Origin of the sequence: Rhizobium sp. TH135 (genome assembly GCF_002855515.1) — a bacterium.
GTDB lineage: Bacteria > Pseudomonadota > Alphaproteobacteria > Rhizobiales > Rhizobiaceae > Allorhizobium.
Map to the genome: position 1 here is coordinate 618,488 of NZ_PKRP01000001.1, position 57,671 is coordinate 676,158.

48 protein-coding genes (1 of these 48 cut by a window edge) are annotated in these 57,671 nt (G+C 62.0%); 34 read left to right on the top strand and 14 right to left on the bottom strand.

The window, feature by feature from the left end; genetic code table 11:
* The first annotated feature begins 117 nt into the window (after positions 1-117).
* Both gltX and lysS read left to right on the top strand, forming a co-directional pair.
* A complete protein-coding gene (gltX, locus tag C0V73_RS02980) occupies positions 118-1,575 on the top strand; it encodes a glutamate--tRNA ligase (protein WP_102018481.1) in 1,458 nt (485 codons plus the stop codon).
* A gap of 163 nt (positions 1,576-1,738) precedes the next feature.
* On the top strand, positions 1,739-3,235 hold the full coding sequence (lysS, locus tag C0V73_RS02985) for a lysine--tRNA ligase (RefSeq protein WP_102018482.1): 1,497 nt from the start codon (positions 1,739-1,741) through the stop codon (positions 3,233-3,235).
* A 104-nt stretch (positions 3,236-3,339) separates the two neighbouring features.
* Here lysS and C0V73_RS02990 read toward each other — a convergent pair whose 3' ends face one another.
* Positions 3,340-4,863 carry a hypothetical protein gene (locus C0V73_RS02990; protein ID WP_102018483.1) on the bottom strand — a complete coding sequence of 508 codons (1,524 nt, stop codon included), beginning with the start codon at positions 4,861-4,863 and terminating at the stop codon, positions 3,340-3,342.
* A gap of 247 nt (positions 4,864-5,110) precedes the next feature.
* On the opposite strand from C0V73_RS02990, the gene C0V73_RS02995 reads away from it, so the two are divergent.
* The 5 genes from C0V73_RS02995 (at position 5,111) to arsA (ending at position 10,477) form a co-directional block, all read left to right on the top strand.
* Complete coding sequence (locus C0V73_RS02995; protein WP_102018484.1) at positions 5,111-5,998, top strand: metal ABC transporter substrate-binding protein; 888 nt, start codon at positions 5,111-5,113, stop codon at positions 5,996-5,998.
* Between the two features lie 2 nt (positions 5,999-6,000).
* A complete protein-coding gene (locus C0V73_RS03000) occupies positions 6,001-6,882 on the top strand; it encodes a manganese/iron ABC transporter ATP-binding protein (RefSeq protein ID WP_102018920.1) in 882 nt (293 codons plus the stop codon).
* Positions 6,863-7,771 carry a metal ABC transporter permease gene (locus tag C0V73_RS03005; protein ID WP_102018485.1) on the top strand — a complete coding sequence of 303 codons (909 nt, stop codon included), beginning with the start codon at positions 6,863-6,865 and terminating at the stop codon, positions 7,769-7,771. The genes C0V73_RS03000 and C0V73_RS03005 overlap by 20 nt, the downstream gene beginning before the upstream one ends.
* Positions 7,768-8,625 carry a metal ABC transporter permease gene (locus C0V73_RS03010; RefSeq protein ID WP_102018486.1) on the top strand — a complete coding sequence of 286 codons (858 nt, stop codon included), beginning with the start codon at positions 7,768-7,770 and terminating at the stop codon, positions 8,623-8,625. Before C0V73_RS03005 ends, C0V73_RS03010 begins: the two co-directional genes overlap by 4 nt.
* 82 nt (positions 8,626-8,707) lie before the next feature.
* Entirely contained in the window at positions 8,708-10,477 is a 1,770-nt protein-coding gene (gene arsA, locus C0V73_RS03015; RefSeq protein ID WP_102018487.1) for an arsenical pump-driving ATPase, read from the top strand.
* Between the two features lie 15 nt (positions 10,478-10,492).
* On the opposite strand, the gene C0V73_RS03020 is transcribed toward arsA, so the two are convergent.
* Positions 10,493-11,389, bottom strand: a complete 897-nt coding sequence (locus C0V73_RS03020; RefSeq protein ID WP_102018488.1) for a DMT family transporter — start codon at positions 11,387-11,389, stop codon at positions 10,493-10,495.
* A gap of 184 nt (positions 11,390-11,573) precedes the next feature.
* Between C0V73_RS03020 and C0V73_RS03025 the strand changes: the two genes are divergently transcribed.
* The 7 genes from C0V73_RS03025 to C0V73_RS03055 all read left to right on the top strand — a co-directional run bounded on the left by C0V73_RS03025 (position 11,574) and on the right by C0V73_RS03055 (position 18,897).
* Positions 11,574-12,482: a LysR substrate-binding domain-containing protein gene (locus C0V73_RS03025; RefSeq protein ID WP_102018489.1), complete on the top strand. Its 909-nt coding sequence runs from the start codon at positions 11,574-11,576 to the stop codon at positions 12,480-12,482.
* Between the two features lie 238 nt (positions 12,483-12,720).
* Entirely contained in the window at positions 12,721-13,878 is a 1,158-nt protein-coding gene (locus tag C0V73_RS03030; protein ID WP_102018490.1) for an ABC transporter substrate-binding protein, read from the top strand.
* 198 nt (positions 13,879-14,076) lie between these two features.
* Positions 14,077-15,066 carry an ABC transporter ATP-binding protein gene (locus tag C0V73_RS03035; RefSeq protein WP_102018491.1) on the top strand — a complete coding sequence of 330 codons (990 nt, stop codon included), beginning with the start codon at positions 14,077-14,079 and terminating at the stop codon, positions 15,064-15,066.
* Entirely contained in the window at positions 15,063-16,013 is a 951-nt protein-coding gene (locus C0V73_RS03040; RefSeq protein WP_069043365.1) for an ABC transporter permease, read from the top strand. The genes C0V73_RS03035 and C0V73_RS03040 overlap by 4 nt, the downstream gene beginning before the upstream one ends.
* Positions 16,003-16,818, top strand: a complete 816-nt coding sequence (locus C0V73_RS03045) for an ABC transporter permease (protein WP_102018492.1) — start codon at positions 16,003-16,005, stop codon at positions 16,816-16,818. The genes C0V73_RS03040 and C0V73_RS03045 overlap by 11 nt, the downstream gene beginning before the upstream one ends.
* 66 nt (positions 16,819-16,884) lie before the next feature.
* Positions 16,885-18,309: a gamma-aminobutyraldehyde dehydrogenase gene (locus tag C0V73_RS03050; protein WP_102018493.1), complete on the top strand. Its 1,425-nt coding sequence runs from the start codon at positions 16,885-16,887 to the stop codon at positions 18,307-18,309.
* 150 nt (positions 18,310-18,459) lie between these two features.
* Positions 18,460-18,897, top strand: a complete 438-nt coding sequence (locus tag C0V73_RS03055; protein ID WP_102018494.1) for an SH3 domain-containing protein — start codon at positions 18,460-18,462, stop codon at positions 18,895-18,897.
* Between the two features lie 22 nt (positions 18,898-18,919).
* Here the strand turns inward: C0V73_RS03055 and C0V73_RS03060 are convergent, their stop codons facing one another.
* From C0V73_RS03060 to tal, 3 genes are all read right to left on the bottom strand, one after another.
* Entirely contained in the window at positions 18,920-22,582 is a 3,663-nt protein-coding gene (locus C0V73_RS03060; RefSeq protein WP_102018495.1) for an ice nucleation-like protein, read from the bottom strand.
* Between the two features lie 452 nt (positions 22,583-23,034).
* A complete protein-coding gene (locus tag C0V73_RS03065) occupies positions 23,035-23,418 on the bottom strand; it encodes a GFA family protein (protein ID WP_102018496.1) in 384 nt (127 codons plus the stop codon).
* 106 nt (positions 23,419-23,524) lie between these two features.
* On the bottom strand, positions 23,525-24,481 hold the full coding sequence (gene tal, locus C0V73_RS03070) for a transaldolase (protein WP_102018497.1): 957 nt from the start codon (positions 24,479-24,481) through the stop codon (positions 23,525-23,527).
* A 176-nt stretch (positions 24,482-24,657) separates the two neighbouring features.
* On the opposite strand from tal, the gene C0V73_RS03075 reads away from it, so the two are divergent.
* The gene (locus tag C0V73_RS03075; RefSeq protein ID WP_102018498.1) at positions 24,658-25,635 is read left to right on the top strand and encodes a sugar-binding transcriptional regulator; all 978 of its coding nucleotides are present in this window, start codon (positions 24,658-24,660) and stop codon (positions 25,633-25,635) included.
* A 66-nt stretch (positions 25,636-25,701) separates the two neighbouring features.
* The gene (locus C0V73_RS03080; RefSeq protein ID WP_102018499.1) at positions 25,702-26,655 is read left to right on the top strand and encodes a class I SAM-dependent methyltransferase; all 954 of its coding nucleotides are present in this window, start codon (positions 25,702-25,704) and stop codon (positions 26,653-26,655) included.
* Positions 26,656-26,675: 20 nt separating this feature from the next.
* On the opposite strand, the gene C0V73_RS03085 is transcribed toward C0V73_RS03080, so the two are convergent.
* Complete coding sequence (locus C0V73_RS03085) at positions 26,676-27,560, bottom strand: bifunctional helix-turn-helix domain-containing protein/methylated-DNA--[protein]-cysteine S-methyltransferase (protein ID WP_102018500.1); 885 nt, start codon at positions 27,558-27,560, stop codon at positions 26,676-26,678.
* A gap of 81 nt (positions 27,561-27,641) precedes the next feature.
* Complete coding sequence (locus tag C0V73_RS03090; protein WP_102018501.1) at positions 27,642-28,136, bottom strand: DUF2244 domain-containing protein; 495 nt, start codon at positions 28,134-28,136, stop codon at positions 27,642-27,644.
* Between the two features lie 25 nt (positions 28,137-28,161).
* On the opposite strand from C0V73_RS03090, the gene nth reads away from it, so the two are divergent.
* Positions 28,162-28,941, top strand: coding sequence for an endonuclease III (gene nth, locus C0V73_RS03095; protein WP_102018502.1), 780 nt, complete (start codon positions 28,162-28,164; stop codon positions 28,939-28,941).
* A gap of 3 nt (positions 28,942-28,944) precedes the next feature.
* On the opposite strand, the gene C0V73_RS03100 is transcribed toward nth, so the two are convergent.
* Positions 28,945-29,658 (bottom strand): sulfate transporter family protein, encoded by a 714-nt coding sequence (locus C0V73_RS03100; protein ID WP_102018503.1) that lies wholly within the window; start codon positions 29,656-29,658, stop codon positions 28,945-28,947.
* Between the two features lie 63 nt (positions 29,659-29,721).
* Complete coding sequence (locus tag C0V73_RS03105) at positions 29,722-30,510, bottom strand: carbon-nitrogen hydrolase family protein (protein ID WP_102018504.1); 789 nt, start codon at positions 30,508-30,510, stop codon at positions 29,722-29,724.
* Positions 30,511-30,667: 157 nt separating this feature from the next.
* Here C0V73_RS03105 and C0V73_RS03110 point away from each other — a divergent pair, with 157 nt between their 5' ends.
* Positions 30,668-31,159, top strand: a complete 492-nt coding sequence (locus tag C0V73_RS03110; RefSeq protein WP_102018505.1) for a hypothetical protein — start codon at positions 30,668-30,670, stop codon at positions 31,157-31,159.
* Between the two features lie 37 nt (positions 31,160-31,196).
* On the opposite strand, the gene C0V73_RS03115 is transcribed toward C0V73_RS03110, so the two are convergent.
* Together C0V73_RS03115 and C0V73_RS03120 are read right to left on the bottom strand one after the other, a co-directional pair.
* The gene (locus tag C0V73_RS03115; protein WP_102018506.1) at positions 31,197-33,032 is read right to left on the bottom strand and encodes an ABC transporter ATP-binding protein; all 1,836 of its coding nucleotides are present in this window, start codon (positions 33,030-33,032) and stop codon (positions 31,197-31,199) included.
* Between the two features lie 45 nt (positions 33,033-33,077).
* The gene (locus C0V73_RS03120) at positions 33,078-34,241 is read right to left on the bottom strand and encodes a M20 aminoacylase family protein (RefSeq protein ID WP_102018507.1); all 1,164 of its coding nucleotides are present in this window, start codon (positions 34,239-34,241) and stop codon (positions 33,078-33,080) included.
* A gap of 322 nt (positions 34,242-34,563) precedes the next feature.
* On the opposite strand from C0V73_RS03120, the gene C0V73_RS03125 reads away from it, so the two are divergent.
* The 4 genes from C0V73_RS03125 to C0V73_RS03140 all read left to right on the top strand — a co-directional run bounded on the left by C0V73_RS03125 (position 34,564) and on the right by C0V73_RS03140 (position 39,815).
* The gene (locus C0V73_RS03125; RefSeq protein ID WP_102018508.1) at positions 34,564-36,270 is read left to right on the top strand and encodes a peptide ABC transporter substrate-binding protein; all 1,707 of its coding nucleotides are present in this window, start codon (positions 34,564-34,566) and stop codon (positions 36,268-36,270) included.
* Positions 36,271-36,344: 74 nt separating this feature from the next.
* Complete coding sequence (locus tag C0V73_RS03130; RefSeq protein ID WP_102018509.1) at positions 36,345-37,355, top strand: ABC transporter permease; 1,011 nt, start codon at positions 36,345-36,347, stop codon at positions 37,353-37,355.
* Between the two features lie 61 nt (positions 37,356-37,416).
* Entirely contained in the window at positions 37,417-38,274 is an 858-nt protein-coding gene (locus tag C0V73_RS03135) for an ABC transporter permease (protein WP_245407879.1), read from the top strand.
* A gap of 113 nt (positions 38,275-38,387) precedes the next feature.
* Positions 38,388-39,815, top strand: coding sequence for a caspase family protein (locus tag C0V73_RS03140; RefSeq protein ID WP_102018511.1), 1,428 nt, complete (start codon positions 38,388-38,390; stop codon positions 39,813-39,815).
* A gap of 25 nt (positions 39,816-39,840) precedes the next feature.
* Here the strand turns inward: C0V73_RS03140 and C0V73_RS03145 are convergent, their stop codons facing one another.
* Positions 39,841-40,530, bottom strand: a complete 690-nt coding sequence (locus C0V73_RS03145) for a phosphatase PAP2 family protein (protein ID WP_102018512.1) — start codon at positions 40,528-40,530, stop codon at positions 39,841-39,843.
* Positions 40,531-40,891: 361 nt separating this feature from the next.
* Here C0V73_RS03145 and C0V73_RS03150 point away from each other — a divergent pair, with 361 nt between their 5' ends.
* The 4 genes from C0V73_RS03150 (at position 40,892) to C0V73_RS03165 (ending at position 46,050) form a co-directional block, all read left to right on the top strand.
* A complete protein-coding gene (locus C0V73_RS03150) occupies positions 40,892-41,890 on the top strand; it encodes a P1 family peptidase (protein WP_102018513.1) in 999 nt (332 codons plus the stop codon).
* 349 nt (positions 41,891-42,239) lie between these two features.
* Complete coding sequence (locus C0V73_RS03155) at positions 42,240-43,604, top strand: bifunctional enoyl-CoA hydratase/phosphate acetyltransferase (protein WP_172449986.1); 1,365 nt, start codon at positions 42,240-42,242, stop codon at positions 43,602-43,604.
* Complete coding sequence (locus C0V73_RS03160; RefSeq protein ID WP_102018515.1) at positions 43,601-44,776, top strand: acetate/propionate family kinase; 1,176 nt, start codon at positions 43,601-43,603, stop codon at positions 44,774-44,776. Before C0V73_RS03155 ends, C0V73_RS03160 begins: the two co-directional genes overlap by 4 nt.
* A gap of 80 nt (positions 44,777-44,856) precedes the next feature.
* Positions 44,857-46,050, top strand: coding sequence for an alpha-D-ribose 1-methylphosphonate 5-triphosphate diphosphatase (locus C0V73_RS03165; RefSeq protein ID WP_102018516.1), 1,194 nt, complete (start codon positions 44,857-44,859; stop codon positions 46,048-46,050).
* A 21-nt stretch (positions 46,051-46,071) separates the two neighbouring features.
* Here C0V73_RS03165 and C0V73_RS03170 read toward each other — a convergent pair whose 3' ends face one another.
* Entirely contained in the window at positions 46,072-47,124 is a 1,053-nt protein-coding gene (locus C0V73_RS03170) for a dipeptidase (RefSeq protein ID WP_102018517.1), read from the bottom strand.
* Positions 47,125-47,266: 142 nt separating this feature from the next.
* The gene (locus C0V73_RS03175) at positions 47,267-48,691 is read right to left on the bottom strand and encodes an amidase (protein ID WP_102018518.1); all 1,425 of its coding nucleotides are present in this window, start codon (positions 48,689-48,691) and stop codon (positions 47,267-47,269) included.
* Positions 48,692-49,126: 435 nt separating this feature from the next.
* Here C0V73_RS03175 and C0V73_RS03180 point away from each other — a divergent pair, with 435 nt between their 5' ends.
* The 8 genes from C0V73_RS03180 to C0V73_RS03215 all read left to right on the top strand — a co-directional run.
* Positions 49,127-50,227, top strand: coding sequence for an ABC transporter ATP-binding protein (locus C0V73_RS03180; protein ID WP_102018519.1), 1,101 nt, complete (start codon positions 49,127-49,129; stop codon positions 50,225-50,227).
* Positions 50,228-50,238: 11 nt separating this feature from the next.
* Complete coding sequence (locus tag C0V73_RS03185; RefSeq protein ID WP_102018921.1) at positions 50,239-51,153, top strand: ABC transporter permease; 915 nt, start codon at positions 50,239-50,241, stop codon at positions 51,151-51,153.
* Complete coding sequence (locus tag C0V73_RS03190) at positions 51,146-51,955, top strand: ABC transporter permease (protein ID WP_102018520.1); 810 nt, start codon at positions 51,146-51,148, stop codon at positions 51,953-51,955. Before C0V73_RS03185 ends, C0V73_RS03190 begins: the two co-directional genes overlap by 8 nt.
* Positions 51,956-51,987: 32 nt before the next feature.
* A complete protein-coding gene (locus tag C0V73_RS03195) occupies positions 51,988-53,022 on the top strand; it encodes an extracellular solute-binding protein (protein ID WP_102018521.1) in 1,035 nt (344 codons plus the stop codon).
* Positions 53,023-53,089: 67 nt separating this feature from the next.
* Complete coding sequence (locus C0V73_RS03200) at positions 53,090-54,271, top strand: serine hydrolase (RefSeq protein ID WP_102018922.1); 1,182 nt, start codon at positions 53,090-53,092, stop codon at positions 54,269-54,271.
* 17 nt (positions 54,272-54,288) lie between these two features.
* Positions 54,289-55,959, top strand: coding sequence for an amidohydrolase (locus C0V73_RS03205; protein WP_102018522.1), 1,671 nt, complete (start codon positions 54,289-54,291; stop codon positions 55,957-55,959).
* 14 nt (positions 55,960-55,973) lie between these two features.
* Positions 55,974-57,650, top strand: coding sequence for an amidohydrolase (locus C0V73_RS03210; protein WP_102018523.1), 1,677 nt, complete (start codon positions 55,974-55,976; stop codon positions 57,648-57,650).
* Positions 57,647-57,671, top strand: the 5' portion of a protein-coding gene (locus C0V73_RS03215) for a TetR/AcrR family transcriptional regulator (protein WP_102018524.1). It continues 656 nt past the right edge of the window; 25 of the gene's 681 nt are visible here — the first part of the coding sequence; the start codon lies at positions 57,647-57,649; the stop codon falls past the right edge of the window. The genes C0V73_RS03210 and C0V73_RS03215 overlap by 4 nt, the downstream gene beginning before the upstream one ends.

The window sequence follows — 57,671 nt, forward strand, 5'->3', positions numbered from 1 at the left end:
GGAACAGGCGGCGCCAAGGTGCCGAACTCCGTTCTCACCGGCCCTTACCGGCAGCCTCACAATTTCAAGATCCGGCACTAAACTGCCGATCATCCGCACGCACCACGAGCTTTACCCATGACCAAGTCCGGCGTCCGCGTCCGCATTGCACCCTCCCCGACCGGCGAGCCCCATGTCGGCACCGCCTATATCGCGCTGTTCAACTACCTCTTCGCGAAGAAATTCGACGGCGAGTTCATCCTGCGCATCGAGGACACCGACGCGACCCGCTCGACCGCGGAATTCGAACAGAAGGTTCTGGACGCCCTGAAGTGGACCGGCCTCACCTGGTCGGAAGGCCCCGATGTCGGCGGCCCTTACGGCCCCTATCGCCAGTCCGAGCGCAAGGACCTCTACCGCCCTTACGTCGACAAGATGCTCGACAATGGCGGCGCATTCCATTGCTTCTGCACACCGGAACGGCTTGAGAGCATGCGCGAAGCCCAGCGCGCCGCTGGCAAGCCGCCGGGTTATGACGGCCACTGCCTGCACCTGAAGGCCGAAGAAGTGACTGCCCGCGTTGCTGCCGGCGAACCACATGTCATCCGCCTGAAAGTGCCGAGCGAAGGCTCCTGCGATTTCCACGACGGCGTCTATGGCGATGTCTCGATCCCGTGGGAAAGCGTCGACATGCAGGTCTTGCTCAAGGGCGACGGCATGCCGACCTATCACATGGCCAACGTCGTCGACGACCACATGATGAAGATCACCCACGTCGCCCGCGGCGAGGAGTGGCTGGCATCAGTGCCGAAGCACATCCTGATCTACAAGCATCTCGGTCTTGAGCCGCCAGTCTTCATGCACCTGTCGCTGATGCGCAATCACGACAAATCGAAGCTCTCGAAGCGCAAAAACCCGACTTCGATCTCCTATTACTCGGCCCTCGGCTACCTGCCGGAAGCCCTGATGAACTTCCTCGGCCTGTTCTTCATCCAGATCGCAGAAGGCGAAGAGCTGCTGTCGATGGAAGAGCTGATCGCCAAGTTCGATCCCGACAACCTGTCGAAGGCCGGCGCGATCTTCGACATCCAGAAGCTCGACTGGCTGAACGGCCGCTGGCTGCGCGAAAAACTGTCGCCGGAAGACTTCGTCGCACGCGTGCTCGACTGGTCGATGGAAAACGACCGTCTCGTCGAAGGTCTGAAGCTTGCCCAGAGCCGCGTCACCAAGCTCGGCGAAGTCCCGCCGCTCGCCGGCTTCCTGCTGGCAAACGACGTCGGCCTGACGCCAGCCTCCTTTGGCGGCCTGAAGACCAGCCCGGCCGAAACACTCGAAATCGTCACCACCGTTCAGGCGGACCTCGAAAAGATCCTCGAATGGAATGTCACGACCATCGAGGAAGAGTTGCGCGCGATCTCCGAGCGCATGGAAAAGAAGCTCCGCGTCGTCACCCCGCCCCTCTTCGTCGCCGTCTCGGGCAGCCAGCGTTCGCTGCCGCTGTTTGACTCGATGGCGCTACTCGGCCGCTCGGTCGTGCGCCAGCGTCTGAAGGTTGCGATCCAGGTGCTGACCGCGATGGCGGGTGCGCAGAATTGATTTGAAAGAGTGCCCCTCATCCGCCCTTCGGGCACCTTCTCCCCGTGAACGGGCGAAGGCCACGACGGCCAAACTTGGCACAACGTCTCCTCTACCCGCTTGCGGGGAGAGGGTAGGGTGAGGGGCGAAGACTTACGGCAGAGGCCGCCACAGGAACCACGCGATGACCGAACAGACCACCGAAACCGCCCTCTCCTCCGACCCGACGGAAGTCCGCCGCCAGAAGCTCGCGCTGCTGCGCGAACAGGTCGGCGACGTCTATCCGGCGCATTTCCACCGCACGATGACCAATGCGGAATTTGCCGAGAAATACGCAGGGTTGGAACTGGACGAGACGTCTGACGACATCATCACTGTAGCCGGCCGCGTTTATTCATCGCGCAATTCCGGCATGTTCATGGACATCCATGACGCCTCGGGCAAGATCCAGATCTTCTCCCACAAGGACACGACGCCGGAACAAGCCCGCGCGCTGCTGCCGATGATCGACCTCGGCGACATCATCGGCGTCAAGGGCCAGGTCCGTCGCACCAAGCGCGGCGAACTGACCATCAACGCCCATGAAATCACCATGCTGACCAAGACGCTTCTCCCCATGCCGGAGAAGTATCATGGCCTCGCCGACATCGAGCTGCGCTACCGCAAGCGCCACCTCGACATCCTCACCAATGAGGAATCCAAGCTCCGCTTCCAGCAGCGCTCGAAGATCGTCTCCGGCATCCGCCGCTTCCTCGAGGGCGAAGGCTTCCTCGAAGTCGAGACGCCGATGCTGCAGACCGTCTATGGCGGCGCGACCGCCGAGCCGTTCAAGACGCACCACAACACGCTGAAGATGGACATGTATCTGCGCATCGCGCCGGAACTGTTCCTCAAGCGTACGCTGGTATCGGGCCTTGCCGACAAGGTGTTCGAGGTCAACCGCAACTTCCGCAACGAAGGTGTGTCGACCCGCCACAATCCCGAATTCACCATGATGGAATGCTACTGGGCCTATGCCGATTACGAGGACATGATGGGCCTCGTCGAGCGCATGTTCGAGACGCTCGCGATCGGCATCCACGGCACGACCGACCTTACCTTCGGTGACAAGCAGCTTTCCTTCAAGGGCCCGTTCAAGCGCGTGCCCATGCCCGACGCCGTCAAGGAAGCAACAGGCATCGACTTCCTGGCCATGAAAACCGACGAGGAAGCCCGCATCGCCGCGAAGGCCGCAGGTTTTGCCGTCGAGAAGGACTGGACATGGGGCGAATGCCTCGCCTTCATCTTCGAGGAAAAGGTCGAGGGCACGCTGATCCAGCCGTCGCACGTTACGCATTTCCCCAAGGACATCTCGCCCTTTGCCAAGGAAGTGCCGGGCGAACCGCGCCTCGTCGAGCGTTTCGAGACCTATTGCAACGCCTGGGAAGTCGGCAACGCCTTCTCTGAACTGAACGACCCGGAAGAGCAGCGCAAGCGCATGGTCGAGCAGCTCGAACAGGCCCATTCGCGCGGCGAAAAGGACAAGCAGCTCGACGACGAGTTCCTCGATGCGATCGACCAGGGCATGCCGCCCGCCGGCGGCCTCGGCATCGGCGTCGACCGCCTGATCATGCTGTTGACCAACGCCCCGTCGATCCGCGACGTCATCCTCTTCCCGGCGCGCCGCAACCGCAACGACTGAGCGAATATAACCATCACATGCAAAAGCCCCGGCCTCTAAGGACCGGGACTTTTGTGTTTCTTGGCCGTGAGTTGCAGCGCGTGGTGCTCAGGCAATCTCAGCGATCAGTGATCGGCCTTGGCATGCTCGTCGGCTTTGGGCTTGGCCTTGGGCGGCAGGATTGCTTCGTCTTCCGCGGGTGGATGGGCCTCGGTCGCAGCGCCATGCTCTTCCGGCTTGGGTGCCGGCGCGGCAGCTCCCGCACCCTGTGGTGCGATCGGCTGTGCCCGCATCTTCTCGAGCCAGGCAGCCCCGTGGTCGGCACTCTTGGCACCATCCGAACCCTCGGCGGGCTTGGCTTCAGCGGCAACATCCGCGACGGGTGCCTCTTCCTCGGAGCCGCCAAGCCCAACCATGCTCTTTAGCGATGAGAACCAGCCGTCGCCTTCGGCGGGTGCCTCTTCGGCAACAGGCGTCTCACCGGCAGCAACGTCATGGCCAGCGGCTTGTTCGACCGCACCGTCGTGGCTGCTTTCATCCGCGCTATGGGCCGCAGCCTCATCGACAACAGCGGGCTTCTCTTCGGTATGCGCGACCTGTTCAGCCCCATGCTCGGGCGCAGCCACATGCGCCGCATCGGCAGCCGGGTCTTCAGCATGTGCGGCAGGATCCGCGGCAGCATGTTCGGTCGTGGCGTCTCCGTGCGTCTCGCCAGAGCCTGCGTCTCCATGGGCGACAGCAGCCGGTTCCGCATGATCCTCGGCCGGCGCCTCGTGCCCCTCGGCCACGGCACCATGGCCATCGGCGGGTGCCGCATGGCCGTCCGCCGGTACGGCATGTCCTTCTGCTGGCGCTTCATCACCGCCAAGACCGACCATGCCCATCAGCGAGGCCATCCAGCCCTTTCCTTCTTCGGCACCGTGCTCGGCGACCGGAGTTTCCTCACCGTGTTCGCCGGCCGGCGCATCGCCATGCCCTTCGGCCTCACCCTTGGCATCCGTCTCGCCATGCCCATCGGCCGGCTTCTCGCCATGGGCATCCTCGGCACCATGAGCCGGCGCCTCTCCGTGACCATCGGCGGCCTTCTCGCCATGGCCCTCACCTTCCGGCACCAGGCCTTCAGGCTTCACACAATCCGTCTGATCGTTGAGCTTGGCGACAAGCGCCTGAATATCGGCCTCGAGCATGTCGACACGCTCGCCGAAAAACTCGCCATTCGGCGCAGCAAGACCATCAGCATAACGGGCCGTCAGGACACGCGCCGACATATCCTGAGGCACATGGCTCGGGTCCGGAACGTAGATAACGTCAGCCCCGACCGCACGACCGCGCATGCCCGAGCGATCCTTGGGACCGCTGGCATCGAGTACCACGACCTGCACCAGGTCGGCCTTCTTCGTTTCCTGCAGGGTCTTTGCCACGCGCAAGGCCGTCTTGACGCGCGTCAAGCCATCGCCCGGCTCATTGGTGGTGATGAACTTGCGCACCCAGAAGCGATCCTTTTTGTGGATCTCGACCGTCTTCACTTCCGTGCATTCAAGCCCGTTCAATTCGGCATAGGAGGGGCCGAGCAGTTTGTCCGCGCCGATATAGACGGCAGCGGCACCCGTGCCGCCAAGGGTGACCAGCACCCCGCCCAAAATCAGCATGAGCTTTCGTGAAAGGTGGATCTTCGGCACCTTCACGCTTGGAACTCCGCCATGACACCGTCCCGACTGTTTACGCAATACTGAGGTCGACTATAGCCCCCTTCTCCTTGCGGAACCTTTAACCCCGGCTTTCCAGTTCCGGCACAGATCACGGAAAGCTTTTTGCAAATGATTTGCAAAAGCGTTGACATCAGCGCGAAGCGCGATAGATTTTAATGAGAATGACTTGCAAGAACAGGAATAGACCATGGTCTCAAAGCTTGCCTGCCGTCTTTTCGCCCTGGCGCTCCTGCTGCCGGGGACAGCCTTTGCAGACGACAAGCTGAAGGTCGTCACGACTTTCACCGTGATTGCCGATATTGCCCAGAATGTTGCAGGCGATGCCGCAATCGTCGAAAGCATCACCAAGCCCGGCGCGGAAATCCACGGCTACCAGCCCACGCCGCGCGACATCCTGAAGGCACGCGATGCCAATCTGGTGCTGCGCAATGGCCTCAACCTCGAAGCCTGGTTTGAAAAATTCCTCGCCAATCTCGACGACGTGCCGACCGTAACCGTCAGTGATGGCATCGAGCCGATCGGCATTGCCGGCGGTGCCTATGACGGCAAGCCCAACCCGCATGCATGGATGTCGCCGGAAAACGCCCTCGTCTATGTCGAAAACATCCGCAAGGCCCTGACCGATCTCGACCCCGCAAACGCCGCGATCTACGAGGCCAATGCGAGGACCTATTCGCAGAAGATCAGCGCCGAGATCGAGCCGATGAAGGCGGAAATCGCCAGGATCCCGGAAAACGAGCGCTTCCTCGTGACGAGCGAAGGCGCCTTCTCCTACCTCGCCCGAGATCTCGGCATGAAGGAACTCTACCTCTGGCCGATCAATGCCGACAGCCAGGGCACGCCGCAGCAGGTCAAGGCGGTCGTTGACCAGGTGATCGAAAACAAGATCCCCGTCGTATTCTCTGAGAGCACTGTATCCGACAAGCCGGCCAAACAGGTCGCAGCCGAAACCGGGGCACGCTACGGGGGCATACTTTATGTGGACTCCCTCAGCGAGCCTGATGGCCCGGTCCCGACCTATCTGGATCTCTTGAAGGTGACGGTATCGACCATCGTGAAGGGATTTGCCGGATGATCATGGGATCGGGCGCAAGACGCAATCGCGAAGGGATCGCCGCAGAGGATGTGACGGTCACCTATCGCAACGGCCACACGGCCTTGCGCCATGCGAGTTTTGCGATCCCGCCCGGAACCATCACGGCCCTTGTCGGCGTCAACGGCGCCGGCAAGTCCACCCTCTTCAAGGCGATCATGGGCTTCGTGCCGGTAGCGTCAGGTGAGATCCGCGTGCTCGGCATGAGCGTCAAGCAGGCACTCAAGCAAAACCTCGTCGCCTACGTCCCTCAGGCCGAAGAAGTCGACTGGAACTTCCCCGTGCTCGTCGAAGATGTCGTGATGATGGGCCGTTACGGCCACATGAATTTCCTGCGCATCCCCTCCAAGCGCGATCATCAGCTCGTTGACGAAGCGCTCGCCCGCGTCGGCATGGGCGATTACCGCAAGCGCCAGATCGGCGAGCTCTCCGGCGGACAGCGCAAGCGCGTCTTCCTTGCCCGTGCACTCGCCCAGGAAGGCCAGGTGATCCTACTCGACGAACCCTTCACCGGCGTCGATGTCACCACCGAGGAACAGATCATCGGCCTGATGAAGGATCTGCGCGCCGAAGGCCGCGTCATGCTGGTCTCCACCCATAATCTCGGCAGCGTGCCCGACTTCTGCGATCGCACCATCTTCGTCAAGGGCACGGTCATCGCCTCGGGCAAGACCGAGGACACCTTCACCGAGGCAAACCTGAAAACCGCCTTCGGAGGGGCGCTACGCCACTTCGTGCTCGCCGGCCGCGACCTGCACGACGACGACGATGGCCGCGAGGTCACCGTCATCACCGATGACGAGCGCCCCTTCGTCATCTATGGCCAGCCGAAACCAGGAGCATCAGATGCTCGCGACCCTGGTTGAGCCCTTCACCTATGATTACATGCGCAACGCCATCCTGGTGAGCGCATTGGTTGGCGGCGTCTGCGGCTTCCTCTCCGCCTATCTGATGCTGAAGGGCTGGTCGCTGATCGGCGACGCGCTCTCCCATGCCATCGTGCCGGGCGTTGCCGGCGCCTACATGCTCGGCCTGCCTTTTGCATTCGGAGCTTTCATGTCCGGCGGGCTCGCAGCGCTTGCCATCCTCTTCCTCAACCAGCGGACCAAGCTGAAGGAAGACGCGATCATCGGTTTGATCTTCACCTCCTTCTTCGGCCTTGGCCTGTTCATGGTGTCGATCTCGCCCGTCTCGATCGACATCAAGACCATCGTGCTCGGCAATATCCTCGCGATCACGCCGGCCGACACGCTGCAGCTCGTGCTGATCGGCGGCGTAAGCCTCCTCGTGCTGACGCTGAAGTGGAAGGACCTGATGGTCACCTTCTTCGACGAGAACCATGCCCGTTCGATCGGCCTCAAACCCGAGCGTCTCAAGGTAATCTTCTTCACCCTGCTAGCGGCCTCAACGGTTGCCGCCATGCAGACCGTCGGCGCCTTCCTGGTCATCGCCATGGTCGTGACGCCAGGCGCCACAGCCTATCTGCTGACCGACCGCTTCCAGCGGCTGATCCTCATGGCACTCGGCATCGGTGCCGGCACGAGCTTCGTCGGCGCTTATGCCAGCTACTTCCTCGACGGCGCCACGGGCGGGATTATCGTCGTGCTGCAGACCCTGATCTTCCTCGCAGCCTTCCTCTTCGCCCCCAAGCACGGCTTGCTGGCCGCCCGCAGTCGCGCCCGCGAAGCGCTGGAACCCATGCCTTCCGCAGCCACGGCAGAACCGCACCGCTTGCCCGAGGAGCGGCCGGCATGAGCGAAACCCTCGAACTCGCGATCCTGCCCTTCCAGCTTCCTTTCATGCAGTCGGCCTTCGTGGTGACGCTGATGATCGCCATCCCCATGGCACTCCTCTCCTGCTTGCTGGTGCTAAAAGGCTGGTCGCTGATGGGCGACGCCGTCTCCCATGCCGTGCTTCCGGGCGTGGTCATCGCCTACATCGTCGGTATTCCGCTGGCGATCGGGGCCTTTATCGCCGGTCTCGTCTGTGCGCTTCTGACCGGCTTCATCAAGGAGAACAGCCGCATCAAGGAAGACACCGTGCTCGGCATCGTCTTTTCGGGCATGTTCGGTCTGGGCTTGGTCCTCTATGTCCAGGTCCAGAGCTCCGTTCACCTTGACCACATCCTCTTCGGCGACATGCTGGGTCTGCTGCCCTCGGATCTCATCGAGACCGGCCTGATCGCCCTCTTCGCCACCGCATTCCTCGTTGTATTGCGCAAGGATCTTCTGGCCCACGCCTTCGATCCGCAGCACGCCCGCGCCATCGGCCTCTCGGTCCGTCTGCTGCATTACGGCCAGCTCGCCGTGCTCTCGCTCGTCGTCGTCGGTGCCTTGAAGGCCGTTGGCATCATCCTATCGATTGCCATGCTGGTCGCCCCCGGCGCCATCGCCTTCCTGCTCACCAAGCGCTATGCAACGATGCTGGTGACGGCCGTGATCGTTGCTGTCTCGTCTTCACTCGCGGGCATCTATCTAAGCTTCTTCATCGACAGTGCCCCCGCCCCGACGATCGTCTTGATCATGAGCGGCATCTTCATCCTCGCCTTCTTCCGCACGCTTTGGCAGGCCCGCAGCGTCAACCGCATCGCCGCAGCAGAAAACATCTGATCGCCCTGCCACTTGGCATGGATCAAGTGTGCAAAGGCAAGGGCGGGCTAGGGTCTCCTCATCAAAGCGAGGATGGACGCCCATGTCGACGATGAAACTGCTTCAAAAACCCACCCGCCATCTGTTTTTCACCGGCAAGGGTGGCGTCGGCAAGACCTCGCTCAGCTGTGCGACGGCCATCGCGCTCGCCGACCAGGGACTGAAGATCCTGCTCGTCAGCACCGATCCCGCCTCCAATCTCGATGAAATGCTGGGGCTGATCCTCGGCAGCGATCCGACACCTGTGCCGGGCGTGCCAGGCCTGTCGGCGATGAACATCGATCCCGAGAGCGCAGCAGAAGACTATCGCCAGCGCGTGCTCGGCCAGATGGCACCTGATGTGACCGAAAAGGACCGCACCACCGTGCGCGAACAACTGTCAGGCGCCTGCACCACCGAGATTGCCGCCTTCGACGAATTCGTCGGCCTGCTGGCCGATGACAATCCACGCTTCGACCACATAATCTTCGACACAGCCCCGACCGGCCACACCCTGCGGCTGCTCAGCCTGCCCAAGGCCTGGACAGGTTTTCTGGAGACCAACGAACGCGGCGCCTCCTGCCTTGGCCCCCATTCCGGGCTGAAAATGCAGGAGGACCGCTTCCGCACGGCGCTGGAATGCCTCGGCGATCCCGCCCGAACCACCATCGTGCTGGTGACACGCGCCGATCGCGGCGCGATCCGCGAGGCTGCCCGCACCGCCGGAGAACTTTCCGAACTCGGCCTCTCCAACCAGATGCTCGCCGTCAACGGCCGCTTCACGCCGACAGATCCGAACGACCCGGTGGCCGCGGCCTTCGCGGCAGAACAGAAGAAGGCACTGACTGACCTGCCAACCGTACTGGCATCGCTGCCTCGCGACGAGGTCGCCCTCAAACCCTTCGACATGGTGGGACTCGAAGCGCTGCGCGGACTGCTGTCCGATACGCCGCTCCCACCTCCCGGCGATACCGCAGACGACACCTTCGAAAGCCCCGACCTCCCCCGTCTCTCGACGCTGGTCGATGAAATCGCGGCAAGCGGCAAGGGCCTCGTGATGGTCATGGGCAAGGGCGGCGTCGGCAAGACCACGGTTGCGGCAGCCGTCGCCGTCGGGCTCGCCGCCCGTGGCCACACGGTCCACCTCACCACGACAGACCCGGCGGCCCATCTGTCCTTCGTCGTCGGCGCCGCCGCCATGCCCGGCCTGACCGTCGACCGCATCGATCCAGAGGCCGAGACCACCCGCTACATCGACAAGATCATGGCGACCAAGGGCCGGGATCTCGATGAAGCCGGGAAGGCCTTGTTGCGCGAGGATCTTGCCTCTCCCTGCACCGAGGAAGTGGCCGTCTTCCACGCCTTTTCGCGCGTCGTCGGCGAAGCCCGATCGAGCTTCGTCGTCATCGATACGGCCCCGACAGGCCACACGCTGCTGCTCCTCGATGCGACAGGCGCCTATCACCGCCAGATGACCCGCCACATGGACGACAACGCTCCCGGCCGCATGGTCACGCCGCTGATGCGCCTGCAGGACCCCGCCTATACGCGCGTCCTGCTGGTGACGCTGCCGGAGACGACACCGGTCTCGGAAGCATCCGCCCTGCAGGACGACCTGCGCCGCGCTGGCATCGCGCCCTATGGCTGGGTGGTAAACAAGTCCATGGCGATCACAGGCACCCGCGATCCGCTCCTGCGCGCCCGCATCCGGGGCGAAAAGGCGCAGATCGAAAGGGTGAAACGCGATTATGCCGAGCGGTTATACGGCCTGGACTCCCGCCCGATTGCTCCGGTGGGGCTGGAAGAATTGAAACGCATTGCGGAAGAGGAATAAGACCTGCGGAGCGTTTTAGACCCGAGCCTCTTCCTCGGCACGCTTGGCGCGGCGTGACACCACCCATTCCCGCCAAACGGTGAAGAGACCCGCACCGACGACGATGACGGCACCCACCACCGTGTTCCAGCGCAACACTTCGCCAAAGACGGTGACCGCAATCATCGCCCCGAGCACCAGCTGCCAGTAGGAGATCGGCTGGACGATCACGGCATCGAGGTTCTCATAGGCCTTGATCAACGCCAGATGCCCCACGATGCCGGTGCAGCAGAGGCCGATCATCAGGCTCCAGCCGGCCGGTGTGAACGGTGTCCAGAAGAAGGGACCGAGCAGGTTCGAGCCGATGAAGCCGACGATTGCCAGATAGAAGAAGCTGGTCGATGGCTGGTCGTCGCGGCTGACAAGACGTGTGGCGATCCCGTAGATCGCGCCGAGCACTGCGCAGATCAGCGGCAGCCAGATATAGGAATTGAAGCCGTCGCCGCTGGGCGCCAGCATGATCACGACGCCGACGAGGCCGAAAAGGATCGCCGTCCAGCGCCGCCAGCCGACTTTTTCCCCGAGGATCGGCATGGACAGGAGCGCGACAAAGATCGGCCCGGCCGCGAAGATCGCCTGGCTCTGGGCAAGTCCCACCTGCGTGAAGGCCACGATCGAGATAAGGATCTGCAAGAAGAGGATGAGGCCCCTGAGGATTTGCAGAAACGGCCGCTTCGTGTTGACCGCGACGCTCAGGCCGCCGGACGACCGCATCGCCAGAAACAGCGCGAAGGCGACGAAGGCCCAGTAGCGCACCATCGCCACCTGCACCGGCGAGTGGGTTTCGCCGAGATGCTTGGAAAGGCCGTCCTGAATGGCGAAGACGGAAAAGGCGAGGAAGGTGAAGAGATAGCCGAGCGGCGTCGATTTCATGGGGCAATGGGAGCTTTGCACGAGGAGGGATCCGTGGACGAACCAACGGCGCGGGCATAACGATCCTACACCCTGAGCGGGTCTTGACCAGTGCAGTTTTGCAAACCTGCCCTGCAACCTGACAACCCCTCGCCTGTCATGACGACCGCCTTGCCTCACGGCGGGCGCCATGCTTGAAAGAGCCATGGCCTTCACCCTCCGTCAGTTGCAGTATTTCGTCGCCGTCGCCGAGCAGGGTTCCGTCACGCGCGCCGCCCAGAACCTCTCGATCTCCCAGTCCTCAGTGACCGAGGCGATCAAGGAGCTGGAGGGCGATCTCGGCGTCGAACTTTTCGAGCGCCACCCGCGCGGCCTGACCATCACCTATAACGGCCACCAGTTTCTCCGCCACGCGACGAAGATCCTCGCGGATGTGTCGGACGCCCGCAACGTCTTCACCGAAACCCAGAACAGCACCGGCGGCACGCTCAACATCGGCGTCACCTCGCTCGTCGCCGGCTACGTTCTGTCAGACCTGCTCGCCCGCTATCGCCGGGCCTGCCCGGGCGTCGAGGTCTCGGCGATCGAGGACAACGGCTCCTATCTCGAACACCTGCTGATCGGCGGCGAACTGGATGTCGCGGTCATGGTCATCTCCAACCTGCGCGACCGCATGGCGCTACAGGCCGAAATCCTGGAAACCTCGCCCTATCGCCTCTGGCTCCCGATCGGCCATCCGCTGGTCTCGGCCGACATCATCTCGATTGCCGATATCACCAAGGAACCGCTGATCATGCTGACGGTGGACGAAATCGAGGAGAACACCGGCAAGCTCTTGTCGGCGCTGGGCGCCCGCCCGCATGTCGCTTTCCGCACCCGCTCGGTCGAAGCGGTCCGCAGCCTGGTCGCCACCGGCGCCGGCGTGGCGCTCCTGCCCGACCTCGTCTACCGCCCCTGGTCGCTGGAAGGCGACCGCATCGAAAGCCGCGATGTGTCGGGCGCGCTTCCGGTGGTGCAGGTCGGCATGGTCTGGCGCAAGGGCTCGAGCCTGCCGCAGGCAGCCCGCGACTTCGTCGGCATCGCTGAGGCGAGCCGGAGTGGAAGGGTCAGGTAAAGACCCGCAGCGATTGCCCCTCATCCGGCTACCGCCGCCTTCTCCCCGCCTGCGGGGAGAAGATCCCGGCATGGGGATGAGGGGCACTTAAGAACAATTACCTCAACCAACACGCCATCGGAAAAACCGATACCACCATTCTGACGAATGAATTTGCGAATGCGGTTAATTCGCGGCAACTTTCTCGCCGGGAACATATGGCCGCAAAAACGCGGCCTCAAAAACGGGAGACCCCGCGATGAAATCTCTTCTGAAGTCTTGCACTGTCCTTGCCTCTGTATTGAGTATGACCACCGCCGCTGTTGCCCAGGAGCCGTTGCAGGCACTCGGAGCCGGCGAAGGCGCCCTCTCCATCGTGGCCTGGGCTGGCTATATCGAACGCGGCGAAACCGACAAGAATTTCGACTGGGTCACCGAATTCGAGAAGAAGACCGGCTGCATGGTCTCGGTAAAGACCGCCGCCACCTCCGATGAAATGGTCGCCCTGATGAACGAAGGCGGCTTCGATCTCGTCACCGCCTCGGGCGACGCTTCGCTGCGCCTCGTGGCCGGCAAGCGCGTTCAGCCGATCAACACGGCGCTGATCCCCTCCTGGAGCACCATCGACGAGCGCCTGCAGAACGCACCTTGGCATACCAAGGACGGCGTCCATTACGGCACGCCTTACGTCTGGGGCCCGAACGTCCTGATGTACAACACCAAGGCTTTTGGCGATAAAGCTCCCGACAGCTGGAACGTCGTCTTCGAAGAGATGACGCTTGCCGACGGCAAGTCCAACAAGGGCCGCGTTCAGGCCTATGACGGCCCGATCCATGTCGCCGACGCCGCCAACTACCTGATGTTCCACAAGCCGGAACTCGGCATCAAGGACCCCTTCGAACTCAACGAAGATCAGTACAAGGCAGCGCTTGACCTCCTGCGCGGCCAGCGACAGCTCGTCAGCCGCTACTGGCATGATGCCTTCATCCAGATCGACGACTTCAAGAACGAAGGCGTAGTCGCCTCCGGCTCCTGGCCCTTCCAGGTCAACCTCTTGAAGGCCGACCAGCCCGTGGCATCGGTCTTCCCGAAGGAAGGCGTCACCGGCTGGGCCGACACGACCATGCTGCATGCCGAAAGCGAGCACCCGAACTGCGCCTATATGTGGATGGAGCATTCGCTGTCCCCCAAGGTCCAGGGCGACGTCTCCGCCTGGTTCGGCACGGTTCCCTCCGTTCCCGCCGCCTGCAAGGGCAACGCGCTCCTGACCGACGCTGGCTGCACCAACAACGGCTTCGACAACTTCGAGAAGATCAAGTTCTGGAAGACGCCGGTTTCCAAGTGCGAAAGCCAGGGCGAATGCGTCCCCTACCACCGCTGGGTCTCCGACTACATCGGTGTGATCGGCGGACGTTGATCTCGCAAACCGGGGCACTTGCCCCTCACCCTAACCCTCTCCCCGTGAACGGGGAGAGGGGACTTGCCCCGAAGCCACCGCTCTGATTGCTGCCAGCCGACGCTTTGCGAGGCCGGCGGAAGCACGTCCTTCTCCCCGCCTGCGGGGAGAAGGTGCCGGCAGGCGGATGAGGGGCTATAAAGCAACTCTGGAGCCCCCATGACCGCAGCCGTCTCCTTCTCGAAGGTCTCGCGCCATTTCGGCAGCGTGAAAGCCGTCGATGCCGTCGACCTGACGGTCGAGCCAGGTGAATTCTTCGCCATGCTCGGCCCCTCCGGCTCCGGCAAGACGACCTGCCTGCGCCTGATCGCCGGCTTCGAACAGCCGACGTCTGGCCATATCGAGATCTTCGGTGAAACCGCCGAGGGCGTGCCGCCCTATCGCCGCAACGTCAACACGGTCTTCCAGGACTATGCCCTCTTCCCGCATTTGAACATTCTCGACAACGTCGCCTATGGCCTGATGGTCAAGGGCGTGGCCAAGGCCGAGCGCCACCGCGAGGCCGAGAAGGCGCTGGAAATGGTCAAGCTTCCTGGCTACGGCACCCGCAAGCCCGGTCAGCTTTCCGGCGGTCAGCGGCAGCGCGTGGCGCTTGCCCGCGCTCTCGTGAACAAGCCGAAGGTCCTCCTTCTCGACGAACCGCTCGGCGCGCTGGACCTGAAGCTGCGCGAACAGATGCAAGAGGAGCTGAAGAGCCTGCAGCGCTCGCTCGGCATCACCTTTGTCTTCGTCACCCACGATCAGGGCGAGGCACTCTCCATGGCCGACCGCGTCGCTGTCTTCAATGACGGCAAGATCGTCCAGGCCGGAACACCGCACGAGATCTACAACAAGCCCCGCACCCGCTTCGTCGCCGATTTCGTCGGCTCGTCCAATGTAGTTGCACCTGAAGCCATGAAGGCGCTGGGCGGAGAAGCCCGCTGGACGAGCCTGCGCCCCGAAGCGATCCGCATCGTATCGGAAGGCGGTGTCGAGGCGACCGTGCGCTCGACCAGCTTCCTTGGCGCCTCGACCAAGCTCTTCGTCGAGACGGCGGTGGCCGCTCTCACGCTCTCGCTGCCAGCCGGCCAAGCCGCACCGCAGGCCGGCGAAAGCATCCGCATCACCTGGTCGGCTTCCGACCTGCATTACATGGAGGAGGCCGCATGACGGCGATCTCCACATCTGCCATCACCCCTGGCCGTCAGGGCCTGATGGGGCGGCTCTCGGATCTGTTCTGGCGGAGGCCCAACCTGCTGCTGGTTCTGATGCTGGTGCCGCCCCTGCTCTGGCTCGGCATCATCTACGTCGGCTCGCTGGTGGCGCTGCTCCTGCAGAGCTTCTTTTCCATCGACGAGTTCTCCGGGCTGATCAATTACGAGTTCACGCTGGCAACCTATGGCGAACTGCTCCGCCCGGCCAATTTCGACATCATCCTACGCACGCTGCTGATGTCGGCTGCCGTCACGCTGGCCTCTGCCGTCATCGCCTTCCCGATCGCCTACTACGCCGCACGTTATGCCAAAGGCCGCTGGAAGGCCGTCTTCTATCTCGGCATCATGCTGCCGCTCTGGTCGAGCTATCTTGTCAAGGTCTATGCCTGGAAGCTGATCCTCGCTAAGGAAGGCATCCTCACCTGGATCTTCGCCAAGCTCCATCTGACCTGGCTGCTCGATGGGCTGCTTGCCATTCCCGTCATCGGCGGCAATTCGCTGTCGATCAGCTATCTCGGCACCTTCATTGTCTTCGTCTATGTCTGGCTACCCTTCATGATCCTGCCCACTCAGGCGGCCCTTGAACGCGTGCCCGGCAACCTGATCGAAGCCTCGGGCGATCTCGGCGCCGATAGCCGCCAGACCTTCCGCCATGTGCTCTTTCCCCTGGCGCTGCCCGGCATTGTCGCCGGCTCGATCTTCACCTTCTCGCTGACCATGGGCGATTACATCATCCCGCAGATCGTCGGCACCTCGCGCCTCTTCATCGGCCAGGCCGTCTATGCCCAGCAGGGCACCGCCGGCAACATCCCGCTTGCCGCCGCCTTCTCGGTCGTGCCGATCGTGATCATGGGCATTTATCTGACCATCGCCAAACGCATGGGGGCCTTCGATGCGCTCTGACCGCTCCCAGTCATCAGGCCTTGCGCTCAAGATCGCCGCTGGCGCCGGCCTGGCCTTCCTGCATCTGCCGATCCTGCTGATATTCGTCTATGCCTTCACCACGGAGGAAAAGAGCTTCCAGTGGCCACCACCGGGCTTCACCACCAAGTGGTTCGCAGTTGCCTGGAACCGTCCGGACATCTGGGAAGCGCTCTGGCTCTCGGTCAAGGTCGCGAGCATCGCAACCGTCATTGCCATGGTACTCGGAACGCTAGCAGCCGCAGCTGTCGCCCGCACAAAGTTCTTCGGCCGGGAAGTGATCTCGCTGCTCGTCATCCTGCCGATCGCGCTCCCCGGCATCATCACCGGCATTGCGCTGCGCTCGGCCTTTTCGCTCGCGGATATCCCCTTCTCCTTCTGGACGATTATCCTCGGCCATGCCACCTTCTGCGTGGTCGTGGTCTACAACAACGCCGTCGCCCGCTTCCGCCGCACCTCCGGCTCGCTCATCGAGGCCTCGATGGATCTCGGCGCAGACGGCTTCCAGACCTTCCGCCATGTGATCCTGCCGAACATCGCCACAGCCCTTCTCGCCGGCGGCATGCTCGCCTTCGCGCTGTCCTTCGACGAGGTCATCGTCACCACGTTTACCGCCGGCCAGCAGTCGACGCTGCCGATCTGGATGCTGGAAGAACTGATCCGCCCCCGCCAGCGCCCGGTCACCAACGTCGTCGCCATGGTCGTGGTCATCGTCACTTTCCTGCCGATCCTGGCGGCCTATTACCTGACCCGCGATACCGACCAGATCGCAGGCAGCGGCAAATGAACCACCGGCGACGCCTCGTCTTCAGGGGCGCTGTCGCAAATGAAGTCTGATAAAAGGGAGAACGACATGGACACCCAGATGTTGATCGGCGCCAAGTTCGAAGCCGGCACAGAGACGGACGAAAAGATCCTGAACCCCAAGACCGGCGAACTCATCGTCGATCTCCCGGAAGCCTCACTCGCCCAGGTCGAGGCGGCCGTCGACGCTGCCGAGGGCGCCTTCGTCTCCTGGTCGCAGACGACACCCGGCCAGCGCGCCGGCTACCTTCTCGCAATCGCCGACGCGATCGAAAAGGACGCAGCTGCTTTCGCCGCGCTCGAAAGCCTCAATTGCGGCAAGCCGATCAACGCCGTGCTCAACGATGAAATCCCGGCGATCGTCGACTGCTACCGCTTCTTCGCCGGCGCGATCCGCACGCTGCAGGCACCGGTCTCTGGCGAATATCTGCCAGGCTTCACCTCAATGATCCGCCGCGATGCCGTCGGCGTCATCGGCTCGATTGCGCCGTGGAACTACCCGCTGATGATGATGGCCTGGAAGCTTGCACCAGCGCTAGCCGGCGGCAACACCGTGGTCTTCAAGCCCTCCGAGCAGACGCCGCTGACGGCGCTGAAGCTCGCCAAGGTCATGGCCGATATCCTGCCCGAGGGCGTGGTGAACGTGGTTCTCGGCCGCGGCGAAAGCGTTGGCAACGCGCTGATCAACAACCCGAAAATTCAGATGCTGTCGATCACCGGCGATATCGCCACCGGCAAGAAGATCATGACGGCAGCCGCCAAGACGGTGAAGCGCACCCATCTGGAGCTCGGCGGCAAGGCCCCGGTCATCATCCATGACGATGCCGATATCGACGCCGCCGTCGCCGCCATCCGCACCTTCGGCTACTACAATGCCGGCCAGGACTGCACCGCCGCCTGCCGCATCTATGCGAGCGACAAGATCTACGACCGCTTCGTCGCGGATCTCGCGGCCGCCGTGTCCACGATCAAGTTCAACCAGGCCGACGATGCCGAAAACGAGATCGGCCCGCTGATCTCCAAACGCCAGCGCGACCGCGTTGAAAGCTTCGTGACGCGGGCTGCCGAACACAAGCACATGGAAGTGGTCGCCGGCGGCAAGCTCGGCTCCGACAAGGGCTTCTTCTACACGCCAACAGTCATTGCCGGCGCAACGCAAGACGACGAAATCGTCCGCCGCGAAGTCTTCGGCCCCGTCGTTTCCGTCACCCGTTTCACCGATGCCGAACAGGCCGTCGCCTGGGCCAATGACAGCGACTACGGCCTTGCCTCCTCCGTCTGGACCAAGGACATTTCCCGCGCCATGCAGAGCGCCGCCAAGCTTCGCTACGGCTGCACCTGGATCAACACCCACTTCATGCTCTGCAACGAAATGCCCCATGGCGGCATGAAGCAGTCGGGCTATGGCAAGGACATGTCGATCTATGCGCTGGAAGACTACACGACCGTCCGCCACGTGATGATCGCGCATTAAGTTCAGCAGGGGCCTGCGGGCGATAAGGGGAAGGGGTCACCTCGGTGGCCCCTTCCCTTTTGGCTGTTGGCATTTACCCTGACGCAGCAAAGCGGTGGCGGCATCCCGCAGCCGCCGGTATGATGCGAAGCACCTCTCAGGGAGCCTCGCATGCAGCACCGCGCTACCATGATCATCCTGACCGCCCTCGCCTGCATCGCAGGTACGAGCCTTGCGGCGCATGCTCAAGAGCCGAAAGTCATCCCCGCCCCCGACATCGATGACAGCACTTTGATGGACACCTATCTCTGGCATGTCCGCGGCCTGCCGCCTGGGAAGCGCCTCGCGGTCCACTCCGGCGCAGGCCCGAATTTCCGCGTCATCCACGCACTCGATGAGGGTCAACCGATCGAGCGCCTCTCCTGCCAGGATAGCCGCGGCGGCTACTGGTGCCGCATCGCGACTGTGGATCGCCCCCGCATTTCAGGCTGGGTCGATGGACGCTTCCTGCTTGAGGAGACAGGCTTTGCGCCGCCGGATGACGTGCGCAATCCATCGTTCGAGCCGGAGATCATCATCGATCCCTTCCCAAGGCCCAGAAGGCCCTGAGGGCGATGCGTGGTCTGGCGGATCAGATTTCCTGATAGGCTGCGATAACCGCCGCGAGCTGGACGTCGTTCATGGCCTGCACCTGCGGGGTCGTCAGGGCGAAGAGTTGCGCAGAGCTCAGATCATCGATGTCCTGGGTCGAAAGACCGGCAATCGCGGACGTGGCAATGGCGGCTATGTCTTCAGTGGCGAAGAGCTGCAGGTCACCATCCTCCAGGGCACGGATCGCGGCCGATCCGAGAGCGGCGACCTGCGCTGCGGTCAAAGCCTCGATCTGCCCCGTGGTCATGGCAACCACTTGCTCAGTCGATAGCGACCCGATGACCCGCGAACTGAGCGCTGCGACCTGAGCGGTGTTGAGAGCGACGATGCTGCTGGTCGACAGGCTGCGGATCTGTGTCGATGTCAGAGCAGAGAACTGACTGCTCGTCAGGCCAGCGACCTGCGCCGACGTCAATGCCCGGATCTGGGACGTCGTCAGCGCACTCATCTGCGATGTCGTCAAGCCGGCGAGCTGAGCGCTGCCGAGGGCGGCGATATTGGCCGTCGACAATCCGACGATCGCCCGCGAACTGATGGCGGCGATATCGCTCGATTCCAGCGCACCCAAGTCTTCGGTCGTGAGACCGGCAACCGCAGCGCTCGAGAGCAAGGCCAAGAGGGCCGTCGTCAGAGAGCCGATCTGCTCGGAAGACAGGGCGGCGATCTGGGCAGAAGCGAGACCGGCAAAAGCACGGGTGTTGATTGCGGTAATCTGGCTGGTGGAGAGCGAGGCAAACGTATCGGACGTCAGAGCCCGCAACTGCGCGCTGGTCAAGGCACCGATCGCGGCCGATGTCAGCCCGTCGAATTGCGTGCTGTTGAGAGCAGCAATCTGCGCCGTGGTCAGCGCGGAGGCCTGCCCGGACGTGAGGCCGGCCAACTGGGTGGTGTCGAGAGTGGCGAAGGCAGATGGGGCGATGGAAGCAATCGTTCGGCTGCTCAATACGGCAAGTTCCGACGAGGTCAGCGTATCGAGCTGGGTAGAGGCGAGCGGCGCACTTCCAAGCGCCGCCAGTTGCGACGTCGAAAGAGCAGCAAATTCCGCGCTTCCGACCGCAGCCCATAGAGTGCTGCCAAGATCAGCAAGCGCACGCGTGCTCAAGGATTGCATCTGTTCGCTCGACAGAGATCCGAACTGCTCTGGCGTCAGCGAGCGAACCTGGGCACTTGTGAGCCCGGCGACCGCGGCTGTGGAGAGTGCATCGATCTGAGTGCTGGTCAGGGCGTCGATTTGCGCTGATGTCAGTGCTGCGACCTGAGAGGCGGTCAGGCTCGAAATCTGGTCGGATGTCAGCGCCGCGATGCCGCTGCTGGAAAGCGCGCCAATGACACGAGACGGCAGAGTGGCGATCTCGGAAGATGTCAGGGTACCGATGGCACCGGTAGTCAATGCGCGAATAGCCGACGAACTCAGCGCACCCAGTTGCGTGCTCGTCAGCGCATCGAAGGTCGCCGTGCTCAGGGCAGAAATCTGTTGGGACGTCAGAGCCGCGATGCCACGCGTGCTGATCGCCCTGATCTGCGCCGTGTCGAGCAATCCAAGTGCGGTGCTGGAAAGCGCCGCGATCTGGCTCGACGACAGTGTCGCGATCTGGCCCGTGGTCAGGGCATTCAGCTGAGTGCTCTGCAGCGAACCAATCACGGCGGTCGAGAGAGCTGTGATCTGAGCAGAGGTAAGAGCGACCAGCTGGCTCGAGGTCAGGCTGGAGAATGCACCGGTCGTCAGGCCGGCCAGCGAACGAGATTGCAGCGCGGCAATGTCGGCGGAATCGAAGGTGGAGAGATCATCGGACCCGAGTGCTGCGACCGAGGTCGACGACAGGGCCGCAATCTGGGCGCTCGACAGACTGGCGATTTGCGCCGACGTCATGGCCGCAACCTGCCCTGAGGCGAGAGCCGCCACGGCCCGCGTGTTCATCGCGGCGATCAGCGTGGTCGACAGGGTGCCGATCACAGAAGTGGAGATGCCACGGATGGCAGCGGAGGTGAGCGCGGCGAACTCGTTCGTGGAGAATGTCTCCAGGTCGCTGGCCAAGAGTGCTGCGACGTCGCTCGACGAGAGCGCGGCGATCTGGGCCGATGTCAGCGCCGCGATCTGGTCGCTGGTCATCGCATCGAGTTGGGCGCTGGTGAGCGCGCCGATGGCACGGCTGTTCAGTGCGGCGATCTGCTCGGTGGAAAGCGTGGTGATGTTGACGTTGCCGAGCGCAACAATCTGGGCAGATCCGAGCGCCGCAATCTGGGCCGTGCTCAAACCGTCGATCTGACTGCTGTTGAGTGCTGCCACCTGGGCTGTCGTCAGGCTCGCAATCTGGCCGCTGGAGAGCGCCGTCAGCTGAGCCGAGAGCAGGCTGGCGATCTGGACTGTCGTCAGCGCCTGCAGTGCACGGGAATTCAGGGCCGCAAGCTCGGTGGACGTGAAGTTCGCAAGATCGTCGGTCCCGAGCCCGGCCACGCCCGACGAGGACAGGGCGGCAAGCTGCGCGGTCGAGAGGGCCGCGACCTGCGCACTATCGAGCGCGGCGATCTTGGCCGACCCGAGCATCGCGATCACGCGGGTGGTGAGACCGCTGATCTGCAGGGTGCTAAGCGAGAGCAGCGTGCCGGAGTTGAGCGCGTTGACTTGAGCGCTCGTCAGACCAGCAAGCTGGGCTGACGCGAGGCCGTCGACCTGATCCGATGTCAGTGAAGCGATCTGCGCCGTGGTCAAGGCGGCGATCTTGGCCGAAGTCAGGCTCGTCAGCTGTGCGGACCCGAGCGAGGCAAAGACGTCGACCGAAATACCGGCCAGGGCGCGCGTCGAAATGGCGGCCACATCCTCTGCGGACAGCACATCGATATCATCGGACCCGAGGCCCTTGATCGCCGCGGAGCTGAGCGCCGCAAGCTGGCCGGTCGTCATCACATCGATCTGCTCGGTCGAGAGTGCCGCCAGCTGTGTCGAAGACAGGGCAGCCACCGTACCGCTCCGCAGGGCTGCGATCTGATCAGTCCCAAAGGAAGCAAATTTATCGGCGTTGAGCACCGTTATCTGGCGCGAGGTCAGGCCTGAGACCTGCAGCGCAGAGAGACCATCGATCTGGCTGCTCGTAAGGCCAGCGATGACAGCGGTGGACAGAGAGGCAATCTGGGCCGTGGTGAGACCAGCAAGCTGACTGCTGGTCAGTGCGGCAAAATTGGTGGCGGACAGACCGGAAAGCGCCCGTGTAGACAGAGCGGAGAGCTCGGCTGCGGTCAGCGTCGCAATATCGTCCGTGCCGAGACCGGCAAGCGCCACACTGGTGAGCGCGCTCAGTTGGGACGTCGTCAGGGCATTGAACTGATCGGCCGACAGCGCTGCGATCTGGATAGAAGAAAGCGCGCCGAGCTGACCGCTCTGCAGCCCAATCATCTTGGCACTGTCGATGACGGCGAGCTGATCCATCGTCAATCCGCGCACCGCAGCAGCCGAAACGGCGCGCAACTGGCTGGATGACAGACTGTCGAAATCATCTGTCTGGAAGGCCGAGATCTGCTTCGACGACATGGCGCCGATCTGAGCGGAGCTCAGCGCATTGACGTCTTCGCTGGAGAAAGCCGCGATCGTCGATGTCGCCAGCGTCCTGATCTGAGTGATGCTCATCGAAGGAATGATCGTAGCCATCAACGCCCGCCCTAAAGAAATGTGGATCAAATATGCATTGCGACCCCACACTAGGCGCGCGTCTCCCCCGGGTTGACGCGCTAGCCCGGCGGCTGCTGCAAGGCGCACGTTGAACAACGGGCGACATCTGGCAGTGCGGCTGCGGACGCAATTTTCAGTGGAAACATGGCTCTTGAGAGCCTGGCGTTGGATCGGGCATCATGCAGCAGAGATGGTCTCTGCTTCCCCCGCCATCACAATGACGCAAGGCGGAAAATCCCGCCGCTCGCCTGCGCGAATCCCATGCGGATTCGAAGGCTCGTCATTTATGCGATATGACGCAGAAATTAACCCTTCGTCAATCTTTAAGGCAGCACTTCCTGCAGCCCTGAGTCGGGTCAGAACGACATTGCCCGCAATTGATGCGATGGCGCCACAGCGGAAAACTGCAGAATCCGGCCGACCCCGCCGCCTCACTCCGCCTCACCCGGTCGATCCCGCTTGTGGCGCTCCCCCACCGGAAACTCCGGCAGCCAGCCCTCCCGCCGGATCGTCCAGAGTTCGTAGCTCGGCTGAAACACATTGATGTCGTCGAGAGAGCCCATATGAAGCTCGACCTCGCCGCCGCTGCGATTGAAGACCCGCGAGCCGCAGGTCAGGCAGAAATAGCGACCCTCGTACATCTGCGCCGCGCCGGTAATGCTCACCTGCGTGTCTGGATAGATGGCTGCGGCGTAGAACAGCGCGCCATGAAATTTGCGGCAATCGAGGCAATGGCAGATGCCGACACGATCCGGCTCCCCCTCCGCCTCGAACCGCACCTTGCCGCAGACGCAACCGCCCGTGATGATGGCCATGTCAACTCTCCCTTCAACAACACCAGCAGCCTGGCACGAATGAAAAATGGCCGCAGCTTTCGCCACGGCCATCCTCGAACTCGATATTGGAGAATTGGTTGCCCGATCAGGCAGCCAGTGCCTTGGCGATCTGGCCGCGCAGCGTATCCATATCCTTGGCAAATCCGCGAATGCCTTCGGCAAGCTTTTCGGTCGCCATGGCATCCTGGTTCATCGCCCAACGGAAGGCCTTTTCGTCGAGCGAGACATGCGGCTCAGCCTTGACCGTGTCCGGCGACAGCGCGCGGGCAAGCGTGCCTTGGTCCGCATTCAGCTCGTCGAGCAGCTGCGGGCTGATCGTCAGGCGGTCGCAGCCGGCCAGCGCTTCGATTTCGCCGGCATTGCGGAACGAGGCGCCCATGACGATCGTGTTGACGCCATTCGCCTTGTAATAGTTGTAGATCGAGCGGACGGAGACCACGCCCGGATCGGTTTCGGACGTGTAATCCTCACCGGTCGACTTCTTGTACCAGTCCAGGATGCGGCCGACGAAGGGCGAGATGAGGAAGACCTTGGCTTCGGCGCAGGCAATCGCCTGGGCCTTGGAGAAGAGCAGCGTCAGATTGCAGTCGATGCCTTCCTTCTGCAGCACTTCGGCAGCGCGGATGCCTTCCCAGGTCGAGGCGAGCTTGATCAGGATGCGATCCTTCTCGATGCCGCGCTCCTTGTAGCCGGCGATGATCTGGTGTGCCTTCTCGATCGACGCCTTAGTGTCGAAGGAGAGGTCGGCATCGACTTCGGTCGACACGCGACCCGGAACGAGTTCAGCCAAGGCAGCACCAACGGAGATCGCCATACGGTCGGCGATCGCACCGATCACGGCATCATCCTGGCCGCCCTTGGCCTTGCCCCAGGTGATCGCTTCCTGGAAGGCATCCTTGAACGCATCGGTGCCGAGTGCCTTCAGAACGATCGACGGATTGGTGGTGCAATCGACAGGCTTCAGGCGGCGTACGGCCTCGATGTCACCGGTATCGGCGACCACGGTCGTCATGGAACGAAGCTGTTCGAGTTTCGAGGTCATCAGATCATCCTTCGGCTGCGCGAAAAGGGTTGGCGACCGGCATTTGCACGCCGGTCTCGTTGCCTGGACTATCACCGTCAGAAGACGGCAAAGTCAAGACATATGTCCTTTGAATTTGACATAAGTACCACAAGAACGGATAGTGCCCGCTGGAAGTTCCCCATTCGAGAGAGATCTTGACCAAGCTCCGACGCGAGACCCACACCACCCTTTCGGACGCAGCCGCGCTGCGCATCCGCGCCGCCTGGCTGTATTATAACGAGGGCCTGACGCAGAAGGACGTGGCGGACCGTCTCGGCATAAGCCGCTCGACCGTCATCCGCATGCTGGAGGAAGCGCGAAAACGGGCTGAAGTGCAGATCTGGATCAGTGACGGCGTCGCCGACTGCGTTGATCTCGCCGTGTGGCTGGAAAAAGCCTATGGCCTTGACGAAGCCGTGGTTGTCCCCTCACCGGACAGCAACGATGCCGCCTCGATCGCCAAGGCCGTCGGTCTGGCACTCGGCCAGTTCCTGACCGAAGTCATCACCAACGACATGACCATCGGTGTCGGCTGGGGCCGCACCATGACGGCGTCGCTTGCCGGTTTCCGGTCACCTGGCCGGGAAAACTGCAAGGTCGTCTCGCTGCTCGGTGGCATCGTCGCCGTGCGCCAGACCAACCCGATCGACTACACCTGGCGGCTGGCAAGCCAGCTCGGCGCCGAATGCTACATGTTTCTGGCACCACTGCTGGTCGATTCCGTCGCCACCAAAAGGGCGCTGATCGAGGAATGCGGGTTGAAGGCGATCTACGACCTCGCCGAAAACCTCGACCTAGCCATCGTCTCCTGCGGCGACATAGGCCCGCATTCCACCTCGCTCTCCGAAGGCTTCATCACCCACCAGACATTGACCGAACTCGTTGACGCCGGCTGCGTCTGCGACACAATGTTCAACTTCCTGGATGCCGACGGAAACACCGTCGCCCACCCGATCAACGAGCGCGTGATGTCGGTCGATTTGGATACGCTGAAGAAGGCCAAGCACATCGTCCTGTCTTCAGGCGGGGCCCATCGTGCCAAGGCGATCCGGGCGACGATCCGGCGGATCGGGTGCAACACGTTGATCACCGATGAGGCGGCGGCGCGGGAGTTGCTGGGGCTGGCGGAGTGAAGAGCGTTTGACGGTGGCAAATCCGCCCACTAGGAGAATACATCTTCACTGCTCGGGATAAGAATCTTGGCTCAGCGTCTTCTTCGCCACTTCCGTTACGGCAAAACCTTCGCCTTCCTGCGGCGCCTGACCAGTAGCCGCTCGAAAAGCATCAACGCCGTGCGCAGCCTCTATCTCGAACAGGGGCTCGACAACCGGCCTTGTGTCCTGTGCGGCGGAAGCGAATTCACGCTGATTTGCGAAGGTGACCGCTACGGCTTCGATCTGGACAAACAGATTTGCGACCGCTGCGGCCTGGTGCAGACGAGCCCCGCGGTGAAGAAGGATTTCCTCAACACCTTTTACCGCGATCACTATCGCCGTCTCTACACGAAACGAATGGAGGTCGACCACGCGCGCCTCGTGGACGAGCAGCACGACAAGGGCAGACGTTTTCTGCAGTTTCTCAAGTCGACAGAAGCCGCGGGCCAACTGGCCGATCTCGCGGTCATCGAAATGGGTTGCTCATCCGGAGGCATTCTCGACACCTTCAAGCCGCATTGCCGCAGCGTCCAAGGTTGTGACCTAGATGTCGAGGCGATCCGCTACGGCAAGGAGACGCTCGGCCTCGACCTTGAGGTCTCGGAATTTCCCACGCATCTGCCGGATGGGCCACGCCTGTTCCTCCTGTCACATGTACTCGAGCACACCCATGATCCGCTGGTATCTCTCAAGCAGATCAAGTCGCTGATGTCGGCGCAGGATTATCTCTTCATCGAAGTGCCGGGCATAAACATGGTGGCGGAAGGCGACTACAAGAACGACCTGAAGTCCTATTTCCACCTCGCCCATGTCTGTGATTTCTCTGAGGGCACCCTGCGTGCACTCGCGGCCCGCGCTGGCTATGAAGTGCTGAGCTGCAACGAGACCGTGACGGCACTTCTTCGCCCTTCAGACGAAGCGGAACTGCCGTGGCGGCGCAGTGAAAAGGACACGCCAGAGAATATCCTGCGCATCGAGGCGACACGACAGGCCCGCTGAGCGGGCTTCCGCACTAGTTCTCACCCCTTCCCCGCCTCCCAGCCGAGCATGGCACGCTTGCGGGTCAACCCCCAGTGATAGCCGGTCAGCGCGCCGCTCTTTCCGAGCGCCCGGTGGCACGGCACGACAAACGAGATCGGATTGCGGCCGACAGCGGCACCCACGGCACGGCTGGCGGTCGGCTGCCCGATCTTCCGAGCAATGTCGGAATAGGTGACTGCCTTCCCGAGAGGGATCTGAAGGAGGCTCTCCCAGACACGGATCTGGAAGTCCGAGCCGATCAAAACGACACGCAAGGGCTCCTCCGCCGACCAGCGCTCCGGGTGGAAGACGCGTGCCGCATAAGGCTCTGTCGCACCAACATCCTCGACGTAATGCGCATTCGGCCATCGCTGCGCCATGTCGTCGAAACAGGCGACCTCGCCGCCCACATCGGCAAAAGCAAGTCCCGCCAGCCCGCGCTCGGTGATCATGACGAGCGCTAGCCCGAACGGCGAAGAGTGGTAGCCATAGCGAATTGTCAGCCCTGCGCCGCGCGCCTTCCACTCTCCGGGGCTCATGGCTTCATGCGTGACGAAGAGGTCATGCAGCCGACCGGGGCCGGAAAGCCCCAGTTCCAGCGACGTCTCGAGCAGCGGCAGTTCCTCGCGTCCCAGCAGCCGCTTGGCATGGTCAAGCGTGACAGCCTGAAGGAAGGCCTTCGGTGAAAGGCCCGCCCAGCACGTGAACGTCTTCTGCAACTGTGTCGGCGACTGGCCCAGCCGCTCGGCGATGACCTCCAGCGACGGCTGGCTCTGATAGTCCAGCGTCAGCATCTCGATCACCTGCCGCACGGTCTCATAGTCGGAGCCATCGGGTGTGATGTCGGTGGTGCGGGAAAGGTCGATCTGTTGCGCAAGCGTCATGGCGAAATCCTCAATCTCAACAGGACTTCACCACGGGCAAGCCCTCGGCGCCACCCGTTTCTTGCGCTGATGTCTGATGACTCAGATCCGCTGCTTCGCCGTAGCGAGTGCACCTGTGAGGGCCTTGGCGAAACTCTCGCGATCATCGGGGTTAAGGAAGGAGCCGACTTCGGTACCGCGGCCCTCGCCGCTAACCATCATCGACGTGATGCCGAACTCCTCGTGCCGCTGGACGAAGAAGCGCGCCCAGAGCGTCTTGAACTGATACTCGGTCATCCGCCCGGCCGGCGTGAACTTGCGGATCGAAAGCTCGGTGCGCGACACCGTCACCTCTTCACGCGCCCGCGCAGAGCGATAGTTCAGCCAGAACGCGCCGTAGAGCAGCAGAAAGTCGAGCCCGAAGAACAGACCGATCGGCCAGGCACCGGTCGCCATGAAGAAGATCGCATGGACGAGACACACGGTCCCGGTGATGGCAAAGAGAATGCGATACCCCTTGCGACCGAGCGACCGGTAGGGTGTCAGTTCCGCTGCGAAAATCGGCTGGTCCGCCGCCTGCTCGAGATTGCCTTCCATCACCGCGCCCGATTATAGGTTTTTCATGACTGTAGCGAAGCCGAAATCCAGCACCCAAACTTTGAAAAAGTCAAATCCTGCGACCCGTCGCAAGCCGGCGACACGCCGTCGCACGGCTTATTCAAAGGCCGAATTGGAAGAAATCTTCCGCCGTTTCTCGATCCAGAGGCCGGAGCCCAAGGGCGAGCTGGAACACGTCAACCCGTTCACGCTTGTCGTGGCCGTGGCGCTCTCCGCCCAGGCAACCGACGCAGGCGTAAATAAAGCGACGCGCGCCCTCTTCAAGGTGGCCGATACGCCGGAAAAGATGCTTGAACTCGGCGAGGAAAAGGTCCGCGACTACATCAAGACGATCGGGCTCTACCGCAACAAGGCGAAGAACGTCATCGCGCTGTCCCAGAAGCTGGTCGACGACTTCGGCAGCGTCGTGCCGCGTACCCGCGAAGAACTGGTGACGCTGCCGGGTGTGGGCCGCAAGACTGCCAATGTCGTGATGTCCATGGCCTTCGGAATTCCGACCATGGCGGTCGACACGCATATCCTCCGGATCGGCAACCGCATCAAGCTCGCGCCCGGCAAGACGCCCGACGAGATCGAGGACATCCTGATGCGGATCATCCCTGAACAGTATCTCTTCCACGCCCATCACTGGCTGATCCTGCATGGGCGCTACTGTTGCAAGGCGCGGCGCCCCGAATGCGAGCGCTGCGTCATCGCCGACATCTGCAAGTCACCGGAAAAGACGGTGGATGTCCCGGCCCCGCTCGTCGAATTGCCGCAGCAAGTGATCGGCGAGGTCGAGTGACGCTTAGCGCGCGAGCGCCACGTCCCGAGCCGTCAGCGCCTTGTGCAGGTGCACCATCAGGCCTGCGGCAAAGAGCGGGGTGAGAAGGTTGACGATCGGCACCGCCAGGAACAGCGCAATCACCAGGCCCGCCATGAAGACGGTGCCGGAATGCCTGGACCTCAGCAGCTTTGCCTCTTCGACACTGCGGAAGCGCATGGCAGCGAACTCGAAGAATTCGCGTCCGAGCAGATAGCCGTTCACCAGGAAGAAGGCGATGATGTTGATGCCCGGGATGAAAAGCAGCATCAGCGCGAAGAGATTGCCGACGATAACCACACCGAAGAACTTGATCGAGGCGATGATTGCCTGACCCATCGGCATCGCCGTGCCGGGCGGATCATTGGGATAGTCCCGCTTCTCGACCACCTCGGCGACGTCGTCGAGGAAGAGACCGGCGATGATTGCAGTAACGGGCGACAACAGCAGTGCCAGCCCAAGCGCCAGCCCGATGCTGGCGAGAATGCCGAAGATGAAGGTCAGCCACCCCGCCCAGTCCGGAAGCTCGGGAATGAAACCCTGCAGCAGCGGCATGATGAAGGCCATGAAGCTCTCGCGCAATCCGAACCACAGGCCGATGAGCACGAGGATCGTCAGACCAAGCGTCTTCCAGAAGACGGTCCGCGTCTCGGGAGCGAACAGGTTGCGCAGCGACAACGCGGCAGCGTCAAAAATCATCGGGGTCTCCTTCATCTGTCGCTGAGATGTAGGAGACCTGGGCGCCCGCTGCAATGCGGAGCGTCAGCCCAGACGATAGAGGCCGGGCCTGCGATCGATCAGATAGGGGTTCTGCGCCTTCGCGTCGTCATAAGCCTTGGGATCAATCTCCGCGACCAGCAAGGTTTCGCGCATGCCAGCCCGCGCCAGTTCGTCACCGTCAGGACCGAGGATCACCGAACGACCGCCGTAGGAGAGGTCGTTCTCCTTGCCGCAGAGATCGGCATATACCAGGAACACCCCGTTTTCGAAGGCGCGTGTCGGCACCACCGTATCGGCGACCCGCCGGCTGATGATGCCTTCGGGCAGCGCTGTCGGCACCAGGATCAGTTCCGCACCGGCAAGCGCAAGCGTGCGGACATTTTCCGGAAACTCCACATCATAGCAGATCAGCATGCCCGTCTTGATGCCGTTGAGATCGAAGATATGCGGCGGCTCGGCGCCCGGCACGAAAGCTGCCCGCTCACCGTCGCCGTAAAGATGGCTCTTGCGATAGAATTCCGTGCTGCCGTCAGGCCGGATGAGCACCGAGGAATTGAACACCTGATTGCCGTCCCGCTCGGGAAAGCCCGCACAGATGGCAAGGCCGCAATCCGCAGCGATCTCCGTCAGCGCTCCGATGATCGACCCGTCACGGCCTTCCGCGACCTCCTTGAACTCGGCACCGAGCGCATAACCGCTCGTGCCAAGCTCCGGCGTTACCAGCAGTTCCGCCCCCATTTCCGCCGCCGCCATCGCCGCTTGCGCGATCTTGCCGATATTGCCCGGGACGTCGCCGGAAAGCGGCTGCATTTGATAGAGCGAAATCAGCATGATGCACCTGTCTGCGTCGGAGGTTGAATTCGGAGGTTAGTGCTGCATGCCTAGCGCAGACAAGCGGCAACTCCAAGGCAGGCATCTGTGGTTGCCTTTCCGGTCGCCGCCCTTATCTTCAAGAGATGGATCATGAAATCGAAGCCAATCTGACGTGATGGCATTTGTCGTCACCGCCGCCGTCGCCCTGATGCTGATCGAGCTTTTCCTCAGGCGTCGTCCCTGGGCGATTGCGCTGACCGCTGCGATCGCCGTCATCGCCACCATCGTCTGGCTCTTCAGCGATGGCCAATCCCGCCAGCAACAAAACGCCGTGTCGGCGGTCACCGTGACGGTGGCGGCCGACGCATCCGTTTGCGTTGACCCGGCCCTTCCGATTTCCGCGACCTTGGCCAACAATTCGGATGCGATGGTGAACCGTCTGTTGTTCGACCTTGTCGGGCGGGAGGAAGGCCGAACGGCGATCGCCTATCGCGGCACCCTGCGCCACGATCGCGCATTGGCTCCCGGCGAAACGCTCACCCGATGCTACGCCCTGCTTTATCACGGCTTTTCACATCCGCGCCCGCAGATCATCGACGCCACGAAGTATCAATGGACGGCGCATGTCTCGCTGGTCGGTTTCGGCAACGCACCCGTCGAGCAATAGGCGAAACCAGCCCCCGTATCGGGACTGGCACCATGCTTCACATCTGCACGAGGTGACCTTCGCTCACTTCCCGGTACTGGCGCACCGGCGGCTGGAAACCAACGGGACGGATCGGGCTTTTGATCTCGTCGGTCGACAGATTGCGCTTCAGCTTGCGACGCGCCGGATCCGGCACCGGCACCGCCGCCATCAGCTTTTTGGTATAAGGATGCTGCGGATTGTCGAAGACCGCCTGGCGCGGACCGATCTCGACGATCTCCCCGAGATACATGACTGCCACCCGGTGGCTCACCCGCTCGACGACCGCCATGTCGTGGCTGATGAAGAGATATGCCAGATTGAAGCTCTGCTGCAGATCGAGCAGAAGATTGCAGACCTGCGCCTTGATCGAGACGTCGAGTGCCGACACCGCCTCGTCGGCCACGATGATCTTCGGATCGAGCATCAGCGAACGGGCAATCGCGATGCGCTGGCGCTGGCCGCCTGAGAACTCGTGCGGATAGCGCGGCATCATTTCGGCTGAGAGACCGACGCGTTCGAGAAGATCGGCGGCCTTGTCACGCGCCTGCGCCTTCGAGCCCAGCTTGTGCTCGACATAGGGCTCCATGACGGCATGCCCGACGCTCATGCGTGGGTCGAGGCTGGCAAAGGGATCCTGGAAAACCATCTGGATGCTGCGACGCATGGTTCTGAGCGCCGCCTGGTCGAGCCGCGCAACATCATACCCGTCTACGGCAATGTGGCCGGAAGTCGGTTCGACAAGCCGTGTGATCGAACGGCCCGTGGTCGACTTGCCGCAACCGGATTCGCCGACCAGCGACAGGGTCTCGCCGGGCCTCAGATCGAAGGAGACGTTCTCCACGGCATGCACGGCCCCACTCTTGCGACCGAAAAGACCGGACCGGATGTCGAAGCGGGTTGTCAGGTTCTTCACCTGCAGAAGCGGGCGGCTCCCGGTTTCCGGGATCCCGGCCTCCGCCTCCGGCACAAGCGTATCGCCGGTCTTGATGTCGATCACCGGGAAGCGCATCGGCCGCTCGCGCCCACCCATCGAGCCGAGCTTCGGCACCGCCGAGAGCAACGCCCGCGTATAAGGATGCTGGCCGCGGTTAAAAATATCATCCGTCGTGCCGGTCTCCACAGCTTCACCGCGGAACATGACGATGGTGCGGTCCGACACCTCCGCGACCACGCCCATGTCATGGGTGATGAAGAGCACCGCCATGCCCTCTTCGTCCTGCAGCGTCTTGATCAGGTCGAGGATCTGGCCCTGGATGGTGACGTCGAGCGCCGTCGTCGGCTCGTCGGCGATCAGCAGCTTAGGCCTGGACGCAAGCGCCATGGCGATCATCACGCGCTGGCGCATGCCGCCGGAAAACTGATGCGGATATTCGTCGAAACGGTTCTTCGCATTCGGGATCCGCACACGATCGAGCAGTCGCAGCACCTCCGTCTTCGCCTCGGCGTTCGAGATATCACGATGGCAGGTGATGGCTTCGGCGATCTGCTTGCCGATCGGAAAGATCGGATTGAGCGAGGTCATCGGCTCCTGAAAGATCATCGAGATCTGGTTGCCGCGCACCTGGCGCATCTGCTCGGCATCGAGCGTCAGAAGCTCGCGCCCCTCCAGCTTGACGCTGCCTTCGATGCGGCTGGTGATCTGCGGCAGAAGCCGCATGATCGAAAGCGAGGTAACGCTTTTGCCCGACCCCGATTCGCCGACGATCGCGACCGTTTCACCGGCCGCGATATCGAGGTTCATGTTGCGCACAACTGAGCGCCACTCGGTGCCGATCCTGAACGAGGTCGTCAGACCTCGCACGGAAAGGACCGGTGCCCCACTCGTCTCTTTTCCCTGTTCCACCGCGGCCATATCCCGTTCCCCTGTTTTTATCTGTGTCGAGATGTGGTCGTTTGATCAGGCGGCGAGCGCCGTCTCGGCGAGCGTCACCCAGTAGCTGATGCCATAGGGAATAACCTCGTCGTTGAAGTCGTAGGCCGAGTTGTGAAGGTTGGCGGTATTGCCATTGCCGATGAAGACGAAGGAGCCCGGCCGCGCCTCGAGCATATAGGAGAAATCCTCCGCCCCCATGGCCGGCGGAAAAGCATCGCTGACGGCGTGATCGCCGGCCACCTTGCGCATGATCTCGAGCGCGAACTCGGTTTCCGACTCATGGTTCATGGTCACGGGGTAACCGCGATGATAGCGCAGCGTCGCCTTGGCACCCATGGCCATGGCAACGCCTGAGGCGATCTCGCCGATCCGGGTTTCCGCCATGTCGCGCATCTCCGGCAGCAGCGTGCGCACGGTGCCCGACAGGGTAACGGCGTCGGGAATGACATTATAGGCATCGCCGCCGTGGATCTTGGTAACGGTGACCACGACGGAGCCCAGCGGATCGGTTTCGCGCGACGCAATCGACTGCAGCGCCACCACCACCTGTGAAGCCGCCAGGACTGGATCGACGCTTTTATGCGGCTGGGCGGCATGGCCGCTGCGGCCTTCGACGACGATGTCGAACTGGTCGGCAGCAGCCATCACCGAACCCTTGCGGGTGGCAAAGGTGCCGACCGCCATGCCGGGATGATTGTGCATGCCGTAGACTTCCTTGATACCGAAGTTCTCCATCAAGCCATCGGCGACCATTTCGCGCGCACCGCCGCCACCCTCTTCGGCCGGCTGGAAGATGACGGCGATCGAGCCGCGGAAATTGCGGGTTTCGGCAAGGTATTTGGCGGCCCCCAGCAGCATGGCGGTATGCCCGTCATGGCCGCAGGCATGCATCTTGCCAGGCGTCTTGGAAGCCCAGGCCTTGCCCGACATCTCGTGAATCGGCAGGGCATCCATGTCGGCACGGAAACCGACGACCGGGCCATCGCCGCGATTGCCCTTGATGATGCCGACCACGCCGGTGCGACCGATCCCCGTCTTCACCACGTCACAGCCAAATTCCTTGAGCTTCTCCGTCACGAAGGCGGCCGTGCCGTGCACATCGAAGAGAAGCTCCGGATTTTGGTGCAGATGGCGGCGCCACTCCGCGACTTCGGGCTGAAGTTCGCTGGCGCGGTTGAGCACTGGCATGAAAGGACCTCTTTTTGTCGTTGTTCCCCGCAGGATTTCGCGCATACTGTGCTGCGATGCGCAGCTTTGGCAAGCCGCAAAATTCCATCTTGCATGGAAAATAGGCTTGTGTTTACATGGCCTAAATTTTAGCCAACCCGACAGTTGCTGAGCTGTCCGGGAACGCCTGTCGCGACTCCGATATTTGCCGGATGCGCCCAAATTTTCCTGAAATACCAAAAAGATAGGTGGTTGACATTTCTTGAATGCGCTGGCCACATCCCGGGTCGGCAGATCGGGTTACCATCATGCCTGCTAACAAAAAATAATGGGGAATGAGCACATGAACACTCGCAAACTGATGCTGGCAGCGTCTGCTGCCGCTTTTGCGCTGACGGCAGCGCCGGCAATGGCCGAACGCGGCACCGACGGCGACCTGAAGATCATCTTCTGGCAGGCCGTTTCGACGATGAACCCGTATCTGTCGGGCGGCACCAAGGAAGTCTACGCAGCCTCGATGGTCATCGAGCCACTGGCCCGTTACGACGAGACCGGCGCGCTGGTGCCGATGCTCGCCACGGAAATCCCAACGGTAGAAAACGGCGGCGTCGCGGCCGATTTCAAGAGCATCACCTGGAAGCTGAAGCCTGACCTGAAGTGGTCGGACGGCACGGCTGTGACGGCCGAAGACGCCATCTTCACCTGGAAATACTGCACGGCACCGGACGGCGGCTGCGCCCAGGGCGCCTATTTCGAAGGCGTGACCAATGTCGAGGCGATCGACGCCTCCACCATCAAGGTCTCCTTCGCGGATGCCAAGCCTTACCCCTACAGCGCCTTCGTCGGCGCGCAGGCCCCGATCATCCAGGCTGCCCAGTTCAAGGATTGCCTCGGCGCCAAGGCACCGGAATGCACCTCGGCCAACTTTGGCCCGATCGGCACCGGCCCCTTCGTCGTCAAGGAGTTCAAGCCGAACGACGTGGTGACCTTCGAAGCCAACAGCAATTACCGCGATGCCGCCAAGCCGGCCTTCGCCTCGGTCACCCTGAAGGGTGGCGGTGACGCCGCTTCCGCAGCCCGCTCTGTTCTCGAAACAGGCGAATTCGACTACGCTTGGAACATGCAGGTCGAGCCTGAAATCCTCGAGCAGATGATGGCTGCCGGCAAGGGCAAGATCGAAGTTGCCTTCGGCACCCAGGTCGAACGTATCGACATCAACCCCTATGGCGTGGACGCCTCGCTCGGCGACAAGCGCTCGACCAAGGAAGCCGGCCCGCATCCGGCACTGTCCGACCCGGCCGTCCGTCGCGCGCTCTCGATCGCCATCGACCGCGAGATCATCGACGAAGCCGGCTACGGCCCGAACGGTCAGCCAACCTGCAACATCCTGCCCGCTCCGGACATCTATGTCTCGACCGCCGTCGACTGGTGCCTGAAGCAGGACGTAGAAGGCGCCAACAAGCTGCTGGAAGATGCCGGCTGGAAGATGGGCTCGGATGGCATCCGCGAAAAGGACGGCGTCAAGCTCTCCTTCCTCTACCAGACCTCGACCAACTCCGTCCGCCAGGGCACCCAGGCGCTGGTCAAGGACATGTGGAGCCAGATCGGCGTTTCCGTCGAACTGCGCAACATCTCGGCTTCCGTCTTCTTCGGCGGTGACCCGGCCTCTCCGGACACCTTCCAGAAGTTCATGGCCGACATCCAGATGTACACCAACAACTTCGACGGCACCGACCCCGAGAAGTACATGGCCGGCTGGATGTGCGACAAGATCCCGAGCCCGGCCACCGGCTGGCAGGGTGAGAACATCGTCCGCTATTGCAACCCGGAATACGATGCACTCGTGAAGGAACTCGGCAAAACCGGCGAACTCGAAAAGCGCGCCGAAATTGCCAAGAAGCTGAACGACATGCTCTCCAACGATGTCGCCCAGATCCCGCTCATCCATCGTGGCCAGCCTTCGGCTGTCAACAACACGCTGCTGGGCGTCAAGATGAACGCCTGGGACTCGGAACTCTGGAACGTCGCCGACTGGTCGCGCGCTAAGTAATGCCATAGGTGCCGGGCCTGCCCTGTCGGCAGGCCCGGCACCAGCATTTTCTGTGACAGTCTGGAGACCAGCCGATGTTTACCTTCACCGTCCGGCGGCTGCTGTTCGCAGTCCCGACGCTACTGGCCATCAGTTTCATTATCTTTGCCCTGCTCGACCTCTCCCCAGGAGATCCCTTAAGCGACCTGCCGCTGACCATTCCGCCTGATGTGCGTGAGCAGATCCGCGCCGCCATGGGTCTCGATCAGCCCTTCCTCATCCGCTATTTCAAATGGCTCCAGCAGTTCTTCATCAATGAACCGCTGAATATCTTCGAACAGATTACCGGCATTACCGTCGGTTCCGGCGAGCGCATGCGCGTGCTCTCCTGGGCGACACGCAGCCCCGTGGTCGACCTGATCGTCCAGCGCCTGCCGCAGACGCTCTGGGTCGTTGGCCTGTCCTACCTCTTCGGCGTCTTGATCGCGATCCCGATCGGCGTCATCTCGGCCTATCGCCAGTATTCCTGGTTCGACCAGATCGGCACCTTCATCTCGATGGTCGGCTATTCCGTGCCGACCTTCTTTACCGGCGTTCTACTGATCGTCGTCTTCTCGTCCTATCTGCAGTGGTTCCCGTCGATCTACGACACCACGCTGGTGGTCAACAGCTGGGACAGCTTCGTGCTCCAGGTGAAGCAGATGTTCCTGCCCGTGCTGGTGCTGACGCTCTTCAACGTTTCGCAGATCAGCCGCTTCGTTCGCGCCTCCATGCTCGACAACCTGAACATGGATTATGTTCGCACGGCGCGCGCCAAGGGCGTCAAGGAAAAGGTCGTGCTGCTCGTGCATGTCCTGCGCAACAGCCTGATCCCGGTCGTCACCGTCATTGCGCTTGGCGTGCCGACGATCTTCTCCGGCGCCATCATCACCGAACAGGTCTTCCGCGTGAATGGCCTCGGCCAGCTGCTGATCACCGCGATCCAGGGCGCAGACATCCCGCTCGTGCAGACGCTGACCTTCATCTTCGCGATCCTGATCGTGCTCTTCAACCTGATTGCCGACGTTCTCTACGGCATACTCGATCCGAGGATCCGCTATGAGTGACGCCGCCATTGTGACCGCAACAGCACCGCAGACAAGGCCCCAGAGCGGCGGCTTCTGGCCCATGCTTTGGCGCCAGTTCCGCGCCCACAAGGGCGGCGTCGCCGGCCTGATTGTCTTCACCTTCATCGTGCTGGCCGTGTTCATCGGCCCCTATATCCACACGATAGACCCGAACAAGATCGACATCCGCGCCAAGAACCAGGGCCCCTCCTGGGAACATCCCTTTGGCACGGACAATCTCGGCAAGGACATGCTGGCCCAGGTGCTGGCCGGCGGGCAGATCTCGCTTGCCGTCGGCATGACCGCGATGTTGCTGGCGCTGGTCGTCGGCACGCTGATCGGCGTGCTTTCGGGCTATTCCCGCAAGCTCGACGGTCCGCTGATGCGCATGACCGACCTCTTCCTCGCGCTGCCGCTTTTGCCGCTGCTCCTGGTCATCATCATGCTCTTCCGCGACACGCTGCGGGCAGCCTTCGGGCCGGAAACCGGCATCTTCATCCTGATCGTTTTCATCATCGGCATCACCAGCTGGATGCACACGGCCCGCATCGTTCGCGGCGACGTGCTTGCGATCAAGAGCCAGGAATTCATCCTGGCGGCCAAGTCGAGCGGCATGCGCGAATACCGCATCATCATCAAGCACATCCTGCCGAACGTCATGTCCTCGATCATGGTCTCGGCGACGCTCGGCATCGCCACCGCCATCATCACCGAATCCGCGCTCTCATTCCTCGGCCTCGGCTTCCCGCCCGACTTCCCCACCTGGGGCCGCCTGCTTTTCGACGGCGCCAACTTCCTGCAGATCAACCCGTCCCGCGTTCTCTGGCCGGGTCTGGCGATCTCGCTGACAGTGTTGAGCGTCAACTATATCGGCGACGCCATCCGCGATGCGCTCGATCCGAAGGCATTGAAGCATTGAGGGGTGCTTTAAGATCCCTCATTGAATTTTCGCTGTCGCTGACTGATCATGATTATAGTTGCTCAAGGTGGCAAACAACCTAGAATGGCACTCCTTTCGAATGGGAGGGTGACTTGACATCAACAGCGATCTTAATCGGCAATGCCGTCTATGAACGTGAGAACGATTTACCGTTTTGCGAGAACGACCTACAAGTCTTTACAAGCCTAATCGAAGCGACCGGTAACTTCGACAGAATCATCAGCAAGAAAAATGCAAATGCAGACGAAATTAGAGAATTGATCCGAGAGAACGCGCCGACAGACGGAGTAAACAGCAATATATTCTTCTACTTTTCGGGCCATGGATACAATTTTGGATCAGAATTATTTCTGTGTGGATCCAATTTCGACAGCAGCAGGCCACATGAGACAGGAATATCTCACGAGGAGATAACCGATCTATTCAGGGCAGTTAGGCCAAATTTATTGGTCCTTGTGCTCGACGCCTGCTTTGCTGGCGCTTCTCTTATAAAAAGCGCCTCGCCAATTCCAGTTATACAAAAAGAAGGGCTAAGAAGCGTAATTCAGTTTTCTTCGTCCCTCGACAACCAGACATCGTTAGGCGGAGAGAAGCTAAGCGAATTCACAAAGGCGTTCGTTGACGCAAGCATGCGCAAGACCGAAGGCCCCATCTACTACAGCGATATTCGCAACACAATCCGAGATAACTTCATTGGCAACGAAAGCCAAACGCCGTTCTTTGTAGACCAAGGCACCGGGCGAGATCTTTTTGTCGACGATGCCTCAAAACTCGAAAAATTTAGGGAACACTATAGAAAGGATTGGATGCCAACGGACGGAAACGTTCTAGAAGATGGAGACGAAATTTCTGCCGAAGGCGTTTCTGGGGTCGGCAGAATAAGATTAATTCTTGAAAAACTTGAAAACAAAGCAGCGGAGCCAGATAAGGCAGAAACCTTAATAGGAAGCATATTTGATGGGGTTGAGAAAGAAGTAGAAAATCACGGCTTCTCTGAATTTTTCAAATTGGAGAAACGTAGCTATAATTCCTTCGCAGAGGAAGGCCCCAAAGAATTGATGATCAGAGTACTCTCTAAGGAGGAGAGGCCAGATCGACTTGTCACTGCAGAACTAAAGAAATCGAAGAAAAATCCATTGCCTTTTGATAGAATGGCTGGACTTATTGCTTCCTTATATGACGAATGGGAAGAGCACTACGATCTGGAGTTAAACTGCACACTGCCACGTGTGCAGCTAAAGATCGAATTGACCCCAACTTACAGTTCGCTACAAAAAATCAATTTGATTCTAACCTGCGCACCCAGCCTGCATCATTGCTATGTTTTTGAGTTAACAACAGTACACCCCAGAACGGATTGGGATCATTTTTCAAAACAAGGACGTGAAATAGTAAGGCGCTGGTACAAACTTGGGTGGGACGATCAGACAAATAGCTTGATACAGAAAATCGTGAAAGGCCTTGATGATGCCGTTACCGAGCACCTTTCTGAGACGACCAAGCAATTAGACGGTGGCTAATGGTACTGCTTCGAAGGTGGCTTCTTCACCGCCCCAACACCCGCCTTGCCACAAACCAGCTCCCACACGCCCATACGGTCCCCGCGGCCCAGCCGCCGAGCACGTCCGTCGGATAATGCACGCCGAGATAGATGCGGCTGAGGCCGATGATCAGCGTTAGCACCACCGCGACCAGCGGGAAGAAGTAGCGCAGCGATGCGCGCTCCTCGAGCCGCGACAGCATGGCGCCGAGCGTCAGATAGGTGATGGCGGACAGCATGGCATGGCCGCTCGGAAAGCTCATATCGGTGACCTCGACCAGATGCTGGACCACCTCCGGCCGCGGCCTTGCGATGCCGAGTTTCATGGCGCTGCTCAAAGCCCAGCCACCGAGGATGGACGCGGTGACGAAGAGGGCCGTCCGGTATTTCTGGCGGAGCGCCAGATAGACCACAACAAGGGTCACCAGCAGCGTCAGCACGGTGACGCCGCCGAGTGCGGTAATGTCCACCATCATCTTGGTGAGCCAGGCAGGCCCCCGTGGCATGGCCGGATCGGCAGGGTCGCGCAACATCAGGAGCACGCCCTCATCAAAGGCGCGCGTCTCACCCTCCAGCACCTCGCCCGTCAGCTCGAACAGGAAGTAGGCGACCAGTGCCGCCACCAGCGCGGTCAGCCAGACACGCCGTTCTGCCGCCGAGGCGATTCGAGTGAGATGGAGCTTGATGCGATGCATGGGCTGGTTCCTGATCCGTGGCGTTGAAGGTACATCGCGTCGCAAGGCGCGTGCGTCAACCGGGACGCGGGAGGCAAATGTGGGCGGGTCGCGGTTGTTCCATCAACTCGTTGACCCTTCTTCTTCGGTCCGACGGGAGTAGATGGCACACCGCTTGGGCCGACTGCAGGTTTTGCCCCTCACCCTACCCTCTCCACGCAGGCGGGGAGAGGGTGCCGCCCTTCGACAGGCTCAGGAGCCGGATGAGGGGGCAAGGGTGGAGCGGGCAGCGGTGAGGGGGACAAAGCCATATGACGCCCAACGACCTTGATCTTCTCCCCCGCCCCAGCCACTCTCCGCCCACTCATCCGGAGACCCTCCCATGCCCCAAGGCCTTCTCAACCTGCTGACCGACATCGCTGGCCTCTCTGTCGGCCATGCAACCGACCTTGGCCTCGGCTCCGGGGTAACCGTAATCGTCTTCGATGAACCCGCGACCGCATCCGGCACCGTAGTCGGCGGAGCGCCGGGTGGGCGGGACGTCACGCTCCTTGATCCGTCGATGACGATGCAACAAGTCGATGCCTTCGTACTGTCAGGCGGCTCGGCCTTTGGGCTCGACGCTGCAGGCGGGGTGCAATCGGGCCTACGCGCGGCCGGTCGCGGCTTTGCCGTCGGAACGGTGCGGGTGCCGATCGTACCGCAGGCGATCCTCATGGATCTCTTGAATGGTGGCGATAAGGATTGGGGCCTGCATGCGCCCTATCGCGACCTCGGCTATGAGGCCTATCGAAACGCCGCCAAGGGCGCCTTCCCGCTCGGCACCATCGGCGCGGGAACCGGTGCCACGACGGCGAACTTCAAGGGCGGCCTAGGCTCGGCCAGCGCCGTCTCTTCCTCAGGCCATACGATCGCAGCACTCGTTGCCGTCAATGCCATGGGCTCGGTGGTGATCGGCGACGGACCGCATTTCTGGGCCGCCCCCTTTGAAGAGGGACAGGAGTTCGGCGGGCTCGGCCAGCCTGCCCATGTCAGCGCCGACGACCGCGCCATGCAAATCAAGGGCTTGCGACTGACGGCAACCACCATCGGCGCTGTCGTGACCGATTGCACCCTGTCAAAACCCGAGCTCCACCGCCTGTCTCTGTCTGCCCATGACGGTCTGGCACGCGCGGTGCTCCCCGCCCATCTGCCGCTGGATGGCGACACGATGTTTGCAGCCTCGACAGGCAAGCGTGAGAGCAATGGCACGGCAGACCTCATGGAACTCTGCCATCTGGCAACGCTGGTGACCACGCGCGCCATTGCACGCGGGGTTTATGAGGCCGTTGCCTTGCCGTATGCCGGTGCGCAGCCGGCATGGCGTGACAGGTGGGCTTGACTTCTTCTCCCCCTCACCCTGAGGTGCCCGACAACGTCGGGCCTCGAAGGGCGAGGCCACAAACAGACCCAGCACCTCCGCATACGCCTGTCAAAATGAGAAGCCGCTCGATGCTTCGAGGCCCGCGCCGTGCGCGGGCACCTCAGCATGAGGGCGTTGAGCCAACAGCGCTTGCAGCCTCTCCTGCACCCCCAAGACTTTCGTCCCACCGCCCCTTGACCCAAGTCAAGGACAGCCCACCCTACACCACAGAGATTGCCCCTCAGGGTTGGCCATGCTGACGAAGCAGACCGGCTGCAGGATAAACGGATCGGGGGAGGACGGTTCGACAATGGAAGACGAAAGCGACATGGAAAGACCAGTCCTCACCAACCGCATGTTCGACGAGCTGAAGCTCGGCGATGCCGCCAGCATCACCCGCGTGATTGGCCCCGATGATATCGAACTCTTTGCAGCCCTCTCCGGCGACAACAATCCCGTGCCGCTCGGTCAGTCGCTGATCCCGGCCGGCATGATCTCGGCTGTGTTCGACACCCGCCTCCCCGGCCCAGGAACAGTGTATCTCGGCCAGGATCTGGAGTTCTGGAGGGACATCGCGACCGGAGACCGGATCACCGCGACAGTCACGCTGATGACCAAGGAAAGCGATGGCCGGACGCTGATCTTCGACACCCGCGCCGTGAACCAGCATGGCGAGCCGGTGCTCGCCGGCAAGGCCCGCGTGCGTGCGCCAACCGAGCGCATCAGCTGGTCGGAAAACCTTCCGCCGGATGTCTCCCTGCAACGCCACGACCGCTTCGATGCCATCGTCGCTGAGGCCCGGAGCCTGCCGATGGTCAAGACGGCCCTCGTCCACCCGTGCTCACCGGAGGCGATCGAGGCGGCCGTCGAGATCCGTGATGAGGGTCTGCTGGAGCCGATCCTGATCGGTCCGGAGGCGAAGATCCGCGCAGCGGCTGAACAGGCGGGTATCTCGATCGACGGCTTCGAAATCCTGCACACCGAACATAGCCATGCGGCAGCAGCCCTTGCTGTCAAGCTTGCGGTTGCCGGCAAGGTCGGCTCCGTGATGAAGGGCAGCCTGCATTCCGACGAGCTGCTCGGCGCGGTCGTGGGCAGCGGCGCGGGCCTCAGAACCGAACGCCGCGTCAGCCATGTCTATGTCATGGATGTGCCCGCCTATTCCAAACTGCTGATCGTCACGGATGCGGCGATCAACATCGCCCCAACGCTGGAGCACAAGCGCGACATCTGCCAGAACGCGGTCGATCTCATGCATATGCTCGGTGTTCCCGAGCCCAAGGTCGCCGTGCTCGCCGCCGTCGAGACGGTCAACGACAAGATGCCGGCAACGCTCGAGGCGGCAGCCCTCACCGTCATGGCCGCACGCGGCCAGATCAAGGGGGCCAAGGTCGACGGCCCGCTTGCCTTCGACAATGCAATCAGCATCGAAGCCGCCCGCACCAAGGGCATCATTTCGCCCGTCGCCGGCGATGCCGACATCCTGCTCGTGCCGGACCTCGAAGCGGGCAACATGCTCGCCAAGCAGCTCCTATACTTCGCGAATGCCGATGCCGCCGGCCTGGTGCTCGGTGCGCGGGTACCGATCATTCTGACCAGCCGCTCGGATAGCCTCCGCGTCCGCATCGCCTCGGCCGCGCTCGCGAAACTCGTCGCCGCAAAGCGCGCGGCAGCGCTTGGTGGCAAGGCATGAGCCAGAAACTGCTGCTAACCTTCAATGCCGGCTCTTCGACGGTGAAGATCGGCATTTTCGCCCGCGAACAAGCAGGCGCCAGACGCATCGGCAAGGGCGTCATAGACTTCCGCGCCGAACCGCTCACCTTCCATCTGGTCGAAGGACCCGCCGTCTTCGACGTGCCCCTGGTGGCAAAGACCGACGACCTGCTGCACGACGTTCTTGAAGAGGTCTTCGACTGGCTGTCCGAGCACTACGACCTCGACGCCGTCTCGGCCGTCGGCCACCGCGTGGTGCATGGCGGCGATCTCTTTACGGATGCCGTGAAGGTCGACGACACCAGCCTCGCCGGCATCAAGAGCCTTGTAGCCCTCGCCCCGCTCCACCAACCGCAGAACCTGCGTCTGATCCGCGCCATCGCCGAGTTGAAATCCGGCCTGCCCCAGACCGCGTCCTTCGACACCGCCTTCCACCGCACGCAATCCGATGTCATCAGGCGCTTCGCCATACCGCGCGAGTGGTTCGACAAGGGCGTCAAACGCTATGGCTTTCACGGCCTCTCCTATGCCTATGTCGCGGGCGCCCTGAAGGCGCTCGAACCGGAAACGGCCGGCGGCCGCGCTGTCGTTGCCCATCTCGGCTCCGGTGCCAGCCTCTGCGCGCTGGAGAATGGCGTGAGCCGCGATACCTCCATGGGCTTTTCCACCATCGACGGCGTACCCATGGCGACCCGTTCCGGCGCAATCGATCCGGGCGTGCTGTTCCATCTGATCGAGGCCCATGGGCTGAGCATCCGGCAAGTCGAGGACCTGATCTACAAGCAGTCGGGCCTGCTCGGTCTCTCAGGTATCAGCGCCGATAGCCGCATATTGCTGGAGACCCCGTCGAAGGAGGCCCGCGAGGCGATCGACGTCTTTACCTTCCGTATCGCAGGTGAAGTGGCGCGGCTCTCGGCCACGCTCGGCGGCCTGGACACGCTGGTCTTCACCGCCGGCATCGGCGAGAACCAGCCGGCAATCCGCCGATCGGTGGTCGAGCGCCTGCGCTTCCTCGGTCTGCTGCTGGATGGCGAGGCGAACGACCGCAACGAAGCGGTCATTTCGCGCGAGGAGAGCCGCGTGAAGATCCGCGTGATCGCAACCGACGAGGAACAGGTGATCGCCGACGATTGCCTGAGGCTTCTCGGCTGAGAAGATCCGCCAGCACTGACACCAAAGCGTCATGAAACGCGCCTAGAGACGCCTCGACGAGAGCGGATGGAGATGCGGTCATGCTGAGACAGACGAATGCCACGGGTGAAACCCATGAATCAGCGCGCGGCGAGGCACTGGTGCTTTCCAATGCCCGCGTTGTCACACCAAACCATGTACTCCATGGCTCGCTAGTGATTGAAAACGGGAAGATCGCGGAGATCCATGAAGGCCCGTCGCGCCATGCCGATGCGCTCGATTTTGCCGGCGACTACCTGCTGCCCGGCCTTGTCGATATCCACACCGACCATTTCGAGAAACACCTCTATCCCCGCGCGCATGTGCGCTGGGATTTCATGCGCGCGGCCCTGGCCCACGATGCCCAGATCATCGGCGGCGGCGTCACCACCGTTTTCGACAGCCTCTGCGTCGGAGCGACCACCGACAATCCGGAACGGGCCGAGATCCTGAAACCGATGATCGAGGCGCTGGAGCAGGCGCAGAGCTCCGGCATGCTGCGCGCCGAACATCTCGTTCACCTGCGCTGCGAACTGACGGACCCGGTAACGCCGCAACTGACAGCCGACAATATCGACCGCGAGATCGTGCGCGTCATCTCCATCATGGAACACCTGCCCGGCATCCGCCAGAGCCGCGACATTGAGGCCTATGTCGCAAGAGCATGCAAATCGACCGGCGAGAGCCCCGAACTGGTGCGCGAGAGGATCAAGGTGCTGGTCGCGGAAAAGAGCCATATCGCCGCCACGACGCGGCCTGATATCGTCGCCCTTGCCCGCACGCGCTCCATGCCGCTCATGAGCCACGACGACACGGATATCGCCCATATCGAGGATGGCGTAGCGGAGGGTGTGTCGATTTCGGAATTCCCCTGCTCGATGGAGGCGGCGGAAGCAGCACGCGCCGCTGGCATGCGCATCGTTGCCGGTGCGCCTAATCTCGTGCGTGGCGGTTCACAATCCGGCAACATCGCCGTGCGCGACCTGCTAGCAGCAAGGCTCGTCGATATCCTGGCTTCAGACTACGTCCCGCGCTCCATGCTCGATGCAGCCTTCATGATCTCAGCCGATCCGGGCCTCGACTACGATCTGCCGAGCGCTGTTGCCATGGTCACCCGCAGCCCGGCGCTCGCCGGCGGCTTGACGGATCGCGGCGCAATCGAAACCGGCTTAAAGGCCGACCTGATCCGTGTCGACCTGCAGGACGGCCATCCCTTCGCCAAGTCGGTGTGGCGCTCCGGTCACCGCGTCGCCTGAGCGGAAGCGCCCTCCCCGCGTTTACTCGTGCCAGGCAGACGCCAGCACCCGCAGCCAGTTTTCCCGGCAGATCTTGTCGAGATCGGCAGGACGATAGCCGCGCTCCTTCAGCGCGGTCACAAGCCGTTGGTTGCCGGAGGCATCGCCGATCACGTTCGGGATCGTCGCCCCGTCAAAGTCAGACCCCAGCGCCACGCAGTCGATCCCCATGCGGTCGACGAGATAGTCGATGTGGCTGACCATAGTGGCAAGCGAGGTTTCGGCATCGTCGCGCCCATCGGGCCGCAGCATAGTGACGGCATAGTTGAGCCCCACCAGCCCGTGGCTTGCCTTGATCGCGTCCATCTGCCGGTCCGTCAGGTTGCGGGCAACCGGCGTCAATGCATGCACGTTGGAATGGCTGGCGATCAGCGGCTGGTCGCTCAGGCGCTCGACGTCCCAGAAGCCCTTCTCGGTAATGTGCGCAAGATCGATCAGAATGCCGAGCCGGTTGCAGGCCCGGATCAGATCTTCGCCGGCGCGCGTCAGGCCGGGTCCTGTATCGGGCGAACTCGGATAGGCGAAGGGTACACCATGGCCGAAAATGTTGTGGCGGCTCCAGACGGGCCCGAGCGAACGAAGGCCAGCAGCGTAGAAAACCTCGAGCGCATCGAGATCGGCATCGATGGCCTCGCAGCCTTCCATATGCATCACCGCAGCAAACACGCCATCATCCATGGCTTGCCGGATGTCACGGGTCGAGCGGCAGAGCCGCCAGCTTCCGTCCTGATCGAGCCGATGGGCGATGGCTGCCATTTCCATCGCGATATCGAGCGACGCCTGGCGATCGAGCGGCGGATCGAGCGGAGTCGCATAGTGCCCGTTCGCATCCGGCTCGCGCAGCGTGAAATCATGCGGCGACGGGATGTAGATGGCACAAAGACCACCGGCGAGACCACCCCGCTTGGCCCGGGGTGCATCGATATGCCCGGCGCTGGTTCCGTTGCGGAATTCGGCCACGGGGTTGCGACCTTCCGTTCCGCTGCGCCAGAGGCGGAGGAGAACATCATTGTGGCCGTCGAAAACGAGGTTCATGCAGGCAGATCCAGAAAATGGCATCCAGGTGTGGACCCGGACGGGAGGGGATGGCTGGGCGTCGAAGCAAAACTGTTTCGGAATCGTTGGACGAAATCATGTCGCGCTTCAAGTCGGCCGACGATTAACCGGGAAGAAGAGTTCAAGAGAGCGACGGTATCTGGGTGAGCCAGTCGGTGGCGTCCTCGTAAGCGGCGGCAACAGACAGAACCTGCGCATCCGCGCGAGGTTGACCAATCAGCTGGAAACCGGTCGGCAGGCCCTGCGGGGAAAAGCCGGCCGGAAGGGCGGCAACCGGCAGACCCGCCATGCTGGGACCAATCACCACCTCCATCCAGCGATGATAGGTATCCATGTGTTTACCCGCGATCTCGCGCGGCCAAGGGATATCGGCATCAAAGGGGAAGACCTGGGCGGCGGGCGCAATCAGGTAGTCATGGATCTCGAAGACCTTCGACAGCGCCTGATACCATGCCGTCCGCACCGCTGACGCCTCGTAGACATCCGCAGCATTGATCCTGAGGCCCGATCGGACCTCGTAGAGGATCTCCGGCTTCAGCGAGCCGCGCCGGCCGGGATCCTCGTAATAGTCACGCATGCTGCCGGCGGTGAAGAAGCTGCGCAGCGTTGTCCAGGCCCACCAGAGCCTGTTCATATCGAAGTTGATGCGAACAGGCTCGACGGCGTAGCCCAGCCCCTCGAAGACACCCAACGCCTTCTCGTTGAGATCAAGCACACCCGGTTCGAAGGGAAGATGCGCGCCGAAATCGCCGAGCCAGCCGATCCGCCCGCCCTTGGCCGCCATCTCCCGGTCGAGGGCAAGCGGTCCACTCTCAAAGGAGCTGGGATCGCGCGCATCGAAACCGGATTGCACGTTGAGGAGCGTCACAACATCCTCGATGGAGCGCCCCATGGGTCCCAGCGTCGCAAGCTGATTGAGATAGGCATCGCGACCAGGCAGAGCCGGGATGCGACCGAAGCTCGGGCGGAACCCGACCACGTTGTTGAAGGCTGCCGGGTTGCGCAGGGAGCCCATCATGTCGCTGCCATCGGCGATCGGGACGAGCCGCGCGGCAAGCGCCGCCCCTGCCCCGCCGCTGGAGCCACCAGCCGAACGGCTCAGGTCCCAGGGATTGCGCGTCACACCGAAGACGGGATTGTAGCTATGCGAGCCGAAACCCCATTCCGGCGTATTGGTCTTGCCGATGATTATGGCGCCAGCGGCGCGGATGCGCTCGACCTGAATATCGTCGAAATCGGGCACATAGTCGTGGAAGAGCGGCGAGCCATAGGTGCAGAGAATGCCCTTCGCCTCGCTCAGATCCTTGATCGCAATCGGCACGCCATGCAGCGCGCCAAGAGCAGCGCCCTGCTTCCGTTCAGCATCCCTGGCCCTCGCTTCGGCAATGAGAACCTCGCGCGGTCGGACGCTCACAAGTGCATTGATCTTTGGATTGAGCCGTTCGATCCTGTTGAGGCAGGACACCATGAGCTCTTCGCAGGTGACGCGCTGCGTTTCGAGCGCGGCGAGGAGTTCGGTGAGGGACAGGGAGATCGGATCGGACACGCATGGCTCCTGAGGGATGGGCCGCTCGGGCCGGGCAGTTTCCAACGATGGAGCCCCCGCCTGAGCTCTGTCAAGCGCTGGGCCGAGCGCCTCACGCAGGCCTGCCATGCACATCCGGAATTCTTGGGACCTGCCGAAAATAAAAATGGTCAAACGACCAAATTAGAGGCAACATGCCATAAAAGAGGATGATGCGGAGGCCGTCGAGCTGCATCTCCGAAACACGGAAACCTCGACGAAACAAGGCAAAAGCCGGCAAATACCCTGTTCCGGGATCATGTTGCAGGCCAAGCCGAAGGGGAGAGCTCAGCATGCCGAAAAGCTGGCACGTGACTTGCGTGACATCATCTGCGCCACCCCGTGAGCGGCAACCTCTGCCGACCGACGGGTCGACCAAAGCACATCGCGCATAACCCGAACGCCAGGGGGCACGGCTTGAGTTCCGCATCAGACAAGGCAGCCATCGAAATCCGCGGCGTCAGCCGCGTCTATGGAACCGGACCCGACAAGGTCACAGCACTCGACGGGATCTTTCTCAAGATCAAGGAAAACGAGTTCTTCACGCTGCTGGGGCCATCCGGCTGCGGCAAGACGACCCTTCTCCGTCTGATCGCCGGCTTCGATTTTCCCACCACGGGCGAAATCCTGCTGCACGGCGAAGACATCGCACCGCTGCCGCCCTTCAGGCGGCCGGTCAACACCGTTTTCCAGTCCTACGCCCTGTTCCCGCACATGTCGGTCGCCGAAAACATCGGCTTCGGTCTGAAGATGCTCGGCAAGCCGAAGGCCGAGATCGAAGCGCGCGTCGCCGAGATGTTGGAACTCGTGCACATGACCAAGATGCGCGACCGCCAGGTGAGCCAGATCTCCGGCGGCCAGCAGCAGCGCGTGGCGCTTGCCCGCGCACTCGCCCCGAAGCCGAAAGTCTTGCTTCTCGACGAGCCGCTGTCGGCGCTGGACTACAAGCTGCGCAAGGAAATGCAGATCGAGCTGAAGCGCGTGCAGGCCGAAACCGGCATCACCTTCATCTTCGTTACCCATGACCAGGAAGAGGCGCTGACCATGTCGGACCGCATTGCGGTCATGTCGACAGGCAGCCTCCGCCAGGTGGGTTCCCCTTGGGACATCTATGATCGTCCGGCCGAGCGCTTCGTCGCCGACTTCATCGGCGAGACCAACTTCCTTGAGGTAGAGGTCGCCTCCGTCACCGGTGATCGGGCGAGCGTCCGGCTACGTTCGGGCCGCGAGATCCCCGCGACCTTCCCGGAAAACACCACGCCATCCGGCAAGGTCACCATTGTGATCCGTCCGGAGCATGCAGAGGTCGTCGAACCGACGGATGCGGCAACACTGAAGGGCACCGTCGAAAGCGTCGTCTATCTCGGCACAGACACGAACATCAACGTCCGCCTTGACGGCGGCTCGCTGTTCACTGTCCGCCAGCAGAACAGCCGCAGTGGCAGCTGTGGGGTGACGGAAGGCCAAACGGTCGGCATCCTCGTCAGCGACGATGTCGCGCAGATCCTGAGGGATTGACCATGAGCGCGATGAAAACGGCCCCCGAAACTGCCAGATCGCGCGATGTCAAAAACCGTTGGTTGCTCAGCCTCCCGGCCCTTGCGATCATCTTCGTCGCAGCACTTGGTCCGCTCTTCGTCATGGTGCTCTATTCCTTCCTGGAGAAGGGCGACTATGGCGACGTCAAGTTTGGCGTCTTCTCGCTCGAAGGCTGGACCTCAGTCTTCATGCAGCGCGATATCTTCGATGACACGCTCGGCATCGCCGACGCGCATCTGGCAATCTTCTGGCGGTCCATCAAGCTCTCGCTCTACACGACCCTCTTTACCCTGATCCTGGGCTTTCCGACCGCCTATTTCATCGCGACCCGACCGGCCCGGACCCGCGAAATCTGGGTTTTCCTGATCACGATCCCCTTCTGGACCAACCTGCTGATCCGCACCTTTGCCATGCAGCAGGTTATCCGCAACGAAGGCATCCTCAACAACCTGCTGATCTGGCTCGGCATCATCGATACCCCCCTGCAGATCATCTACACCGATACAGCGACCCTACTTGGCATGACCTATGTCTACCTGCCGCTGATGGTGCTGCCGCTCTATGCCTCGATCGAGAAGCTTGATTTCCGCCTCGTCGAGGCCGGATATGATCTGTACGCCAACCGCCTGCAGGTGCTCTGGCGGATCGTCATCCCGCTGGTGAAGCCGGGGCTGATCGCAGGCTCCATCCTGGTCTTCATCCCCTCGCTCGGCGCCTATGTCATTCCGCGCGTGCTGGGCGGCGGTAAGAACCTGATGCTGGGCAACCTGATCGAACTGCAGTTCGGCTCTGGTCGCAACTGGCCGCTCGGGGCCGCCATGTCGATCACGCTGATGGCCCTCGTGATGATCGCCCTGCTCTTCTATGTCCGCAACGCCGCGAAATCGGGGGTGCGTCATGGCTGAACGTCGCTTCGACATCCGCTCGCAGCCGGGCTTCGGATTGATCGCGCTTTTTACCTTCTTCGCGCTCTATCTGCCGATTGCAACCCTCGTTGCCTATTCCTTCAACGCCAATGACTCCCTCTCGAGCTGGGGCGGTTTTTCCCTGCGCTGGTTTGCATCCGCCTTGGAAAATGGCGCAGCCCAGGAGGCGGCGCTTCGTTCGGTCATAATCGCCCTCTGGGCAGCGGGGCTCGCAACGGTCGCCGCGACCATGGCGGCGCTGGCCACGACCCGCACCGAGCCCTATCGCGGCCTAACGGCCAAATATGCCGTCATCAACCAGCCGCTGATGATCCCGGAAATCGTCACCGCCGTGGCGCTCCTCATCGTCTTCTCGCGCATCAAGGTCTGGACCGGCTATTCCGGCCTCGGCTACCTGATCATGGCGCATACGGCCTTTTGCATTCCCTTCGCCTATCTGCCCATTCGGGCACGTCTGGAAAGCATGGACCTGACGCTGGAGCGGGCGGCAGCCGATCTCTACGCCACGCCCTGGCAGGCCTTCCGCTTCGTGACTTTTCCCCTGCTGCGACCTGCCATCATCGCCGGCTTCATGCTCGCCTTCGTGATTTCGCTCGATGACGTCGTCATCACGGAATTCGTCAAATCCGGCGGGCAGGACACGCTGCCCACCTACATGCTCGGCCAGATCCGGCGCGAGACGACACCCGAAATCAACGCCATCGCCACAATCTTCCTGGCCGCCTCGACGGTGCTGATCGTGATCTTCTTCTTCATCAACCGGCGTAAGCCGCAAGCATAACGACAACCAAAAGAGAGGAACGGAGAATGACAATGAAATGGATGACGACCACGGCAATTGCCGCCATCTCGGTGCTGGGCTTCGCAGGCGCGGCCTCGGCCGCTGGCGAGCTCAACATCTATAACTGGGGTGACTATACCAGCCCCGAGTTGATCAAGAAGTTCGAGGAACAGTTCGACGTCAAGGTGACGATCACCGACTATGACTCCAACGACACCGCGCTCGCCAAGGTTCGCGCCGGCGGCCATGGCTTCGACATCGTCGTGCCCTCGGCCAACTACATGCCGATCTGGATCAACGAAGGCCTGCTGCTCGAAGCCCGTCCTGACCAGATGGAAAACTTCAAGAATGTCGACCCGCGCTGGGCGGATGTCGAATGGGATCCGGGCCGCCGCTACTCGGTTCCGTGGCAGTGGGGCGTGACCGGCATCGGCGTCAACACCAAGTTCTACAAGGGTGACATCAACACCTCCGCCATCTTCCTCGATCCGCCGGAAGAACTGGTCGGCAAGCTGAACGTCACGCCCGAAATGAACGACGTTCTCTTCGCCACCATCAAGTATTTTGGCGGCGCTTGGTGCACGACCGACAAGGAAGTACTGATGAAGGTCCGCGACAAGCTGGTCGAAGCCAAGGCCAAGTGGCTCGCCATGGACTATAGCGTCACCGACAAGCTGCCGACCGGCGACTACGCGGGCGTCTACTACTGGAACGGCGCCATCATGCGCTCGCGCCTGCAGAATCCGGAGGTCAAGTTCGGCTATCCGAAGGAAGGCTATCCTGTCTTCATGGACAGCGTCGTCATCCTCAAGGATGCCAAGAACGTCGACAACGCCAAGGCCTTCATGAACTTCATCATGGCCCCGGAAAATGCGGCCATGCTGTCGAACTTCGCCAAGTATGCCAACGGCATCAAGGGTTCGGAAGCTTTCATGGACAAGGAGATGCAGGGCGCGCCCGAACTGGTGATCCCCGCAGAACTGGAGAGTGCCGGCGAATTTCTGCTGAGCTGCGAACCCGACGTGCAGCAGCTTTACACCCGGATCTGGACCGAAGTTCAGAAGTAACCTCGACCCAAAACAAAATACAGAAACGGGAGGGCCAATGGCCCTCCCGCAGGAGGAGCACACCCTGATGACGACGCAGTTTGCCGAGGCCTATGGCTTCGAAAGACGGGACGTGACGCTTGCCAACTGGCGCACGGCCCCTTTCAGCCGCTTCAGCTTCGGCCATGCCGAGGAGGTGGTGCCGAGCGCCAGGATCTCAGCAGGCGCCGAAGAGCCTGAGGGCTCGCCGGTGGTCTCCGACCTCATGCGCCAGTCACTCCCTGAGGGTCTTGCCGGCCAGCCGAATGTCGGCGCATATCTCGACTACGCGCATACCGACGCCTTCGTGCTGATGAAGGCGGGCCGGATCGTCGCCGAACACTATGCCCCGCATGCTAGTATCAACCAGCTCCACATTATCTTCTCGATCAGCAAGTCGCTGACCGCGCTCGTCATCGCCACATTGGAAGCCGATGGCCTGATCAACCCGGACGCCCTCGTCAGCAGTCTCCTGCCCGAAGCGGCGGGTTCCGCCTATGGCGACTGCACCATTCGCGACGTGCTCGACATGCGCGTCAGCCTCGCCTTCGACGAGGCCTATCTCAACACCGATGGCGCCTATGCCCGCTATCGCCGCGCCACGCTCTGGAACCCGGCCGATCCGTCCCAGCCGGATGAAACCTTGCTCGCCTTCCTGCTGACGCTGAAGAAAGACGCCCATCCGCATGGCGGCGCCCATTTCTATGCCTCGCCCAATTCCGACCTGCTCGGCATCCTGATCGAGCGCGCTACCGGCGAACGCTACGCCGATGTTCTCTCGACCCGCCTCTGGAAGCCGCTCGGCGCAAAGAACCATGCCAGCGTCACCGTTGATGCCGAGGGCACGGCGCGTGCCGCAGGTGGCATATCGGTCACCGCCCGCGATCTCGCCCGTGTGGGCGAGATGTTGCGCATCGGCGGCACGGTCGACGGCAAACGCCTCATTTCCGAAACCTGGCTCGCCGACATGCTGACGGCAGGCGACCACCAGGCCTGGGTGGATGGCAAATCCAACTTCTTCCCCAAGGGGCGTTATCGCAGCCAGTGGTACCAGTCGGGTGAACAGGATGGAGCCTTCTGCGCCATCGGCATCCACGGCCAATGGCTCTATGTCGACCCATCGACGGACACCGTGATCGTCAAGCTCTCCTCCCAGCCGAACCCGCTGGACGACGAACTGAAGCACGACAATTTCGCCTTCTTCCGCGCGCTTTGCGCCTGGACCGCATGACATTAGAGGAAACCGCCATGGCAACCACGGCAAACATTATCATCACCAATGGCCGCGTCCTCACCATGGACAGCGCCGCCCCGCGCGCCGAAGCGGTCGCGATCGCCAGCAACCGCATTCTTGCGGTCGGGAGCGAAGCCGAGGTGAAGGCTCTGGCCGGCACGAACACGAAGCTAATTGACGCCAAGGGCGCGACCGTCATGCCGGGCTTCAACGAAGCCCATATGCATATCTTCCCTGGCTCCGTCTCGCTGCGCCAGTTGAACCTGCACGGCATTCAGGGCTTCGAGCCATTGAAGGCCGCAATCCTCGACTATGCGGCGAAGAACCCCGACGAGCCGCTGCTGATGGGTTTCTCCGCCGACTATTCGATCATCTCGCTGACCGAACCCTGCACCCGCCATCACCTGGATGCGATCCTTCCGGACCGTCCCTTCATGATGTTCGCGCCCGACCATCACACCGCTTGGGCCAACACCGCAGCACTGGAGAAGGCAGGCATTCTGCAGGGCAAGGATGTCGGCATCGGCAATGAGATTGTCATGGGACCGGACGGTCTCGCGAATGGCGAGTTGCGCGAGGGCAATGCCTTCGGCCCGGTCTCGGCGCTCGCCTCCACAGGCGGGCGCGAGGAACTCGGCATGGTCACAGGCATGGATCCGGAAAACGTCACGCCGGAACAGTTTGCCCTCGACCGCGCCATATTGAAAGCCGGCCTCGACTATTGCGCCTCCTGGGGCGTCACCTCGATCCAAAATTTCGATGGCAACCACTACCAGCTGCGCCTGATGCGCGATCTGGAGCTTTCGGGCGAGCTCTCCTGCCGCATCCGCATCCCCTATCACATGAAGAATTTCATGGCGCTGGAGGACCTCGACAAGGCGGCAGCCTGGAAGAAAGAATTCGCCACCGACATGCTGCGCGGCGATTTCGTCAAGGTCTTCATGGACGGCGTACTGGACAGCCAGACGGCCTATATGCTGGACGGATATGGCGACCGGCCGGGCTATACCTACGAGCCGCTCTTCACGCCGGAAGCCTTCAACGCCATCGCCACGAAGGCCGATGCACTCGGCCTGCAGGTCGCAGTCCACGCGATCGGCAGTGCCGCGATCCGTCAGACACTCGACGGCTACGAGGCTGCTGTGAAGGCGAACGGCAAGCGGAACAACCGCCACCGCATCGAGCATATCGAGATCATCCATCCGGATGATATCCCGCGCTTTGCCGAGCTCGCCATCGTCGCCTCCATGCAGCCTGTCCATTACCCCGGGGGCACCTGTTTCCCGGCGGAACCGACGACGGCGAAGATCGGCGAGGATCGCTGGGACTACGCCTATGCCTGGCGCACGATGAAAGAAGCCGGCGCCCCCGTCGTCTTCGCCTCCGACTGGCCCGTCTCGCCCGTATCGCCCTTCCAGTGCATCCAGGATGCATTGACCCGGAAACCCTGGAAGGAGGGCCTGAAGGACCAGCGCTTTTCGCTGATGGAGGCGCTCGAAGCCTACACTTCGATCGGCGCCTGGGTGGAGTTCATGGAAGACCGCAAGGGCATGCTGAAGCCCGGTTATCTCGCCGATGTCGTGATCCTCACCAGAGATATCGAGGCTGTCGCGCCCGAAGAGATCATGGACAGCGTTCGTCCTGCCGTCACGATCTGCGACGGCCACATCACCTTCCAGGCTTGAAGAAAGACCGTACCATGAGCGCCGATCTCGTCATTCACAATGCTCGCATCCTCACCATGGATGACGAGCATCCCCGCGCGGAAGCGATCGCGCTCACCGGCAACCGCATCACTGCCGTGGGTAGCAGTGCCGAGATCCTTAAGCTCGCGGGACCGCAGACCCGCGTCGTCGATGCCGGTGGCGCAACGGTGCTGCCGGGCTTCAACGAAGCGCATATGCACATCTTCGGCGGCTCGGTCTCGCTCGGCGAACTCTCGCTCTTCGGTGTTAGTGGATTCGACGCCCTGTCCAAGGCCGTACGGGACTATGCGACCGCCAACCCGGACCTGCCACTGCTTGTGGCCCAGACGGCAGATTACACCATTCTGTCAGAGACTGAGCGCGTCACTCGCCACCATCTCGACCGCATTATCCCGGATCGCCCCTTCATGATGGTCGCTCCCGACCGGCACACGGCCTGGGCCAATACCATCGCGCTGGAAAAGGCCGGCATCCTTCAGGGTCGCGATGTCGGCGTCGGCAACGAGATCGTGATGGGCGAGGACGGCCTCGCCAATGGCGAGCTGCGCGAGAGCAACGCGATGCGTCCTGTCGCGTCGATGAGCGTGACCGGCGGACGCGAAGGTCTGGGCGTCGGCACCGGCGGTGATCCCGAACATGTCACCCCGCAAGAGCGCGCCGGCGACATCGCGGTGCTGAAGAAGGGGCTGGCCTATTGCGCCTCACTCGGCATTACCTCGTTCCAGAACATGGACGGCAATCTCTATCAGCTGGAAATGCTGGACGAGATCGAGAAGACCGAGGGCTTGGCCGTTCGCGTGCGCATGCCTTACCACATGAAGAACTTCATGCCCCTCTCAGATCTCGAAGAGAAGGCCGCCGCCTGGAAGGCGCGCTTCGACACGGACAAGCTCCGCTGCAACTTTGTTAAGCTGTTCATGGATGGTGTCACCGAGGGCGAAACGGCCGTCTTCGTCGACGACTACGCCCATAAGCCCGGCTGGAGGGGCGAGCCGCTATTCTCGAGCGACGCCTTCAATGCCGTCGCGACGGAAGCCAATCGCCTCGGCCTGCCGGTTGCCGTGCACGCGATCGGTGACGGCGCGGTCCGCATGGTGCTCGATGGCTACGAGGCCTCGATCAACGCCAATGGCCGAAAGGACATGCGCAATCGCGTCGAGCATATCGAGGTCGTTCATCCCGACGACATCAAGCGCTTTGCCGAAACTGGCACCGTCGCGTCCATGCAGCCGACGCATCCGCCGGGTTCGGCAGGCCTGCCGCTCGAACCCTATCTCACCTATATCGGCCGCGAGCGCTGGCCTCTCGCTTTCGCTTGGAAGACGCTGGTCGATGCCGGAGCCACGATCGTCTTCGCGACCGACTGGCCGGTCTCCCCGCTTCCGCCTTTGAGCTGCATCGGCGACGCCATGACGCGCCACCCCTGGGCGGATGATATGCCGGACCAGCGCCTGAGCCTTCAGGAAACGCTCGCCGCCTACACCCGAACCAGCGCCTGGGTCGAATATATGGAAGACCGCAAGGGCGTGTTGAAACCGGGATATCTCGCAGATGTCGTACTTCTCTCTGGCGACATCGAGGCGACCGACCCGGCAAGCATCACCGCGCTGTCTCCCGTGCTGACCATCTGCGACGGCCGCGTCACCTTCGAAGCCGGAGGAGGCCGATGAGCGAGGCAGCGGACGCGACGC

Bases quoted from the DNA above. Each gene is read 5' to 3' on its own strand.
- gltX (WP_102018481.1), top strand. From the start codon at position 118: ATGACCAAGTCCGGCGTCCGCGTCCGCATTGCACCCTCCCCGACCGGC.
- lysS (WP_102018482.1), top strand. From the start codon at position 1,739: ATGACCGAACAGACCACCGAAACCGCCCTCTCCTCCGACCCGACGGAA.
- C0V73_RS02990 (WP_102018483.1), bottom strand. From the start codon at position 4,863: ATGCTGATTTTGGGCGGGGTGCTGGTCACCCTTGGCGGCACGGGTGCC.
- C0V73_RS02995 (WP_102018484.1), top strand. From the start codon at position 5,111: ATGGTCTCAAAGCTTGCCTGCCGTCTTTTCGCCCTGGCGCTCCTGCTG.
- C0V73_RS03000 (WP_102018920.1), top strand. From the start codon at position 6,001: ATGGGATCGGGCGCAAGACGCAATCGCGAAGGGATCGCCGCAGAGGAT.
- C0V73_RS03005 (WP_102018485.1), top strand. From the start codon at position 6,863: ATGCTCGCGACCCTGGTTGAGCCCTTCACCTATGATTACATGCGCAAC.
- C0V73_RS03010 (WP_102018486.1), top strand. From the start codon at position 7,768: ATGAGCGAAACCCTCGAACTCGCGATCCTGCCCTTCCAGCTTCCTTTC.
- arsA (WP_102018487.1), top strand. From the start codon at position 8,708: ATGTCGACGATGAAACTGCTTCAAAAACCCACCCGCCATCTGTTTTTC.
- C0V73_RS03020 (WP_102018488.1), bottom strand. From the start codon at position 11,389: ATGAAATCGACGCCGCTCGGCTATCTCTTCACCTTCCTCGCCTTTTCC.
- C0V73_RS03025 (WP_102018489.1), top strand. From the start codon at position 11,574: ATGGCCTTCACCCTCCGTCAGTTGCAGTATTTCGTCGCCGTCGCCGAG.
- C0V73_RS03030 (WP_102018490.1), top strand. From the start codon at position 12,721: ATGAAATCTCTTCTGAAGTCTTGCACTGTCCTTGCCTCTGTATTGAGT.
- C0V73_RS03035 (WP_102018491.1), top strand. From the start codon at position 14,077: ATGACCGCAGCCGTCTCCTTCTCGAAGGTCTCGCGCCATTTCGGCAGC.
- C0V73_RS03040 (WP_069043365.1), top strand. From the start codon at position 15,063: ATGACGGCGATCTCCACATCTGCCATCACCCCTGGCCGTCAGGGCCTG.
- C0V73_RS03045 (WP_102018492.1), top strand. From the start codon at position 16,003: ATGCGCTCTGACCGCTCCCAGTCATCAGGCCTTGCGCTCAAGATCGCC.
- C0V73_RS03050 (WP_102018493.1), top strand. From the start codon at position 16,885: ATGGACACCCAGATGTTGATCGGCGCCAAGTTCGAAGCCGGCACAGAG.
- C0V73_RS03055 (WP_102018494.1), top strand. From the start codon at position 18,460: ATGCAGCACCGCGCTACCATGATCATCCTGACCGCCCTCGCCTGCATC.
- C0V73_RS03060 (WP_102018495.1), bottom strand. From the start codon at position 22,582: ATGGCTACGATCATTCCTTCGATGAGCATCACTCAGATCAGGACGCTG.
- C0V73_RS03065 (WP_102018496.1), bottom strand. From the start codon at position 23,418: ATGGCCATCATCACGGGCGGTTGCGTCTGCGGCAAGGTGCGGTTCGAG.
- tal (WP_102018497.1), bottom strand. From the start codon at position 24,481: ATGACCTCGAAACTCGAACAGCTTCGTTCCATGACGACCGTGGTCGCC.
- C0V73_RS03085 (WP_102018500.1), bottom strand. From the start codon at position 27,560: ATGACGCTTGCGCAACAGATCGACCTTTCCCGCACCACCGACATCACA.
- C0V73_RS03090 (WP_102018501.1), bottom strand. From the start codon at position 28,136: ATGGAAGGCAATCTCGAGCAGGCGGCGGACCAGCCGATTTTCGCAGCG.
- nth (WP_102018502.1), top strand. From the start codon at position 28,162: ATGACTGTAGCGAAGCCGAAATCCAGCACCCAAACTTTGAAAAAGTCA.
- C0V73_RS03100 (WP_102018503.1), bottom strand. From the start codon at position 29,658: ATGATTTTTGACGCTGCCGCGTTGTCGCTGCGCAACCTGTTCGCTCCC.
- C0V73_RS03105 (WP_102018504.1), bottom strand. From the start codon at position 30,510: ATGCTGATTTCGCTCTATCAAATGCAGCCGCTTTCCGGCGACGTCCCG.
- C0V73_RS03110 (WP_102018505.1), top strand. From the start codon at position 30,668: ATGGCATTTGTCGTCACCGCCGCCGTCGCCCTGATGCTGATCGAGCTT.
- C0V73_RS03115 (WP_102018506.1), bottom strand. From the start codon at position 33,032: ATGGCCGCGGTGGAACAGGGAAAAGAGACGAGTGGGGCACCGGTCCTT.
- C0V73_RS03120 (WP_102018507.1), bottom strand. From the start codon at position 34,241: ATGCCAGTGCTCAACCGCGCCAGCGAACTTCAGCCCGAAGTCGCGGAG.
- C0V73_RS03125 (WP_102018508.1), top strand. From the start codon at position 34,564: ATGAACACTCGCAAACTGATGCTGGCAGCGTCTGCTGCCGCTTTTGCG.
- C0V73_RS03130 (WP_102018509.1), top strand. From the start codon at position 36,345: ATGTTTACCTTCACCGTCCGGCGGCTGCTGTTCGCAGTCCCGACGCTA.
- C0V73_RS03135 (WP_245407879.1), top strand. From the start codon at position 37,417: ATGCTTTGGCGCCAGTTCCGCGCCCACAAGGGCGGCGTCGCCGGCCTG.
- C0V73_RS03145 (WP_102018512.1), bottom strand. From the start codon at position 40,530: ATGCATCGCATCAAGCTCCATCTCACTCGAATCGCCTCGGCGGCAGAA.
- C0V73_RS03150 (WP_102018513.1), top strand. From the start codon at position 40,892: ATGCCCCAAGGCCTTCTCAACCTGCTGACCGACATCGCTGGCCTCTCT.
- C0V73_RS03155 (WP_172449986.1), top strand. From the start codon at position 42,240: ATGGAAAGACCAGTCCTCACCAACCGCATGTTCGACGAGCTGAAGCTC.
- C0V73_RS03160 (WP_102018515.1), top strand. From the start codon at position 43,601: ATGAGCCAGAAACTGCTGCTAACCTTCAATGCCGGCTCTTCGACGGTG.
- C0V73_RS03165 (WP_102018516.1), top strand. From the start codon at position 44,857: ATGCTGAGACAGACGAATGCCACGGGTGAAACCCATGAATCAGCGCGC.
- C0V73_RS03170 (WP_102018517.1), bottom strand. From the start codon at position 47,124: ATGAACCTCGTTTTCGACGGCCACAATGATGTTCTCCTCCGCCTCTGG.
- C0V73_RS03185 (WP_102018921.1), top strand. From the start codon at position 50,239: ATGAAAACGGCCCCCGAAACTGCCAGATCGCGCGATGTCAAAAACCGT.
- C0V73_RS03190 (WP_102018520.1), top strand. From the start codon at position 51,146: ATGGCTGAACGTCGCTTCGACATCCGCTCGCAGCCGGGCTTCGGATTG.
- C0V73_RS03195 (WP_102018521.1), top strand. From the start codon at position 51,988: ATGAAATGGATGACGACCACGGCAATTGCCGCCATCTCGGTGCTGGGC.
- C0V73_RS03200 (WP_102018922.1), top strand. From the start codon at position 53,090: ATGACGACGCAGTTTGCCGAGGCCTATGGCTTCGAAAGACGGGACGTG.
- C0V73_RS03205 (WP_102018522.1), top strand. From the start codon at position 54,289: ATGGCAACCACGGCAAACATTATCATCACCAATGGCCGCGTCCTCACC.
- C0V73_RS03210 (WP_102018523.1), top strand. From the start codon at position 55,974: ATGAGCGCCGATCTCGTCATTCACAATGCTCGCATCCTCACCATGGAT.